The sequence below is a fragment of the Oceaniglobus sp. K40-3 genome, assembly GCF_055808395.1.
This window is the reverse complement of record NZ_CM147868.1, coordinates 1-56627: the sequence shown is the minus strand read 5'-3', so window position 1 is coordinate 56627 and position 56627 is coordinate 1. Positions and strand designations below refer to the sequence as shown.

Annotated in this window: 48 protein-coding genes, 2 tRNA genes and 15 pseudogenes (1 of these 65 running past the window's edge); 35 read left to right on the top strand and 30 right to left on the bottom strand. The window is 59.1% G+C overall.

Going from position 1 to position 56627, the window contains the following annotated elements; translation table 11 throughout:
- From AC0L7P_RS00325 to AC0L7P_RS00310, 4 genes and pseudogenes are all read right to left on the bottom strand, one after another.
- Nucleotides 1-158, bottom strand: the 5' portion of a protein-coding gene (locus AC0L7P_RS00325; protein ID WP_473433997.1) for an SDR family NAD(P)-dependent oxidoreductase. The gene continues 580 nt to the left of window position 1, outside the view; 158 of the gene's 738 nt are visible here — the first part of the coding sequence; its start codon is at nucleotides 156-158; its stop codon lies off the left edge, out of view.
- On the bottom strand, nucleotides 151-1740 hold the full coding sequence (locus AC0L7P_RS00320) for a DUF1365 family protein (RefSeq protein ID WP_473433996.1): 1590 nt from the start codon (nucleotides 1738-1740) through the stop codon (nucleotides 151-153). The genes AC0L7P_RS00325 and AC0L7P_RS00320 overlap by 8 nt, the downstream gene beginning before the upstream one ends.
- Nucleotides 1741-1748: 8 nt before the next feature.
- Nucleotides 1749-2060 (bottom strand): annotated as a pseudogene (locus AC0L7P_RS00315) (DUF1365 family protein); the annotation flags it as partial.
- Nucleotides 2057-3337 (bottom strand): NAD(P)/FAD-dependent oxidoreductase, encoded by a 1281-nt coding sequence (locus AC0L7P_RS00310; RefSeq protein WP_473433995.1) that lies wholly within the window; start codon nucleotides 3335-3337, stop codon nucleotides 2057-2059. The gene AC0L7P_RS00310 and the pseudogene AC0L7P_RS00315, both read right to left, overlap by 4 nt.
- Nucleotides 3338-3566: 229 nt before the next feature.
- Between AC0L7P_RS00310 and AC0L7P_RS00305 the strand changes: the two genes are divergently transcribed.
- From AC0L7P_RS00305 to AC0L7P_RS00295, 3 genes are all read left to right on the top strand, one after another.
- Nucleotides 3567-4082, top strand: coding sequence for a sigma-70 family RNA polymerase sigma factor (locus tag AC0L7P_RS00305; protein ID WP_473435504.1), 516 nt, complete (start codon nucleotides 3567-3569; stop codon nucleotides 4080-4082).
- A gap of 1 nt (nucleotide 4083) precedes the next feature.
- Nucleotides 4084-4719 (top strand): ChrR family anti-sigma-E factor, encoded by a 636-nt coding sequence (locus AC0L7P_RS00300; protein ID WP_473433994.1) that lies wholly within the window; start codon nucleotides 4084-4086, stop codon nucleotides 4717-4719.
- Between the two features lie 66 nt (nucleotides 4720-4785).
- On the top strand, nucleotides 4786-5292 hold the full coding sequence (locus tag AC0L7P_RS00295; protein ID WP_473433993.1) for a hypothetical protein: 507 nt from the start codon (nucleotides 4786-4788) through the stop codon (nucleotides 5290-5292).
- 154 nt (nucleotides 5293-5446) lie between these two features.
- On the opposite strand, the pseudogene AC0L7P_RS00290 reads toward AC0L7P_RS00295, so the two are convergent.
- Nucleotides 5447-5659 (bottom strand): annotated as a pseudogene (locus AC0L7P_RS00290) (integrase core domain-containing protein); the annotation flags it as partial.
- 118 nt (nucleotides 5660-5777) lie between these two features.
- On the opposite strand from AC0L7P_RS00290, the gene istA (AC0L7P_RS00285) reads away from it, so the two are divergent.
- From istA (AC0L7P_RS00285) to AC0L7P_RS00275, 3 genes and pseudogenes are all read left to right on the top strand, one after another.
- Nucleotides 5778-6404, top strand: a complete 627-nt coding sequence (gene istA, locus AC0L7P_RS00285) for an IS21 family transposase (protein ID WP_473432712.1) — start codon at nucleotides 5778-5780, stop codon at nucleotides 6402-6404.
- The gene (locus AC0L7P_RS00280) at nucleotides 6401-7384 is read left to right on the top strand and encodes a Mu transposase domain-containing protein (RefSeq protein WP_473433992.1); all 984 of its coding nucleotides are present in this window, start codon (nucleotides 6401-6403) and stop codon (nucleotides 7382-7384) included. Before istA (AC0L7P_RS00285) ends, AC0L7P_RS00280 begins: the two co-directional genes overlap by 4 nt.
- Nucleotides 7381-8224 (top strand): annotated as a pseudogene (locus tag AC0L7P_RS00275) (ATP-binding protein). The gene AC0L7P_RS00280 and the pseudogene AC0L7P_RS00275 overlap by 4 nt, the downstream one beginning before the upstream one ends.
- 33 nt (nucleotides 8225-8257) lie before the next feature.
- On the opposite strand, the gene AC0L7P_RS00270 reads toward AC0L7P_RS00275, so the two are convergent.
- On the bottom strand, nucleotides 8258-8938 hold the full coding sequence (locus tag AC0L7P_RS00270; protein WP_473433991.1) for a hypothetical protein: 681 nt from the start codon (nucleotides 8936-8938) through the stop codon (nucleotides 8258-8260).
- 525 nt (nucleotides 8939-9463) lie between these two features.
- Here AC0L7P_RS00270 and AC0L7P_RS00265 point away from each other — a divergent pair.
- Nucleotides 9464-9537 (top strand) — tRNA-Arg (locus tag AC0L7P_RS00265).
- A gap of 405 nt (nucleotides 9538-9942) precedes the next feature.
- Here the strand turns inward: AC0L7P_RS00265 and AC0L7P_RS00260 are convergent.
- Nucleotides 9943-10596 (bottom strand): annotated as a pseudogene (locus AC0L7P_RS00260) (IS5 family transposase); the annotation flags it as partial.
- A 53-nt stretch (nucleotides 10597-10649) separates the two neighbouring features.
- A protein-coding gene (locus tag AC0L7P_RS00255) for an IS3 family transposase (RefSeq protein ID WP_473433990.1) occupies nucleotides 10650-11727 on the bottom strand; the annotation gives its coding sequence in 2 pieces (ribosomal slippage) (nucleotides 10650-11472 and nucleotides 11471-11727; 1080 coding nt in all).
- 675 nt (nucleotides 11728-12402) lie between these two features.
- Here AC0L7P_RS00255 and AC0L7P_RS00250 point away from each other — a divergent pair.
- From AC0L7P_RS00250 to AC0L7P_RS00240, 3 pseudogenes are all read left to right on the top strand, one after another.
- Nucleotides 12403-12684 (top strand): annotated as a pseudogene (locus tag AC0L7P_RS00250) (transposase); the annotation flags it as partial.
- A 7-nt stretch (nucleotides 12685-12691) separates the two neighbouring features.
- Nucleotides 12692-13988 (top strand): annotated as a pseudogene (locus AC0L7P_RS00245) (IS256 family transposase).
- Between the two features lie 57 nt (nucleotides 13989-14045).
- Nucleotides 14046-15069: pseudogene (locus AC0L7P_RS00240) on the top strand (IS256 family transposase); the annotation flags it as partial.
- Between the two features lie 104 nt (nucleotides 15070-15173).
- Here the strand turns inward: AC0L7P_RS00240 and AC0L7P_RS00235 are convergent.
- From AC0L7P_RS00235 to AC0L7P_RS00185, 11 genes and pseudogenes are all read right to left on the bottom strand, one after another.
- The gene (locus tag AC0L7P_RS00235; RefSeq protein ID WP_473433989.1) at nucleotides 15174-16538 is read right to left on the bottom strand and encodes a M20/M25/M40 family metallo-hydrolase; all 1365 of its coding nucleotides are present in this window, start codon (nucleotides 16536-16538) and stop codon (nucleotides 15174-15176) included.
- On the bottom strand, nucleotides 16535-17110 hold the full coding sequence (locus AC0L7P_RS00230; protein ID WP_473433988.1) for a hypothetical protein: 576 nt from the start codon (nucleotides 17108-17110) through the stop codon (nucleotides 16535-16537). The genes AC0L7P_RS00235 and AC0L7P_RS00230 overlap by 4 nt, the downstream gene beginning before the upstream one ends.
- On the bottom strand, nucleotides 17098-18579 hold the full coding sequence (locus AC0L7P_RS00225; protein WP_473433987.1) for a hydantoinase/oxoprolinase family protein: 1482 nt from the start codon (nucleotides 18577-18579) through the stop codon (nucleotides 17098-17100). The genes AC0L7P_RS00230 and AC0L7P_RS00225 overlap by 13 nt, the downstream gene beginning before the upstream one ends.
- Nucleotides 18566-20282 (bottom strand): annotated as a pseudogene (locus tag AC0L7P_RS00220) (hydantoinase B/oxoprolinase family protein). Before AC0L7P_RS00220 ends, AC0L7P_RS00225 begins: the two are co-directional and overlap by 14 nt.
- A gap of 125 nt (nucleotides 20283-20407) precedes the next feature.
- Nucleotides 20408-21403 (bottom strand): NADPH:quinone reductase, encoded by a 996-nt coding sequence (locus AC0L7P_RS00215; protein WP_473435503.1) that lies wholly within the window; start codon nucleotides 21401-21403, stop codon nucleotides 20408-20410.
- Nucleotides 21403-22407: an ABC transporter ATP-binding protein gene (locus tag AC0L7P_RS00210; protein WP_473433986.1), complete on the bottom strand. Its 1005-nt coding sequence runs from the start codon at nucleotides 22405-22407 to the stop codon at nucleotides 21403-21405. Before AC0L7P_RS00210 ends, AC0L7P_RS00215 begins: the two co-directional genes overlap by 1 nt.
- Nucleotides 22407-23432: an ABC transporter ATP-binding protein gene (locus tag AC0L7P_RS00205; protein ID WP_473433985.1), complete on the bottom strand. Its 1026-nt coding sequence runs from the start codon at nucleotides 23430-23432 to the stop codon at nucleotides 22407-22409. The genes AC0L7P_RS00210 and AC0L7P_RS00205 overlap by 1 nt, the downstream gene beginning before the upstream one ends.
- Nucleotides 23429-24331 (bottom strand): ABC transporter permease, encoded by a 903-nt coding sequence (locus AC0L7P_RS00200; RefSeq protein WP_473433984.1) that lies wholly within the window; start codon nucleotides 24329-24331, stop codon nucleotides 23429-23431. The genes AC0L7P_RS00205 and AC0L7P_RS00200 overlap by 4 nt, the downstream gene beginning before the upstream one ends.
- Complete coding sequence (locus AC0L7P_RS00195; RefSeq protein WP_473433983.1) at nucleotides 24324-25301, bottom strand: ABC transporter permease; 978 nt, start codon at nucleotides 25299-25301, stop codon at nucleotides 24324-24326. The genes AC0L7P_RS00200 and AC0L7P_RS00195 overlap by 8 nt, the downstream gene beginning before the upstream one ends.
- 109 nt (nucleotides 25302-25410) lie before the next feature.
- On the bottom strand, nucleotides 25411-26925 hold the full coding sequence (locus AC0L7P_RS00190; RefSeq protein ID WP_473433982.1) for an ABC transporter substrate-binding protein: 1515 nt from the start codon (nucleotides 26923-26925) through the stop codon (nucleotides 25411-25413).
- Between the two features lie 162 nt (nucleotides 26926-27087).
- Nucleotides 27088-27813: an aspartate/glutamate racemase family protein gene (locus AC0L7P_RS00185; protein WP_473433981.1), complete on the bottom strand. Its 726-nt coding sequence runs from the start codon at nucleotides 27811-27813 to the stop codon at nucleotides 27088-27090.
- Between the two features lie 143 nt (nucleotides 27814-27956).
- Between AC0L7P_RS00185 and AC0L7P_RS00180 the strand changes: the two genes are divergently transcribed.
- The 5 genes from AC0L7P_RS00180 (at nucleotide 27957) to AC0L7P_RS00160 (ending at nucleotide 32595) form a co-directional block, all read left to right on the top strand.
- Nucleotides 27957-28727, top strand: coding sequence for an IclR family transcriptional regulator (locus tag AC0L7P_RS00180; protein WP_473433980.1), 771 nt, complete (start codon nucleotides 27957-27959; stop codon nucleotides 28725-28727).
- An 87-nt stretch (nucleotides 28728-28814) separates the two neighbouring features.
- Complete coding sequence (locus AC0L7P_RS00175) at nucleotides 28815-30551, top strand: M28 family peptidase (protein WP_473433979.1); 1737 nt, start codon at nucleotides 28815-28817, stop codon at nucleotides 30549-30551.
- Nucleotides 30552-30774: 223 nt separating this feature from the next.
- Nucleotides 30775-31386, top strand: coding sequence for an autoinducer binding domain-containing protein (locus AC0L7P_RS00170; protein WP_473435502.1), 612 nt, complete (start codon nucleotides 30775-30777; stop codon nucleotides 31384-31386).
- A gap of 76 nt (nucleotides 31387-31462) precedes the next feature.
- Nucleotides 31463-32053: an acyl-homoserine-lactone synthase gene (locus tag AC0L7P_RS00165; protein ID WP_473433978.1), complete on the top strand. Its 591-nt coding sequence runs from the start codon at nucleotides 31463-31465 to the stop codon at nucleotides 32051-32053.
- Nucleotides 32054-32418: 365 nt separating this feature from the next.
- On the top strand, nucleotides 32419-32595 hold the full coding sequence (locus AC0L7P_RS00160) for a hypothetical protein (protein ID WP_473433977.1): 177 nt from the start codon (nucleotides 32419-32421) through the stop codon (nucleotides 32593-32595).
- Here the strand turns inward: AC0L7P_RS00160 and AC0L7P_RS00155 are convergent.
- Nucleotides 32570-32923 (bottom strand): VOC family protein, encoded by a 354-nt coding sequence (locus AC0L7P_RS00155; protein ID WP_473433976.1) that lies wholly within the window; start codon nucleotides 32921-32923, stop codon nucleotides 32570-32572. The two genes, AC0L7P_RS00160 and AC0L7P_RS00155, sit on opposite strands and share 26 nt — an antisense overlap.
- A 118-nt stretch (nucleotides 32924-33041) precedes the next feature.
- On the opposite strand from AC0L7P_RS00155, the gene purE reads away from it, so the two are divergent.
- Both purE and AC0L7P_RS00145 read left to right on the top strand, forming a co-directional pair.
- Nucleotides 33042-33527, top strand: a complete 486-nt coding sequence (gene purE / locus AC0L7P_RS00150; protein ID WP_473433975.1) for a 5-(carboxyamino)imidazole ribonucleotide mutase — start codon at nucleotides 33042-33044, stop codon at nucleotides 33525-33527.
- Complete coding sequence (locus AC0L7P_RS00145; RefSeq protein ID WP_473433974.1) at nucleotides 33520-34593, top strand: 5-(carboxyamino)imidazole ribonucleotide synthase; 1074 nt, start codon at nucleotides 33520-33522, stop codon at nucleotides 34591-34593. Before purE ends, AC0L7P_RS00145 begins: the two co-directional genes overlap by 8 nt.
- Nucleotides 34594-34636: 43 nt before the next feature.
- Here AC0L7P_RS00145 and AC0L7P_RS00140 read toward each other — a convergent pair whose 3' ends face one another.
- The 4 genes and pseudogenes from AC0L7P_RS00140 to AC0L7P_RS00125 form a co-directional block, all read right to left on the bottom strand.
- Complete coding sequence (locus tag AC0L7P_RS00140) at nucleotides 34637-35002, bottom strand: hypothetical protein (protein ID WP_473433973.1); 366 nt, start codon at nucleotides 35000-35002, stop codon at nucleotides 34637-34639.
- On the bottom strand, nucleotides 34995-35249 hold the full coding sequence (locus AC0L7P_RS00135; RefSeq protein ID WP_473433972.1) for a hypothetical protein: 255 nt from the start codon (nucleotides 35247-35249) through the stop codon (nucleotides 34995-34997). The genes AC0L7P_RS00140 and AC0L7P_RS00135 overlap by 8 nt, the downstream gene beginning before the upstream one ends.
- An 80-nt stretch (nucleotides 35250-35329) precedes the next feature.
- A pseudogene (locus AC0L7P_RS00130) lies at nucleotides 35330-36018 on the bottom strand (esterase/lipase family protein).
- Nucleotides 36019-36111: 93 nt separating this feature from the next.
- Entirely contained in the window at nucleotides 36112-37122 is a 1011-nt protein-coding gene (locus AC0L7P_RS00125) for a LacI family DNA-binding transcriptional regulator (RefSeq protein WP_473433971.1), read from the bottom strand.
- A 254-nt stretch (nucleotides 37123-37376) separates the two neighbouring features.
- Between AC0L7P_RS00125 and AC0L7P_RS00120 the strand changes: the two genes are divergently transcribed.
- From AC0L7P_RS00120 to AC0L7P_RS00090, 7 genes and pseudogenes are all read left to right on the top strand, one after another.
- On the top strand, nucleotides 37377-38414 hold the full coding sequence (locus tag AC0L7P_RS00120) for a substrate-binding domain-containing protein (protein ID WP_473433970.1): 1038 nt from the start codon (nucleotides 37377-37379) through the stop codon (nucleotides 38412-38414).
- A gap of 63 nt (nucleotides 38415-38477) precedes the next feature.
- Nucleotides 38478-39266: pseudogene (locus tag AC0L7P_RS00115) on the top strand (ATP-binding cassette domain-containing protein); the annotation flags it as partial.
- Nucleotides 39267-40535, top strand: coding sequence for a sugar ABC transporter permease (locus AC0L7P_RS00110; protein ID WP_473435501.1), 1269 nt, complete (start codon nucleotides 39267-39269; stop codon nucleotides 40533-40535).
- Nucleotides 40536-40553: 18 nt separating this feature from the next.
- A pseudogene (locus tag AC0L7P_RS00105) lies at nucleotides 40554-41281 on the top strand (SDR family oxidoreductase).
- A 22-nt stretch (nucleotides 41282-41303) separates the two neighbouring features.
- Nucleotides 41304-42933: pseudogene (locus tag AC0L7P_RS00100) on the top strand (FGGY-family carbohydrate kinase).
- 142 nt (nucleotides 42934-43075) lie between these two features.
- The gene (locus AC0L7P_RS00095) at nucleotides 43076-43492 is read left to right on the top strand and encodes a low temperature requirement protein A (RefSeq protein WP_473433969.1); all 417 of its coding nucleotides are present in this window, start codon (nucleotides 43076-43078) and stop codon (nucleotides 43490-43492) included.
- Complete coding sequence (locus tag AC0L7P_RS00090; protein ID WP_473433968.1) at nucleotides 43458-44264, top strand: low temperature requirement protein A; 807 nt, start codon at nucleotides 43458-43460, stop codon at nucleotides 44262-44264. Before AC0L7P_RS00095 ends, AC0L7P_RS00090 begins: the two co-directional genes overlap by 35 nt.
- 402 nt (nucleotides 44265-44666) lie before the next feature.
- On the opposite strand, the gene AC0L7P_RS00085 is transcribed toward AC0L7P_RS00090, so the two are convergent.
- Complete coding sequence (locus AC0L7P_RS00085; protein ID WP_473433967.1) at nucleotides 44667-44915, bottom strand: ParB N-terminal domain-containing protein; 249 nt, start codon at nucleotides 44913-44915, stop codon at nucleotides 44667-44669.
- A 147-nt stretch (nucleotides 44916-45062) separates the two neighbouring features.
- Between AC0L7P_RS00085 and rpmG the strand changes: the two genes are divergently transcribed.
- From rpmG to AC0L7P_RS00070, 3 genes are all read left to right on the top strand, one after another.
- Nucleotides 45063-45230 (top strand): 50S ribosomal protein L33, encoded by a 168-nt coding sequence (rpmG, locus tag AC0L7P_RS00080; protein ID WP_108482833.1) that lies wholly within the window; start codon nucleotides 45063-45065, stop codon nucleotides 45228-45230.
- A 354-nt stretch (nucleotides 45231-45584) separates the two neighbouring features.
- Nucleotides 45585-45659: transfer RNA gene (locus AC0L7P_RS00075), tRNA-Phe, on the top strand.
- Nucleotides 45660-46098: 439 nt separating this feature from the next.
- Nucleotides 46099-46551: a hypothetical protein gene (locus AC0L7P_RS00070; protein WP_473433966.1), complete on the top strand. Its 453-nt coding sequence runs from the start codon at nucleotides 46099-46101 to the stop codon at nucleotides 46549-46551.
- 7 nt (nucleotides 46552-46558) lie between these two features.
- On the opposite strand, the gene AC0L7P_RS00065 is transcribed toward AC0L7P_RS00070, so the two are convergent.
- The 3 genes from AC0L7P_RS00065 to AC0L7P_RS00055 all read right to left on the bottom strand — a co-directional run bounded on the left by AC0L7P_RS00065 (nucleotide 46559) and on the right by AC0L7P_RS00055 (nucleotide 48409).
- Nucleotides 46559-47020, bottom strand: a complete 462-nt coding sequence (locus tag AC0L7P_RS00065) for a hypothetical protein (RefSeq protein WP_473433965.1) — start codon at nucleotides 47018-47020, stop codon at nucleotides 46559-46561.
- A 13-nt stretch (nucleotides 47021-47033) separates the two neighbouring features.
- The gene (locus AC0L7P_RS00060; RefSeq protein WP_473433964.1) at nucleotides 47034-47213 is read right to left on the bottom strand and encodes a hypothetical protein; all 180 of its coding nucleotides are present in this window, start codon (nucleotides 47211-47213) and stop codon (nucleotides 47034-47036) included.
- Nucleotides 47214-47734: 521 nt separating this feature from the next.
- Entirely contained in the window at nucleotides 47735-48409 is a 675-nt protein-coding gene (locus AC0L7P_RS00055) for a recombinase family protein (protein WP_473433963.1), read from the bottom strand.
- Nucleotides 48410-48840: 431 nt separating this feature from the next.
- On the opposite strand from AC0L7P_RS00055, the gene AC0L7P_RS00050 reads away from it, so the two are divergent.
- Nucleotides 48841-48993 carry a hypothetical protein gene (locus AC0L7P_RS00050; protein ID WP_473433962.1) on the top strand — a complete coding sequence of 51 codons (153 nt, stop codon included), beginning with the start codon at nucleotides 48841-48843 and terminating at the stop codon, nucleotides 48991-48993.
- A 347-nt stretch (nucleotides 48994-49340) separates the two neighbouring features.
- Here AC0L7P_RS00050 and AC0L7P_RS00045 read toward each other — a convergent pair whose 3' ends face one another.
- Entirely contained in the window at nucleotides 49341-50912 is a 1572-nt protein-coding gene (locus tag AC0L7P_RS00045; RefSeq protein WP_473435500.1) for a primase-helicase family protein, read from the bottom strand.
- 169 nt (nucleotides 50913-51081) lie between these two features.
- On the opposite strand from AC0L7P_RS00045, the gene istA (AC0L7P_RS00040) reads away from it, so the two are divergent.
- From istA (AC0L7P_RS00040) to AC0L7P_RS00020, 5 genes and pseudogenes are all read left to right on the top strand, one after another.
- Nucleotides 51082-51708, top strand: a complete 627-nt coding sequence (istA, locus tag AC0L7P_RS00040) for an IS21 family transposase (protein ID WP_473432712.1) — start codon at nucleotides 51082-51084, stop codon at nucleotides 51706-51708.
- A complete protein-coding gene (locus AC0L7P_RS00035; RefSeq protein WP_473432711.1) occupies nucleotides 51705-52688 on the top strand; it encodes a Mu transposase domain-containing protein in 984 nt (327 codons plus the stop codon). The genes istA (AC0L7P_RS00040) and AC0L7P_RS00035 overlap by 4 nt, the downstream gene beginning before the upstream one ends.
- Nucleotides 52685-52846, top strand: a complete 162-nt coding sequence (locus AC0L7P_RS00030) for a hypothetical protein (RefSeq protein ID WP_197422327.1) — start codon at nucleotides 52685-52687, stop codon at nucleotides 52844-52846. The genes AC0L7P_RS00035 and AC0L7P_RS00030 overlap by 4 nt, the downstream gene beginning before the upstream one ends.
- Before the next feature lie 41 nt (nucleotides 52847-52887).
- Nucleotides 52888-53082: pseudogene (locus AC0L7P_RS00025) on the top strand (ATP-binding protein); the annotation flags it as partial.
- A gap of 88 nt (nucleotides 53083-53170) precedes the next feature.
- Complete coding sequence (locus AC0L7P_RS00020; RefSeq protein WP_473435401.1) at nucleotides 53171-53488, top strand: ATP-binding protein; 318 nt, start codon at nucleotides 53171-53173, stop codon at nucleotides 53486-53488.
- Here AC0L7P_RS00020 and AC0L7P_RS00015 read toward each other — a convergent pair.
- A protein-coding gene (locus AC0L7P_RS00015; RefSeq protein ID WP_473432659.1) for an IS3 family transposase occupies nucleotides 53483-54636 on the bottom strand; the annotation gives its coding sequence in 2 pieces (ribosomal slippage) (nucleotides 53483-54387 and nucleotides 54387-54636; 1155 coding nt in all). The two genes, AC0L7P_RS00020 and AC0L7P_RS00015, sit on opposite strands and share 6 nt — an antisense overlap.
- A gap of 272 nt (nucleotides 54637-54908) precedes the next feature.
- Between AC0L7P_RS00015 and AC0L7P_RS00010 the strand changes: the two are divergent.
- Nucleotides 54909-55503 (top strand): annotated as a pseudogene (locus tag AC0L7P_RS00010) (IS256 family transposase); the annotation flags it as partial.
- Nucleotides 55504-55547: 44 nt separating this feature from the next.
- Nucleotides 55548-56588, top strand: a pseudogene (locus AC0L7P_RS00005) (IS5 family transposase).
- Nucleotides 56589-56627: the final 39 nt, after the last annotated feature.

Here is a 56627-nt window from a genome sequence, read left to right as displayed (position 1 = left end):
ATGTGGTCCGGGCCAAGGCTTTCGGCCAATGCGGCAAGCCGATCGGCTGACCGCGCCGAAAGGATCAGCCGCGCGCCGCGCGCCGCCCATTCGCGGGCCAGGGCCGCGCCAATCCCTTCGCTGGCGCCGATGATCCAGATGGTTTCCGGGTCAGGCATGAGCCAGTTCCACCTGCACCACATCGGTCTGACCCACGGCAAAGCAGGCCGCGCTGGATTCAAGGTAGAACCGCCAGTTGCGCAGAAACCCTTCGTCATGGCCAAGGTTGCGAATCCGGTGTGATTGATCTTTCAGACGCGCGGCCCAGATGGCGCAGGTCCGGGCATAATCGCGCCCAAAGGCATGGCTGCCCTGCACCTTAAGGCCCGCTTGCCGGGCCTGATCCGCGATCATTGCATCTGACAAAAGCATCCCGCCGGGAAAAGTGTATTGACGGATGTAATCGGAACTGCGGCGATAGATGTCGAAATCGGCGTCCGATACGGTGATCGCCTGAATCATCGCAACCCCGGTTTCGGCCAGCCGCGCCTTGAGGGTGGCAAAATAGGTGGGCCAATACCGCTGCCCGACGGCCTCGACCATTTCAATGGAAACGATATTGTCAAACCGTCCCGCGCTTTTGCGATAATCCTCAAGCCGGATATCGGCCCGCCCGTCCAACAGCGCGTCGGCATAGCCCTTTTGGCTGGGCGAGATGGTCAAACCGGTTACCTGGCGCCCGCTTTCGGCGGCGCGTGCGGCAAAGCCACCCCAGCCACAACCGATCTCCAACACACGTTCGCCGCTGGTCAGACGGTCCAGAATCCGGTCGTATTTCCGGTTCTGGCCACGGGCAAGATCACCGTCCCCCGCCGTGAACATGGCCGATGAATAGGTCATGCTTTCATCCAGCCAGAGTTGATAAAACTCGTTGCCCACGTCGTAATGCGCCCGGATATTGCGCGACGCCCCGCGCAGGGAATTGGCGCGTGTCAGACGGTTTATCAGGCGGAACTGAAGGTTGTTCCAAAAGCTCGCATAATCATAATCCTGGAACAGATCGAGGTTCAGCAACCCGACCTTCATCAGGTCTTCGACCGAGGGCGTATCCCAAAGGCCGGCAACATAGGTTTCGCCAAGCCCGATATTGCCCCGCGCAGCGATTGCCTGAACCGCGGCCCAATCGTTGATCTGCATTTCCGCAGCAGGATCGCCCCGACCAAAATCATGAACCGCCCCGTCAGGCAGGCGCAACCGCAGGCTGCCGTTCCCAATGCGACCGCAGGTTTCCAGAAGCTTGCTTTTCATACGTTTTTCAAGGAACGACATCAGGTAATCTCCGAATCCGGGGGTGGGATGGGCGCGGTAACGCGCACCTTTCAGTTTCAGCCGCAGGGCTTGCCAATAGATCAGGATGATACCGCGCAAGGCCCCCAGCGGGCGGCGGATGCTGGCCCAAAGCAGAGCCGCGTTTGTCATCGGCCTGCGCGGGCCGGCGAGGGTGGCAATCACGCCTTCAGGGCCATTGCGATGCAGGATGCTGATGAAAATGCGTTCGGGCGATATTTCAAAGCTGAACTCATAGTCGCCCGCAACATCCTGAAACGGCGAGACATGCAGCGATTTCGGCGTTTTGATCCGTGTTTCCCTGGTGATTGGCGCAAAATCCGGGGTGCGGCAGAGATATGAATGGCGATCTCCGAAGGGGTCGACACCTCGGCGATCACGGCGACAAGGGCCGTGTCCCGCATCACCAGCCAAAAGCTGACCGGGTTGAAGACATAGCCCAGAAACCTTGGCTGGGTCAGCAACAGCAGGCGCAGGTTGCTGTTGCAAAGACCATTCGCAGCCAAAGCTTCGCGCGCCCAGATGGCGCCGCGCCCATGCCCGAGAGGGCCGCCATGATCGCCATCGTGAACGGCCATCAGATTGAACCGGTTGCGCGAAAACAAAAGCGGGCCAGCGCTGTCGGCCTCTGGGTCGATCAGCACATAATCCACCCCATAGCGAAAGCCGTGCCTGACACTTCCCCGCCGTTTATGGCTGGTGATGGCCGCGATATGTTCCGCCCGGGGGGTCATGCAAAGTGCCGCTTCATCAGGCGATCAATACGCACAGCACTGGCAAAGCCGTCTTCATGAAAACCATGGCGCATCCATGCCCCGGCAAACCAGGTGTTGTTCTGCCCCTGAAGGTGCGCAATCTGATCCTGCGCCGCCAGCGCGCCGGCATCGAACACCGGGTGGCGGAATGTCGTCTGGTCGTAAATCAGATGTTCTGGAACCGTCCGCGCGGGGTTGAGCGACACAAAGAGCGGGTCGTGGTCCGGGATGTTTTGCAGGCGGTTCATCCAATAGGTCACACCGATTGCCGTTTCCGGGCCGCGGGTGTCGGCGTTGTAAACCCAACTTGACCAGACTGCCCGGCGCTTTGGCATCATTGCGGCGTCGCGATGCAGAACCATCTGGTTGTCCTGAAATCTGACGGCTGAAAGGGCGGCGTGTTCTTGCGCTGTTGGCTGCGCCAGCAGGCGTAATGCCTGATCGGGATGGCAGGCAAAGATGACATGGTCAAAAGGCGCATATTCCCCCTCGCGGCTGTTCACGATGCTTTGTGATCCGGTGCGATGGACGGATTGCACCGGCGTGCCCGTGTGAATTGCCACACCGTATCCGCGCAGATGATGTTCCAGCCGGGTCAGATATTGCGTGCTGCCGCCATCCACCGTCCACCACTGATGTTGCGCCGTCGCGCTGAGCAGGGCGTGATTGCGGAAAAACCGGATGATGGCGCGGGCGGGAAAGCTGCGGATCTGTTTGGGCGGGGTTGACCAGATCGCGCCGCACAGGGGCATCAGATAATACTCCTGAAACCAGCGGCCAAGGCGCATTTCATCCATCAATTCACCGATGGTGGTGTCGGCGCCCCGGTCCATTGCCTCAACCCCTGTGTTGAACCGCTGGATATCGCGCAGCATACGGACAAAGCCGGGGCGCAACAGATTGCGCCGTTGCGCCGTCAGGGCGCGCAGGTTGCGCAGGGCGTATTCGATCTGCCCGTCGTTGATGGAAACGCCAAAGCTCATGTCACTTTTGGCGACCGGCACATCCAGATTTTGAAACATCCGGGTCAGATGGGGGTAATTGGCATAATTGAACACGATGAACCCGGTATCGACCGGCTGATCGCCCTTCTGACCGGCCATGACGGTACGGGCATGGCCCCCAAGGCGCGATGCCGCCTCGAACAGGGTGACAGAGTGCTGTGGCGCCATCAGGTGGGCCGCAGCAAGCCCGGATATGCCACCGCCGATAATGGCAATGCGTTGCGGGCTGTTGGGGGCGGCATCAAAAGACATCATGGCTCCGGCGTGTTGCTTTGATGAATTTACGGGCGGGCGGGTGATCTGGATCAAAAATGATCCAGATCACATGCACCCGCGTAGAACCGATATGTTTGCAGCAAGCCTTCATATGGAACATACCAACAAGAGCGGCCTGAAAATGCTGCCGTGCGACGTATTGCCGAAGGACAGGAAAAAGGTGTCAGTTCCACCCATTGCTGAAATTTCAGAGCAAACCGCATGGATGCTGGCGGTTCGTGATCACCGTGATCGCGCGGCCTTTGGGCGGCTTTACGACCATTTTGCGCCGCGCCTCAAAGGGTTCGTCATGCGTTCCGGCCTGTCGGCGGCCCAGGCCGAGGACGTGGTGCAGGATGTCATGCTGACCATCTGGCACAAGGCTGCGCTTTTTGATCCGCACCGCGCACAGGTCTCTGCCTGGGTTTACCAGATCACCCGCAATCGAAATATCGACATGATCCGCAAAGAGCGCCGCCCGGTTCCCGACGAACTTGGACAGGACATGGAAACCGAGCCTGATGCAGGCCAGATCATCGCCATTGACCAAGAGGCCAGGCAGTTGGCGCAGGCCCTTGCGGCGCTCAAACCCGACCAGCGGCAAGCAATTGAAATGGCCTATCTGGGCGAACTGACGCACCAGGAACTCAGCGCGCAAACCGGATTGCCACTGGGCACCATCAAATCACGCATCAGACTGGGGTTGGAAAAGTTGCGGCACGGATTGAAGGGGATGCGCTAGGATGTCCGCCATTACCCACCATATTCCAGATACAATGCTGGCGGCCTATGTGAGCGGCACCCTTGAGCATTCTTTTGCGCTGGTGGTTGCCACCCATGTTTCGCTGTGTCTCGATTGCCGCGCGACGATGGAGGCCCACCACGCCCTTGGCGGCGCGGTTCTGGACGGGGCCATCCCGGCGGACCTGTCCGATGGTTTGAAATCAACCATCATGAACCGGCTTGACGACCCGGGTTCGATGGCGCCCGGTTTCGCCCGCTCGGGCATTTTTCCCGGCCCGGTGATGATGGCGCTGAACGGCAAGCCGCCCCGCTGGAAGATGTTGGGCGGCGGGATCAGGCAAAGCATCCTGTGCGCGGGTCGAGATGGTTCTGCGCGCCTGCTGTATATTCCGCCGGGGCGGGCGGTGCCCGAGCACAGCCATAACGGGCTGGAACTGACGCTGGTGCTGCAAGGCAGCTTCAGCGACAAGGCGGGCCGCTTTGGTGTGGGCGATCTGGAAGTTGCCGATGCCGATATCGACCATCAGCCAACCGCCGATTCCGGCGCCCCCTGTATCTGCATCGCCGCGACGGATGCGCCATTGCGGTTCAGTTCCCTTGTGCCGCGTCTGTTGCAGCCGCTGTTTCGGATTTGACGGCCTGCACCATAGATCTGAGCAGACCTTTGCATCCCGTCAAAGGACACAGCTATGAGGTAAAATATGCCACATAAAACGAAAATCACCGTCAATGACCGCATGCAAACGGGTTACGAATATGACCTGACGGCCCCGACCGGCGCGCAGTTCGCCGCCGGTTTCACCCCGCATCTTTCGCCCCGGGAAATGCTTGAAATGGGCGTTTTTGAGGGGCGCTATATCAACGATTGCACCGATGAATTTCCTGCCGACTGGTTCGAGAACGCGAAAATCAGCCAGAAACCGGACCCTGCGCTGAACTATTTCGGCGTCAAAAGCCGCCAACCGTTAAGCGTCTGGCAACAGAAAGGGTGGATCTATGGGCCTGACCCGCGCGGTTGGTTTCAATGGTATTGCCGCTATTACCTTGGGCGGCGTCTGGACGACACCGACAAGAAACAGATCGCAAGGTGGCGTGGCTTTGCACGACATGCCGGGCAAATCCGCGCGAATTGCTATCCCGGTGACGTGTTTTGCAGGCCCCGCCAACGACAGGCGCTTTTGCAATGGGCGCATGACCCTCTCATATGATCGCGACAGAGGTGTCTCCGCAGATCTGAACAGGCGTTGATGTGCTGCAGGATCGAACCGAGGTGGCCCTTTGGGCCCTGTGCCACGCGCCGGAACGCTGGTTCGTGGATCACATGGTAATCCCCCCATTTTTAGTGGTGTGCATCCGTAGAATTTACGCGGCCATTTTCAGTTTTATGGCAGGTGTTATACCGCCGATGCCCATGTTCGGTCGGTCGTTGTTGTAAGTCCAGAGCCATTGCGTGGCGTGATCCTGAGCCTCCTCGATGGTTTCGATGATGTATTGGTCGAGCCACTCATGCCGGACAGTGCGGTTGTAGCGCTCGATATAGGCGTTCTGCTGGGGCTGGCCGGGTTGGATATGTTGGTTTGTGAATCGGCATGCGAAATTGCCCCACTTAGGTGGGTTATGAGCGAGTAAAATTGACCCACCTGTTTCGTTAACATCGGCGCTTCAAGTGCGGAGGGAAGAGCAGGTGTTATTGATGGAAAGTGTATCGAAGATCCGTCTGTGGGTGCTGGTTGAAGGGCGCAGTATCCGGTCTGTTGCGCGGGCGACGGGATTATCGCGCAACACGATCAAGAAGTATCTGAAGGATGAGAGCCCGCCGAGCTACCAGCGCCAAGCCCCGCCGGTTCGGCACAAACTGTGCAACGGGTTTGATCTTCGGCTTCAGGAGCTGTTCGAGCAGGACCAGAAGCGACCACGCCGGGAACGGCGAACGGCCGTGAGGCTTTACGAGCAGCTTGTCTCGGAAGGTTATCCTGGTTCCTATTCGCCGGTTCAGCGATTTGTCCGCGATCTGAAGCAGGCCGGTGCCGGTTCGGGCGAGGCTTTTATCCCGCTTTATTTTGCGGCAGGTGACGCGCTGCAATTTGACTGGAGCGAGGAACGGGTTGTCCTGGGCGGTGTCGAGCGATCGGTGAAGGTTGCCCACTTCCGCCTGTGCCATAGTCGCAAGCCCTTTGTCGTCGCCTATCCCGGCGAAGCCCAGGAGATGGTGCTGGATGCCTTTGTGCGGGCGTTGTCCTTCTACGGCGGGGTCCCGCGACGGGGTGAACATCGACCCACCGAAGGTGGCAAACCGTCCGGGGGACGGTTTGAGATGTGAACGGGCGGAGCCCCGGGATCATCGACAATCCCAAAACGATGGTGACCTATGTCTCCCGCTCGAAGGATCGGATATTCCATCCGCGGTTCCTCGCGTTGATGAACCACTATGTCATGGAGCCGCCGTCCATTGGGCTTGAACCAATGGCGCCCTTCTGGACGGCCCTGCCCCCCGCGTCGGGCTGGGAGAAGGGTCAGGTCGAGAACCAGGTCCAGTTTTTGCGAGGCCGGTTGTTTGCCCCAATGCCAGCCTTCGATGATCTGGATGGGCTGAACGACTGGTTGCGCCTGCGCTGCGAGGAGCTGGCAAATCGCGCTCATCCTGAACATTCGACCCGCACGGTTGCAGAGGTTTTTGAAGATGAACGCGCCGGGCTGCGCCCCCTGGGGCGGGCTTTTGATGGCTATGTGGAGAAGACGGTGCGTGTCCGCTCCACCTGCCTGGTTCAATATGCCAGCAATCGCTACAGCGTGCCGTCCCGGTTTGCAGGCCAGCATGTCTCCTTGCGCGCCTATGCGGGCCGGATCGTGCTGGTGTCAGGCCAGAATGTCATTGCCGAACACAGGCGCCGCTTCACCCGCAACATCAGCTACTTTGAGCCGTGGCATTATGTTCCTCTGCTGGACCGCAAACCCGGTGCCTTGCGCAACGGGGCGCCCTTCGTGGATTGGCAACTGCCAGATGCCATGCATCGGATCAGGGAACATTACATGGCCGGCAAAGGTGGGGATCGGGAGTTTGTCGATCTGCTCCTGCTGGCTCAGGACCACGGGATCGAGGTGGTCGAGACGGCTTGCGAATTGGCAGTGGAACAAAACACGCTGCGCCTGCCCGCCATCATCAACCTGATTAACCAGCTGGTCGAGCCAGTCATCACCTCCTTGAGCGAAACATACGTCTATCCACAGCTGACCCTGCGCCCGGAGGCCGATTGTAAGCGCTATGAAACGCTGTGCTCGGCAGAGGGGGCCGTCATATGAACGCTCTCATTGATCAACTGACCGCCCTGAGGCTGCATGGAATGGCAGCTTGCGCACATGATTTGCTGTCCGCGCGCAAGCCGCCCAGTCTGACCACAGCGATAAAGCAACTGATCGACGCAGAAACTGTAGAGCGCCGGGTGCGCTCCATCTATTAGCTGACAGGCGATGCTTTGCATCGCCGAGAGGCCAGTATCAAATGCGCATCGCGAAGTTCCCGCATCACAAGGACTTCGCCACCTTCGATTACGGCGCGGCAGCCGTCACCAAGGCCCGGATCGAGCCCTTCTGCTCGGGCCAGTTTACCGAAGAGGCACACAACCTCATCCTGGTGGGTGGAACCGGAACAGGCAAAACCCACATCGCCATCGCGCTTGGAACCGCCTTGATCAACAACGGCAAAAAGGCCCGCTTCTTCAACGCCGTCGATCTGATCAATGCCCTCCCTCTCATGCATGTAAACATGCACTGCCGGGCAGTGGATCAAGGAACAGGCCGATGGCAACGCCGGGAAGATCATCCGGCAACTGTCGGCCCTGGATTGCGCCATCATCGACGAGTTGGGCTACATCCCCTTCCCGAAATCCGGCGGCGCACTGCTGTTCCACCTGATCAGCAAGCTCTACGAGAAAACCAGCGTCATCATCACCACCAATCTGGAGTTCGGGGAATGGGTCGCTGTCTTCGGCCCCTCTCATCGCTGCAAGCAGCGACTGCCGGGCAGTGGATGCCAAGATGACAACCGCGCTGCTGGACCGCGTCACGCACCACTGCGCCATCATCGAGACCGGCAATACCTCATACCGCTTCGCTCAGAGCAAAAGCCGCAGAGAAGAATAACCGCACCGCAAGCAAAGCCCACAGACGGACTCGCTATATGAGGGCGGCCCGCCTGAGGGCTTTGCCTCCCAATAGGCGGGTCAAAATCAAATGCTGAAACCGGGTCAGTTTTGAACGCTCATTGACAGCATCGTATGTTTCCCCACCGAGGCGAATTTCTGCCTTACCAATTTCCAGTGAGACCTTCTGATTCTTGAATATCTTGTCCAAGTTGCGCCGAACAATGGCCTCGAACAAGGTGCCTTTGATTGCGCGGCGGCTCCCCTCAAGGCGGTCAATGACGACCTCGGAAACTGCTGTCCAATCCCAACGCAGTGCTTCTGGGAATATCTCGCCTGCGAAAGCGCGTAGTTGGTTCAGGAGATGTGCTTGCTTCTCGGCTGCGTTACGACCAGGCATGGACGCCACCATCGGGCGCAATCGTTGTTCCGGTGCGTCGCGGAAGACCCAGCCCAAAAGGAGCCACTTTGCTTTTTGCTGTTTATAGGGGCGCGCGATTCCGTCGAACAATTCGAGGCCGTCTGGCAACGGTGTTTGAATAAAGCGAAGAATCGTTTCTTCTGCTTTCTCGGAATTGTTGTCGAGGACGAAGGCCTGCAACGAGGGGTATCCCGCGGCAATCAGAAACTCGACGAAATAGTCAAATACGGGTTTGTTTTGCTCGGCAACAATTGCCAGTTCTTTCAATCTCAAATTTTCGACTATGAATGCCACGGCTATTATTCTCTTACTGTTGCCTGTCTTCGACAGGTTCTCACTTCTACACGGCAGGAGCAAGGTTCCACTTCGGCGAAAGAAACAGTATAAGTGACTTAGAATGGTGAGGTTCACGCATGAAACGACGCAAGACATTGGTAAACTTGGCTGACTACCCAGCCGCTTTAGAACTTGCGCGTGCCTTGTACCGCAGTGAAGGCCATCTGCGCCAGAATTGCGAGTGCCAAGAGATAGGCGAACTCATCGGAATGTCGTATATGGGGGTCTGGCACGCATACCAACGCGGCGACTTGGGTGTGCCCGCTCCTAACCCAGAGCGCGCGCGGGCATGGGCAAAACGCGAGTCCTTCTATCTCGCGAAAGACAAGCCGTGTCGCCGCTGTGATGGCGTTCGTCGTCAACCGGGGGATGATTTCTGCTTTGACTGTGAACATGCAAGGCGGAAGGAAACCAAGCGTCCAGTGGAGCGGGATCGCCTTGCCTAAATTGACTGCGGCGTTTAAACATGCGGTGCGCACCGCAGGCTCCTTAGCTCAGCTGGATAGAGCATCCGCCTTCTAAGCGGACGGCCGAGGGTTCGAGTCCTTCAGGGGCCGCGCGGTGCGCCAATTGCATCGCAATTGCATAGTGACGAAAATCCCGGTCCAAACTACTTACTTTGCAAGCGTTTAGGGACGTAGAACAGTGACCTTCTAATCAGGATGTTGGGGTTCGAGTCCTCCCGGGATCGCCATTTTCAAGGACGATGTAGATGTTGTTCGACATCCAAAGACCGTTTTTTCGACAAAAGCCGGTTTTTGCGCTCGGCGGTCATTTTGCTTCGATTTCGTTGGGCCTGACTGTAGGTTTCTTCATAAAGAATAATTCCTTTGCCCGAGGCAAGGATCCGTTCAAGATTTTGATTGACGCAAAACGGCCTCCACTGCCTCGCGTTCGTAAAGTTTGCCAAAATCCTGTCCGCCGGGCGCGAATGGCCGAACACCGGGAGCACTCAACCGGGCTACAGTGCCGATCGGTTCGCCCTCCGGGATCTGGTCGAGCAGGTCTGGCATCACTGGGCTGTCGCCGTCGCGGCTGGGAGTGAATTCGACGGCGCGGATGTCGGACGTGGCAGTATCCATGGCCAGATGGACCTTGCGCCGCTTGCCATCGTCGCTCGGACCGATGGCGCGACATGGCTCGCCGTCGGCCCTGCACCCCGTGCTTGCGAACCTGCCACTCACCATCGCCGAGGAACTTGATCCCGGTGCTGTCCACTGCCCGGCAGTGCATCACGCAGTGATGTCGCGAGAGGGGACGAGCAGGTTGAGCGGCCCGTCGGCACGGCGGTAGGGGATTTGGACGGCCAAGGTCTTCTGCCTCCGGCACAAGGTAGAATAGTCAGGGACTGGCCAGTCCAGCCCGGCCAGTCGCAAGAGGCTGGCGACCATTCCCGCGGTCTGTCTCAGCGGCAGCTTGAACAGCACCTTGATCGACAGGCAGACTTGGATCGCCGCGTTCGAAAAGACCGGCGGGCGCCCGAGGCGCCCCTCATGCGGTGCGAGCCAGGCCATCTCCTTGTCCACCCAGATCAGCAGCGATCCGCGCTTTCTGAGCGCAGCGTTGTAGTCAGACCAGTTCGTGGTGCGGTAGCGGGCGGGTGTTGGCTTGTTCATCCACCCCGTCTAACGGTAATCCTCCCGTTTTTAACGGGCCGAGGTCGTAGAACTTACGCAGCCATTTTCAGTTTCATTGCGGGTGTGATGCCGCCGATGCCCATGTTCGGTCGGTCATTGTTGTAAGTCCAGAGCCACTGTGTGGCAAAGTGTTGGGCCTCCTCGATGCTGTTGATGATGTATTGGTCCAGCCATTCGTGCCTGACCGTGCGATTGTAGCGCTCGATGTAGGCGTTCTGTTGCGGCTGAATGTGCGCGAGGGCGATGCCGTGTTTCTCAGCCCATTCCTGCAGCGCATGGCTGATGTATTCAGGGCCGTTATCCACGCGGATGGTCCTGGGCTTGCCGCGCCATTCGATGATGTTGTTGAGGCTCCGGATGACCCGCTCGGCGGGCAGGGAAAAGTCCACCTCAATGCCCAAGCCTTCCCGGTTGAAGTCATCTAGGACGTTCAGCAGCCGGAAGGCACGACCGTCAGCCAGTCGATCTGCCATGAAATCCATCGACCAAGTCACATTCGGCCTCTCCGGCACAGCCAGAGCGTCCGGCACCTCCCGCTTCAGCCTTTTGCGCGGCTTAATCCGCAGGTTCAGTTCCAAGGCACAGTAGATGCGATAGACACGTTTCTGATTCCACGGGTGCCCTTTGACATTGCGCAGATGCAGGAAACACAGCCCAAATCCCCACGTCTTGCGGGCGTCGGTCAGGCCGACCAGCAGGTCAGCGATCAGCTCGTTCTCGTCGCTGAGCAACGGGCTGTAGCGATAGCACGTCTCGCTCACCCCGAACGCCCGACAGGCGAGTGCGATGCTGACCCCTCGATGTTCCACGGCCTTGGCGGCCATCTCGCGACGCTGAGACGGCCGATCTACTTTTTCCAAGAGCTTCCTTCAGCAGATCGGCCTGCATGCTCAGGTCCGCAAACATGCGCTTCAATCGCCTGTTCTCGTCCTCCAGGCTCTTCATCTGGCTGATCATGGACGTATCCATACCGCCATACTTTGCCCGCCATTTGTAGAAGGACGCTGAGCTCATGCCGTGCTCGCGGCACAGCTCAGCCACCGGCACACCGCCCTCGGCCTGGCGTAGGATCGCAAGGATCTGGGGTTCGCTAAATCTCGTCATCTTCATCAGATTCTCCTCAGTCATCTTGCTGAGAAAATTCTACGTCCGCATCCCCTTAGTTTTGGGGAGGATTACCTAACCGCATGGATTCACGTTGTGAATCCTTGGCAGTCTGAGTTCTGCAACAACGCCGATGTAGGGTCCAAAACTTTGCCCCGCACCTCAGATTTTGATGCGTAAAGGGTGTGTAAGGAGAAGGTCCGTGTCTAAAGCGGGTTTGCAGTCCATAACTAGCCCGGAAAAGCGTTGGTAGTTGCGGCTTGACGAAGCGATTTTTGGCGGGCATTCTGAAAGCTCAGAAACCGCAGGTCGAGCCGTTAACAAGTTCGATAGAGCACCACATGAGAACGCAGGCTACGGCCTGCGTTTCTATTTGGTAATGCATTTATTGAAGCCGTCTGAGTTTGGTTTACTGATATACTAGGCGTTAACGCATTGCCTAAACTGTCGACACTGAAGTGGTCCGCAAAACTGGACAGCGTGCTAAGATGTATCCAGCCTTGAAGAAAGGATACAGAAATGACGAAGAGACGCAGTTTTTCAGATATGTTTAAGGCCACGGTAGCGCTGAAGCTCTTTGCGGAGACAAGACGGCGCAAGAGCTTGTAGCCAAGCGGCGTTGTTGCAGAATTCAGACTGCCAAGGATTCACAACGTGAATCCATGCGGTTAGACGGGGTGGATGAACAAGCCAACACCCGCCCGCTACCGCACCACGAACTGGTCTGACTACAACGCTGCGCTCAGAAAGCGCGGATCGCTGCTGATCTGGGTGGACAAGGAGATGGCCTGGCTCGCACTGCATGAGGGGCGCCTCGGGCGCCCGCCGGTCTTTTCGAACGCGGCGATCCAAGTCTGCCTGTCGATCAAGGTGCTGTTCAAGCTGCCGCTGAGACAGACCGCGGGAAGAGAGTGTCCGATTTTCTGTGTAACTGGGATCTGGTCCATGCTTCCTGAGAGGAGCAAGGACGATGACGATTTCCAAGGAACTGCTGGACGAACTACTGAAGGGCTGCGAGCGGCCTGAAGACCTGCTTGGCGATGCCGGGCTAATGAAAGAGCTCAAGATCAAGCTGATGGAGCGAATGCTCGGTGCTGAGCTGACGGCACATCTGGGCTATGAAGACGGCAAGGATGCCCCGCCTTATCAGGCCAACCGTCGCAACGGGTCATCTGCCAAGAGATTGAAGGGGCAAGACGGCGAACTGCCTATCGCAGTGCCGCGGGACCGGGACGGCAGCTTCGAGCCTGAACTGGTGAAGAAGGGCCAGACCCGCATTGATGGGATGGATGACAAGATTATCGGGCTTTACGCCGCCGGTCTGACGGTCCGTGACATCCGTGCTCATCTTGAGGACGTCTATGGCCTTCAGGTATCGCCAGATCTGATCAGCCGCGTGACCGACGCGGTGCTGGATGAGGTCCGGGAATGGCAGTCCCGGGCGCTGGACCGGATGTATCCCATCGTCATTTTCGATGCTCTGCGGGTCAAGATCCGTGACGCCCCCTCTCAGGCATTGCTGCGCAATACCCTGCCGGGCAATGGATAGTCGCATGGTCAAGAACAAGGCTGTCTATGTCGCTCTCGGCGTCAACAGGGATGGCATGCGCGAGGTTCTCGGACTTTGGATCGCCGACAACGAGGGCGCCAAATTTTGGCTCTCCGTGATGACAGAGCTGAAGAACCGTGGGCTGCAAGATATCCTGATTGCGGTCGTAGACGGTCTCAAGGGCTTCCCTGACGCCATCACGGCCGCCTTTCCGGACACGGCCGTGAGACCTGCATCGTTCACCTCGTGCGTCATTCGCTGAACTTCTGCGCCTGGAAAGATCGCAAGGAGGTGGCGGCTGACCTGCGGCGGATTTACAGTGCCCCTACAGCCGAGCAAGCCGGCGACGCGTTGGATGCCTTCGAGGAAAAGTGGGCCAGCAAATACGCCTCCATTGCACCGGCCTGGCGCAGGGCCTGGCAGGAGGTGATCCCGTTCTTCGCCTTTGATCCGTTCGGCGCTACAAACGATCCCCCGGATCGTTTGCTTCACGCTTGAACTCCGGAAAATCATCTACACCACCAACGCAATTGAAAGCTTGAACCGGGTAATCCGCAAATCGATCAAGACGCGAGGATCGTTCCCGACCGAAGACGCAGCCACGAAGCTGATCTACTTGGCGATCCGCAACTTTGAGAAAGGCGGCCGGAATGTTCGAGAATGGTTTGCCGCCCGCAACCATTTCGCCATAATGTTCGAGGATCGCTTCAATGCGTGACTGTATCTAAAACCCGCACGGGCCAGGCCAGATACACAAAGTTCATGACACTCCCGTTCCTACTTTCCCTCTTTCCTGGAGCCTCGACGGGCCGCGGAGAAGGCGCTGACGGCCGTTATTCAAGAAGCCTATGTCCATGGCGTATCGACCAGAGCCATGGACGATCTCGTGCAGGCCATGGGCGGGACCGGAATCTCCAAGAGCCAGGTCAGTCGGCTTTGCGAGGAAATTGATGAACGGGTCGATGCCTTTCTGACCCGACCGATCAACGGCGAATGGCCATACCTCTGGATCGATGCCACCTACCTCAAGGTTCGCCAGGGCGGCCGGATCGTCAGTGTCGCGGTTACCCTCGCAGTCGGCGTGAACACCGACGGGCGACGCGAGGTTCTGGGCATGGCGATCGGCGCTTCGGAGGCCGAGCCTTTCTGGACCGAATTCCTCCGTGACCTTGTCCGCCGCGGGCTGAGTGGCGTGAAGCTCGTTATCTCGGATGCGCACGAAGGCATCAAGGCCGCGACGGCCCGCGTGCTGTCCACAACCTGGCAGCGCTGTCGCGTCCACTTCCAGCGCAATGCCCTGGCCCATGCCGGCAAGAACAGCCGACGTGTCGTGTCCGCCTTCATCGCCACCGCCTTCGCCCACCCAGATCACACGGCCGCCAAGGTGCAGTGGCGTCTGGTGGCCGATCAGATGCGGCCCAAGCTGCCGAAGCTCGCAACGCTCATGGATGGAGCCGAGGAGGACGTTCTGGCCTGCATGGGGCTCAGCCCGTTCTTGCCTCAACCCGTCCCCCGGACGGTTTGCCGCCTTCGGCGGACCGGCGCGAACTCCCCAGCAACATCGCACCAAGCTGCACTCCACCAACCCCATCGAACGACTGAACGGCGAGATCAAGCGGCGCACCGATGTCGTCGGGATCTTTCCGAACGAGCCCTCAATACGACGTCTCGTCGGCGCGATCCTGATGGAACAGACCGAGGAATGGACCGTCCAGCGTGGTCGCTACATGACACTGGAAACGCTCGCACCAGTCTGCGATGATGCCATCGTCAGCTTGCCTGCCGCGCAGTGCGACTGACCAACTCCGCCCGCCCGGAAGCGCAAGGTCCATCGGGAGCTACACCACGACATGGGACACCATCCGGGGTTTTCGCGACTGTCGTGCCGGGTTTGGGCTGATCCCTACGTTTGCAGTGCGCCAAGTTGGTCAAGAACGGCGGCGCCGGTGCGGATGCCGTCGATGAATCGAACAATTTCAAGGTTTTCGTTCGGGGCGTGGTTGGCTTCGTCCGCATTGGCATAGGGGATGACAAAAGCCGGTTTTCCCAGAATCTTGGTAAAAACATAGTCCGGCAGGCTGCCACCGACCACCGGATAGACCAGCGGTTCAACCCCGCGGGACCGAACGATTGCCGCGCGCAACGGGGCGATAAAGGGCGACTCCATCGGTGTTTTGCTGGGCAGCATCCCGTTCAGCGGCACAAATTCAACATCGGGGGCATAACGTTCCACATGGGCGCGAATACGGTCAAAAACATAGTCCGGCGTCAGGGGTTCAACCAGCCTGACATCACATTTCACCAGGGCCTCGCAGGGCAGCACCGTTTTTGACCCGGCGCCACCATACCCCCCGTGAAAGCCGTTGATCGTCAGGGTCGGATGGAACATCAGCCGGTCCCAATAGGCGCGGTCCTTTGGTGCATCCAGTTCGGCAAGGCCAAGGCCGGTCTTGATCGCTTCAACGTCCAGGGGCAGGCGTTCAACCGCTTCGCGTTCCAGATTGGTGGGGGGAATGACCGGCTCGGTCAATCCCTCGATGGTGATGGTGCCGTCGGGATCTTTCATCGTGGCCAGAAGATTGACCAGCTTCCAGATTGCGTTGGGCATCACCCCGCCAAAATTGCCTGAATGGGTGTCACGGCTGGCGGTTTTGCTGCGCAGCTCGAACGAGGCCATGCCCCGCACCCCGCAGACAATCACCGGCGCGCCGCTGTCATGCAACGGGCCGTCTGACGTGACCACAAGATCGGCATTCAGCCGGTCGGCGTGCGTGGCGACAAAACTGGCAATCTGCGGGCTGCCGATTTCTTCTTCGCCTTCCAGCAGAAAAATCACATTGCAGGGCAAGGTGCCGGTCACCGCCAGATGGGATTCAATCGCCAAAAGCTGGGCAAAATGCTGTCCCTTGTTGTCGCCCACCCCACGGGCAAACACCTTGCCGTCGCGGATTACCGGTTCAAACGGCGGGCTGAGCCATTCTTCCAGCGGTTCGGGCGGCTGCACGTCATAGTGGCCATAAAGCAGAACCGTGGGTTTGGCCGGGTCGACATCGCGCCGGCCCAGCACAAAGGGGTGGCCATCGGTTTCGATCAACTCGGCCTCCATCCCCAACCCGGCAAGGTGGCTGACAAGCATATCGGCCACCTCGCGGATGCCGATGTTCTGGGCGCTGATGCTGGGATGGGCGACATATTCCATCATCCGCGACAGGAACGTGTCGGCGTTCGCCTCGATATGGTCGAATACTTTGTTCAGTGTCTCGGTCATGGGGTCTGCTCTTTACGGGTCAGGATCAACGCGCCGGTCGGGTGGACGTGGCCGGACCATCCGGGCGGGATAACGGTGGTGGCATCAAGCTGTGTCAAAATCATCGGCCCTTTCAGTTCAGCCCCCTCGGCAAGGGTGGCGCGGGCGATGATCGGCGTGTCCATGCTGCCTGCCTCAAAGTGAACCATCTGGCTTTGCCTTGGGCCGGGGGCTTCTGGCACCAATGCGGGGCGCTCTGATGATAGGGTGCGGCCAGCCGCCTCGACCCGCAGGGTAACCAGCTCAATCCTGGCATTCAGAACAAAGCCATAAAGGGCGCGGTGCGCCTCGCGGAAGGCCTCTTCGGTTTGCTGCGCCGTATCGCCCCACGGCACGGCGATTTCGCCGCCCTGACCGTGAAACCGCAACAAGGCCACGGCGCGCAGGTCGCGCAGGGGGGCTGGCACATTTTCACGGTCTAGCCAGGTTTCCGCCTGTGTGTTGAGCGCCGCACAGATGGCATCGCCTGCGGCCTGATCCACGGGGCCGGCCTCGGGCATTGCCTGACTGAATTCGGATTTCAGGTCAGCCACCAACAGGCCATCGGCGCAGAGCAGCCCCGGCGCGGGGGGACCATGACCCGACGCATCCCCAAAAGCTCGGCCAGGGCGCAGCCGTGCAGGGGGCCGGCGCCGCCAAAGGGCACCAGCGTGAAATCGCGGGGGTCGTGGCCACGTTCCACCGAAACCAGGCGGATCGCGCCCACCATATGGTTGTTGGCAATCGCCAGAATGCCGCGCGCCGCCTCGTGCAGGGGCAGGTTCAGCGGATCACAGACATCGGCCCTGATTGCCGCTTCGGCGGCGGCGGAATCCAGCGTCATTGCCCCGTTGAGCAAGGCAAGGGGCAGATGGCCCAAGGCGACATGGGCGTCGGTGACGGTGGGTTTTTTACCGCCTTTGCCATAGGCTGCGGGGCCGGGGGTGGCACCGGCGCTGTTAGGGCCAACGGTCAGCGGCCCATCGGATACGGCGGCAATTGAACCGCCCCCGGCCCCGATGGTGACCATATCAACCATGGGCAAGGGCAGGGGCCATTCTCCGATGCTGCCTTTTTGGGTCAACCCGATTTCGCCGTTCTTGATCAGGCAAATGTCGGCGCTGGTGCCGCCTATATCCACGGTGATCAGATCGGAAATGCCACATTCACCGGCAATGGCACGTGCCCCCACCACCCCGGCGGCAGGGCCGGACAGGGCGGTCAGTGCGGGGGCCGTGCGGATGGCCGCCGTGCCCGCAACACCGCCATTGGATTGCATCAACAAAAGGGGTGAAACCACCTGTGCATCTTTCAACCGGTTTTCCAGCCGCTGAACATAATTGCTGACGCCGGGCATGACGCCGGCGTTCAGCACCGTCGCCAGCGAGCGTTCGTATTCGCGCACCACGGGCAGGATGTCGGTGGAACAGGTGACGGCCATTTCCGGCAGCTCCCGGCGGATAATCTCGGCCACGCGCTGTTCATGGGCGGTATTCGCATAGGCATGCAGCAGGCAGATGCCCACCGCATCGACATCCATCTGGCGCAGATCATTGATGGCGGCGTAAACGCTGGATTCTTCCAGTGCGGTCAGAACGGCCCCGCCTGCCGCCACCCGTTCGTCAATTTCCAGAATCCGGCTGGCGGGCACCGGGCGCGGCGGTTTGACCCATGAATACAGGTTTGCCTTGCGCGGAATATCCTGCCGCCCGATGGCCAGAACATGCCTGAAACCCCGGGTGGTTATCAATGCGGTGCGCGCGCCCTTGGCCTCGAGGATCATGTTGGTTGCAACAGTGGTGCCATGCAAAACTTGGCTCAGGCTGGAGGCCTGCACGCCGCTGTCGGCCAGAACCGCATCGACCCCGTTCATGAACGCCTTGGACGGGTCCGCCGGCAGAGAGGGTGTTTTGGTGCGCCAGACATGGCCCGATACACGGTCCATCAGCGAAATATCGGTGAATGTCCCGCCAATATCCACGGCAAGGCTGTATGAGGTATCGGGGTGGTTAAACGAGTTCATCAAGGTACTCCAGCCGGTGAAAGCGACGTGTATCAGGGCGATTTGCGCGCAGGGTGGCGGTTGCGTCCACGTCAACCCTGCGCCCGTGAACAACCACGCCATAAAGATCGCGCGCCTGTTCGGGGCTGACGAAACCGCCCAGAACATCCTCAAGCACCGCATCGGGGGCGCGATCGAACGGATGGCCGTGGCCGCCGCCGCCGCCGGTTTCGATCCGCAGAATATCGCCTTTGATCAGGCGGTTGCCGTCGGACAGGGGGTTCATCTGCCATTCACCCTTGGTGCCGGGGTTGACGATGGCGCGCCCGTGGCCGCCGCTCATCCCGCCATCAATGCCCCAGGGCGGGTTTTTCACGCTGTCGATGCGGATCGCCACATTGGCGTCTTCGGCCAGAATTTCATATTCGCGCAGAATGCCGCATCCACCGCGAAACTTTCCGGCCCCCCTGAATCCGGGATCACGCCATAGCTGCGCATGCGCACGGGATAGCCCGCTTCGAGAAACTCGACCGGGTAATTTTCCTGCGCCACGAAATAGACCGCATCAATCCCGTCGGCATGGGGCCGCGCGCCATACCCGACGCCGATTCCGTCGGCCAGCAGATAGGGTTCCAATTCGCCTGCCTTGTTACGGAAATTGCCGCGCATGATGTTGACGACATAGGCCGAGTTGGCCGCAGGGGCGGGGGTGTTTCCGGCGTTGATCAGCCCGCTCATGGTGGAAATCACGCGCATCGCCGTCAGGCCCCGCATTCCAAGGGGGCCGGGAATTTCGGCTTGAGGAACGACCCTTCGCGCAGGCGGACCTCGTCAATCGCGTTCGGGCCGCCCGCATTACACACCTGCGCGGGATCGCCCCCAAGATAGAACAGCCCCAGCGCCATGCCCGGCACGCCCGGGTTCATGATGTAATTGACCGGGCCGGGGGCCTGATCGTCGCTTTGGGTGGCGTCGAACAGGTAATGATCTTCGCCATTGTCGCCCTTTGAGCGGGTCAGCGAAAAACGCATCTTGAACGGGCCGTTGCCATGGCCATCGCCGTCAATCGCATCGGTGATTTTGTAAGTGCCATAATCGAAGGTGGCGGCAAGCCGGTCGCGCACCAACCGGCGGGTGCGCTCCAACAGTTGGGTCAGCGCGTCGGCGACAACCGGAATGCTGAAGCGTTCGAATATATCGCCAACCCGGCGCGTGCCCAGATCGATGCTGGCCATCAAGGCCTGCATGTCACCGATGCTTTGATCGGGAAAGCGCGAATTGCGGTGGAAAATCGCCAGCGTCGCCTCATTTGTCACGCCCTGATCAACCAGTTTGGTCACGGGCACCATGATACCTTCCTGATAGATGTCGGTGGCATCCGGGCTGATCGAACCGGGGCGCAGCCCGCCGATGTCGGCAAAATGCGCCCAGCTCATGACAAAGGCGACGCGGGTGCCGTTGTGAAACACCGGGGCCAGCAAGACCTGATCGTTGGAGTGGGACACCGCCCCGTTTGATCCGTAACAATCGTTGTACCAAAACACATCGCCCGGCTTCATATCTTCGGGGGCGAATTTTTCGAACACCGGGGTGGTCATATCGCCAAAGATCGGCACCATTGATCCCACGGCCATGATGCCATCGGCATCAAACAGGGCGGTGTAGAAATCCTTTTTCTCGCGGATGAATGCCGAAATGGCGGTCCGTTCGATCAGCGCCTCCATCTCGGCCTGCACGGCGGCAATCGCGCCGCGAATGATTTCCAGCGCGACAGGGTTACAGGGGCGCGCCGCCCCGGTATCGCTTTGGGGGGCGTGGGGATTGCTGGTTCATATTCTGGTTCCTCTCGTCAAGGTCGCACCACGGTATTGCCCAGCCCACCCTGTTCGACCCGAACATGGGCGGCGGCGATGTGGGAAAGATCGAATTCGGCCCCGATGGGCAGGGCAAGCCGGCCCGCGCTGGCCAGTTCGGCAAGGGCCGCTTGCCCCGCCAGACGGGCCTGTGGCGGCAACTGAAACCCCTGCACGAAATGGATATGCGCCCCGAGGTTGGCAAAATCGTAATACCGCAGGGGCGGCATCGGATCGGATGAACAGGAATAGGATGCAATGGTGCCGTGAATGGCCAGACAGGCCGCATCGCACGCCATGTTCGCCGCAAGATCGACCTCGATAATCCTGTCGGCCCCCGCGCCCGCTGTCAGATCCCTGACCCGCGCGGCCACATCTTCGGACTTGCGGTTGATCAGGGGAATATCGGCGTGGGCCTGCACATGATCTGCGCCCGCGCGGTGGCTGATGGTGCCCAGAACCCGCGCGCCGCCCGCCTGTGCGATTTGCACCGCGCAAAGGCCAACGGCGCCCGCCGCCCCTTGGATCAATACCGTTTTCCCGGCAATCGGCCCGTTGCTGTAAAGCGCCCACCATGCGGTCATGGCAGGCACACCAAGACAGGCTCCGGCGGCAAAGCTGAGCGGTTCGGGCAGATCGACGGCCTGCGCGTCGGGCAGGGCGACATATTCCGCCGCTGTGCCAAAGGCCCGCCCGTCTTCGCCGTATCCGCCCTGGGCATTCCAGAGCCAGACCCGCGCCCCGATACGCGCCGGACTGACGCCATCGCCCACTGCCTCGATCACCCCGGCGCCGTCGCAATGGGGGATCACCAGAGGGTGGGACATGGCCGCGCCGTTCCACCCGCCCCGCCGCTTTACATCTGCCGGGTTGATGCCAGAAGCGTGGATGCGCACCAATACCTCACCTGCGCCGGGGGCAGGGCGGGCGTGTGAACCGACCCGCAGCACATCGCTTGCGGGGCCAGTCTGTGTATATGTCGCCGCCTGCATCATGGGGTGTCGAACAGATGGCAGGCCAAGCGCCGGTCATTCACCTGCCGGACTTGCGGCACCTCGGTGGCACAGCGGTCAAACGCCTTGGGGCAGCGATCCCGGAACACGCAGCCCGATGGCGGATTGCGCGGGTCGGGTGCGCCGCGCCCGATGGGCAGGGCATCGTGGCTCTGATCGGGGTCGGGAACCGGCACTGCGGCCACCAACGCCTGAGAATAGGGGTGCCGCGGGTCGCGCACGATGGCTTCGGTCGGGCCGTCCTCCATGATGCGGCCCAGATACATCACGATGGTCCGTTCACAGACATAGCGCACCAGCGCCAGATCGTGGCTGATGTAAATCGCCGTCAGGCCCAGCCGGTCGCGCACATCGCGAAAGACATTCAACACGCCCGCGCGCACGGAAACATCCAGCATCGAAACCGGCTCATCCGCGACAACGAAATCAGGTTGCAGGATCAATGCCCGCGCCATGACCACCCGCTGCAACTGCCCACCGGAAAGCTGATGAGGATAGCGATCAAGGTATTGCTGGGGTTCGGCCAGACGGACCAGTTCCAGCGCGGCAATGATCCGGTTGTCCCACTCCGATTGCGGAATTTTGGCATTTCCCAAAGGCTCGGCCATGGATTGGCGGATCGTATAGCGGGGGTTGAAACTGTCAAAAGGGTTCTGAAAGATCAGCTGCGCCCGGGCGCGGAACCGGCGCAATTCCTCGCCCTTGAGATCGGTGATCGAGGCGCCGTCAAACAACAATTCGCCGCCGGTCGCCTCTTCCAGTTTGACCAGAAGCCGCCCCATCGAGGTTTTACCGCAGCCGGATTCCCCCAACAGGCCCACGCTTTCACCGCGCCTGAGGGTAAAGCTGACACCATCCACCGCCTTGACGGTGCCGCCCCCGCCCACCATGGCCGAAAGCGCGCCCCCCACACGAAAATGCAGGCGCGCATCAGTGACCGAGATCAGCGGGGCCTTGTCGGCATTGCGGGTATCGTCAAACACTAGGCGTCCTCCTGCCATGTCTCGTATTTCATGGCCTGCTGGCGCAAAACCGTGGCCTCGGATGCCCGATGACAGGCCACGGCATGATGGTTGTCGCCGTCAAACAGGGCCGGGTCGGTTGCGCGGCATACGTCGATGGCAAAAGGACAGCGCGGCGCGAAACGGCAGCCCTTGGGCGGGTCCATCAACGACGGCGGCGCGCCGGCAATCGGGGTCAACAACCCTTGTTCGGCGCCTTTCAGATCGGGAAAGGCGTTTTTCAGCCCCATGGTATAAGGATGAACCGGCGCGCGCAGCAGATCGGTGGTGCGCCCGCTTTCCACCACCTTGCCGGCATACATGACGACGGTGATGTCACAGACATAGGCCACGACCGAGATGTCATGTGTGACCATGATCACCGAGATGCCCAACTGTTGTTGCAGGCTGCGCAGCTGGTCCAGAATCTGGCGCTGAACGATCACATCAAGGGCGGTGACGGGTTCATCCGCGATGATCAGTTTCGGATCCAGGGCAAGGGCCAGCGCGATGGCCACCCGTTGCCGCATCCCGCCGGAAAACTGGTGCGGAAAATCGCTCAGCCGCCCCACCTCGATGCCGACCATTTCAAACAGTTCCTCGGCCCGGGCGCGGGCCGCGCGCCGTGACAGCCCGCCGCGACCGCGCAACACCTCGTTCAACTGGTATTCAACGGTATAGACGGGATCGAGAGAGTTCATCGCGCTTTGCGGAATAAAGGCAATGTCGCGCCAGCGCAGGCGGTTCATCTGCCGTTCGGACAGGGACACCAGATCGGTGCCGTCAAAAACCATTTTCCCGCCTGAAATCCGGGCGTTGTCGGAAATGATCCGCGTGACCGCGCTGGCCATTGTGGTTTTGCCACAGCCGCTTTCCCCGACCAGCCCGACGATACTGCCGTGCGGCACATCAAAGCTGGCCCCGTCCACGGCGCCCACGACCTTGGGGCCGACGTGGTAATCCACCTTGAGGGTCTGGACGGAAAGAAGTGTCTCTTGATTGTTCATCGGTTCAACTTTGGGAAAAGGATGTTTTCATAGCCGCGCGAGATGAAAAAGCCCGCGCTGACCACCAGAATGATCGCAACGCCGGGCGGGACGAACCAGTAATAGGCCTGACGCGACAATGCCTGACTGGCAAAGGCATCTTGCAGCATATAGCCCCAGCTGATCGTCTGCGGATCGCCAAACCCAAGAAAGCTGATCGAGGCTTCGGTCAGGATGGCCCAGCCGATGGCGATAGAGCCGTAAAGAAAACTCATGGGAAGGACATTGGGCGCCACATGGCGGACGATGATCTTGAAATCGGACGATCCTGAAATGCGCGCCGCTTCGACATAGCCACGGTTGCGCAGGGTCAACACCTGCGACCGGATCACCCGCGCGGTATCGCGCCACAACACCAGCGCCATGGCGATCACCACGTTCCAGATCGACGGTTCAAGAAACGCGGCCAGAACGATGACAAAGGGCAGAAACGGGATGCCAAAGGCGATATCGGCAAGCCGCATCAGCACGGTTTCAACCCAACCGCCGAAATAGCCCGCTGTCACCCCGACAATCGTGCCGATCAGGGCAACCATCACCGCCGCCGTCGACCCGACCAGCAGGGCCGAGCGGGTGCCGAAAATGATCTGCGAAAAAATATCGCGGCCCAGACTGGTGGTTCCCAGAATATGGCCCTGAACCCCGGGGCGAAAATCGGCCGCCAATTCGTAACTTTCGGAATACAGAATCTCGGTCGGGTCATAGGGGGCGATCTGATGGGCAAAGATCGCGGTCAGCAGGAATACCGCATAGATCAGCAAACCGGCAATCGCGAACGGATCGTTCATCGGCAGGCGGATTGCGCCAAATGTCCGGCGAAACAGGCCCGGCTTGGCGAGAGAGGCGGCATTATCAGGCATGGGAAATCCGCGGATCAAGGAAGGCATAGAGCAGGTCAGCGACAAGGTTCATCAGGATCACAACAACCGCGATCATCAGGAAGGCGCCCTGCGCCAGAGGATAATCAGAGGCCGACACAGCCAGCACCAGTTCACGGCCCAGCCCGGGCCACGAGAACACCGATTCGACCACCACGTTGCCCTGCAACTGATACCCCACGGAAATCGCAAAGGAGGTCATGACCGGCAACAGCGCGTTGCGCGCGGCATGTTTGACCACCACCGTCCATTTCGACAGGCCCTTGACCCGCGCCATGGTGACGAAATCTTCTTTCATCACGTCCAGCATGTTTGAACGCATCAGCAACAGTGGCAAACCTTGGGAATAGATCGCCAGTGTTGCGGCGGGCAGGGCCAGATGGGACAGGAAATCAGCCGAGGTGTAGAACGCCCAAAAGCCGCTGTATTCAACGCCCGGGGACCGGGTTCCGCCCGCCGGAAACCAGCCCAGCCAAAAGGAAAACACCGCAAGAAGCACCATGCCAAGCCAGAATTCCGGCATCGCCCGGGTGGTCAGAACCGCCGTGAGAGATGCCTTTTCAACCACCGATCCGCGCCGCCAGGCCAACCATGCGCCGGCAAGGATGCCGAAAACATAGGCCACGATCAGCGATGAAAATGTAAGGATCAGGGTGTTGGGCAGCAACGCCCAGATACGTTCGCCCACCGGGGTGCGATAGCGGAAGGAATAGCCCAGCTCGCCCTGAAGCAGGTTGCCGAGATAGGTGAAATATTGCGACCAAAGGGGTTTGTCCAAACCGAATTGGGCCATCAGCGCCTCTTGCTGTTCGGCGGTGAATGTCGGGTCGATATAGGCGGCCATCGGGTTGCCGGGCATCAGCCGGAACAACAGAAAAAGAATGGTGACAACGGCCCAAAGCACCAGCAGCAATTGCAGCAGTCGTGAGATGATCGCTCTTGCCTGTGACATTATTTGTTCCCGTGGGGGCGTTTATTATCGTTGCAGGGCGCAACATGCGGCCCGGTTTCTTATGGCGCGGACAGGCGGGCGCGATTGATGCGCCCGCCTGCCAGGCTGGTTACTCGGCCAGCGTTTCCTTTTCGTCGCCCGGATAATGCAGGCGCCCGCCTTCCAGCGTATAACCGGCATCTTTCAGGGTTTTCGCCGCCAGATCATGCCCGGCCTTGAAATTGTCCACGAGGGCCGTGTCGCTCCAGAACGCGAGGGCGGGGGACACCACCGAGTTTGACGGGATGGCAAAGCCCTTGAACGCCGCATTCACGATCAGGCGGCGGTCCACGGCGGTGGACAATGCCTTGCGGAATGCCGGGTCGTCAAACGGCGGGCGGCGGTTGTTGAAGGCGATATAACGAAAGCCAATCGCGATGGTTGAAACAACGGCCAGATCGCCATCAGCCGCGGCTGCTTCCTCCAGCACCTTGGGGTCGCCGCTGAATTCGGCCAGAAAGTTGATCTCGCCCGAGCGAAGCATGCCAAGCGCGGCTTCGGTGTTGGGTACGATCCGCAGGATCCACCGCTCTGCCTTCGGGGCGTGGAAATGATCCTTGTTGGCGCTCAGCACGATTTCCTCGTTCACCAGCCAGCGGTCGAATTTATAGGGGCCAGAGCCGATGGGCATCTGTTCCTGATAGCTTTCGGCGTTTTCATCCTTGCCTTTGAGATCTTCGATAATCGGTTCCCAGATGTGTTTGGGGATCAGGTTGATCTTGGCCAGGCTGGACGTCAGGAACGAGGCCGACGCATCCTTCAGCTTGAAGATCAGCGTGCTGTCATCGACAATTTCGATACTGTCGATGTTGCTGGCAAAGGGTTTGTACATCGGCGCTTCGCCCGACATCGGCACCTCAAAGGAAAATTTCACATCCTCTACGGTGACAGGTTCGCCGTCGTGCCATTTCATGCCATCGCGCAGCTTGACCTCAAGTGTCTTGCCGTCTTTCCAGTTATAGCTTTCGGCGGCCCAGGGTTGGGGCAACCCATCAGGACCAACGCGCATGAGGCGGTCATAGATCAGTTCGAAAATCCAGCTATCCACCCCGCCCGAGATGTAAAGCGGGTTGATCGCGATGACGTTATCGCCCGAATTCAGAACGAAATCCTTGTTGTCGCCAATGGGTTGGCCATCGATGAACGTCCAGGTGTTGCGAATGCCGATACCGCTCTGCTCGACGATGGTGCTTTCGTCAAACTTGGTCTTGTCGAAGGCAAAGGCGTTTTTCGGATGCACCAGCATCATGTTCGGCTGATCTTCGGCAAGAATTTCCTGCGCCTCGAACAACAGTTCTTTCCGTTTGTCCGGGTCAATCGCGACGCGCTGTTCTTCGACGATCTTGTCATAGGCGGGGTTTTTGTACCCGATGAAATTGTAACCCTTTTCGGCGGTCGATGAATGAAACAGGTTATAGACGATTTCGTCAGGGTCCGAACGTTCGGGGCGCCCCACCATCTGCCATGCGGTGGTGTCCCATTTGTCACGCTGATACCAGACAATATCGGAAAGCTGCTCCCAGGGCATGACCTTGACTTCAACATCAAGCCCCAGTTTTTCCCACTCCTGTGCGATCAACTGCATTGATTGAAATTCGGCAGGCTGCGAGGCTTGTGGGCGCGAAAACAGTTCGATCGTTCTGATTTCGTCTCCGGCAAAACCTGGACTTGCCAATAGTGCGACGCCGACCGCGGCCGCAAAACTTTGTCCTATATTCTTCATGGTTTCTCCCCTGGGTTTTATTATTCAGGCAATCCGCATGTCCTTGAATGTTGTTCCCGTCGCCATTTTTGACGGGAGCGGATAGGCCTTCTTGGAATGTGACAGCCCCATCGACACCCAGCTTTCTGCTTGCTTGAGCGCGGCCTTGGCTGCATTCACCGCAGGCACCCCTACGGCGGTGGAAATATCATCGGCCATATCGAGGAAAGACATCGTCATGCAGCCAAACATCAGCGCATCGGCGCGGTCCTGCTGCACGCATTGGGTGGCCACCTCGATCAACCTCTTGCGGGTGTCGTCGGGGGCGGTCATCAGTTCAAGCACCGGAATATCGGTTGCGCGCACCGACGCCAGTTTGGCCAGAACGCCGGTGCGATAGGCCAAAAGTTCTTGCCCTGCCACCATGCTGTCATAGATCGTCAGGATCGAAAACTTGTGGCCCAGACCGGCACTCAGCAACATGGATGCCTCGCAGGGGCCGATCACCGGGATCGTTGCAATTTCGCGCGCGGCTTCCAGGCCGGGGTCGCCAAAGCAACCGATGATGCAGGCGTCGTATCCGTCTGCCTCGCATTGGGCGATCAGTTCAACCGTGGTGGGAACGCAAAGCGCCTCTTCATAGGCGGATTCAATCGACGCCGGGCCGCTGGCCACGTCGACCACTTTTACAGTGGTTCCCTCAAAAGCCCAGCGGTTCAACAGGTTCTCGCGGCGTGTCATTTCCGTCTGGCCCATTTTCGTTTTCGACATCGGACCGGGTACTACATACGCAATTCTCATGCTCCCCCCTTGTTTTACTCTGTAAAACGCTGTTTCTAGATATGACAGTAACTTAGATTCGAAATTTTGCAACAGTTCTGTAAAAGACCTGAATGGAATGTCTGGAGGCCCCGGTGAGCGAGAAAAAAGCCTATACGATCGAAGCAGTTGGGCGGGCCTTATCCGTCATGGAGGCCTTGGCCGAGAGGCCGGGCCAAGGTGTTACAGAGCTTTCAAAAACGCTGGATCTGACGAAATCCATCGTTTTTCGGCTGCTGTTTACCCTTGAAGAGCGCGGTTTCGTTTTTCGCGATCCCGAAAGGGCGACCTATTCGCTGGGCTATCGGGTTGCCGTGTTGGGCGAACGTGTGGGGCGCGAAGGCACGCTTATGCACGCGGCCCCGTCGGAAATGGACAAGCTGCGTGATAAAACAGGTGAAAACGTCAATCTGGTGATGCGCGAAGGGTTGCGCAGCTTTGTTCTGGCCACCCGGCAAGGGACATACCCCATCCGCATCTTTGCACAGGCAGGGCGTTTCGGGCCGCTTCACGCCGGGGGCGCATCATTGCTGATATTGGCCTATGCGGGGGACGATGTGATCGAGCGCGTGCTGAGCGGCACGCTTGATCGTTACTCGCACCATACGGAAACGGACCCCGAAAAATTGCGCGATACACTAAAGAGAATTCGCGATTCCGGCTATAACGTCGCGGTGAACGATCTTGACGACGGCGCCTTCAGCATTGCCGCGCCCATCCGCGATGGGGCAGGCAAGGTGATTGCCGGCATATCCGTCGCCGGTGCCATGCCCCGTTTCAACGAAACGACCCGCGCGCAATATCTGGAGGCGGTGCTTGCCGCTGCGGCAGGGGTGAGTGCCAAACTTTCTCATGCGCCGGCCTGACAACCACTTGTGAGAACGGGAACTCTTTGCTAGCGTTTTATTTGTTGAATAACCGTTTCGGTGAGCAAAACGCTTCGGGAGGAAGTTATGAACGACACAGAACAATCCGTATTGGACAGCGTATCCCTGGATGAACCCTGGGCCCTGGTAGAATCCTTTGCCGGGTTCAAACGTGAACACCCCACGGATGTGAACCGCGGCATGGATGAGGTGGCCAGCCGGTTGGCAAAACATGGCGTGCCGGTGACAATGCACAGCCCGGAACTGTATCTCAGCCTGCCGGGCGTCGCGCGGGTTGAAGCGGGCGGAAAAACCTTTCGCGCAAAACCGCCAGCCTATAGCACCGACGCCCGCGCGGGCCTGAGCGGGCCGTTGGTTTACATGCCGACACTTGCCACCGATGAAGACGGCGAAGATCAGGATTTCTTTGAATTCAACTTTGAACGCAGCCCCGAAATGACCAAAGCCGTCACCGGCAAGATTGTCATCTCTGAAGGGTTCGCAAGCCCTGCCATCGTATCCCTGATGGCCGATTCCGGGGCGATCGGCGTCATCGCAATCAACCCGGGCGTTGATATTCACTGGGGTATCTGCACCACGATCTGGGGCGTGCCCGGATTGGACGACGTGGGCCGCATTCCTTCGATCCCGGCGCTGGCGGTGAACAACCCTGATGGTCAGGCCCTGATCGAGATGGCAAAAGCCGGCAAGGACGTGACGATCTTTACCGAGATGGAGCAAGGCTGGTTCACCTCGAAATTGCCCGAAGTCTTTATCGAAGGCAGTGAAGAACCTGAAAAATACGTCCTGCTGCATGGCCACCTTGATAGCTGGGATGTGGGGGTTGGCGACAATGCCACTGGCGATGCCTCGATGCTGGAAATGGCGCGGGTGCTGTGGAAACATCGCGACAAACTGAAACGCTCGGTGCGCATCTGCTGGTGGCCGGGGCATTCAACGGGGCGCTATGCCGGCTCGACCTGGTTTTCCGATGAATTCGCCCTTGATCTGGACCAGAACTGTGTGTCGCAGGTTAATTGTGACAGCCCGGGTTGCCGCTGGGCGACGGAATTCACCGATGTATCGTTGATGAGCGAAACATCGGAGTTTCTGGCCGAAGTGGTGCAGGAGGTTGCAGGCAAGACGTTGCAGGGCGAACGGCCCCACCGGGCCGGGGATTATTCGTTCAACGGTATCGGGTTAAGCAGCTATTTCATGCTGTCCTCGGCCATGACATCGGCGGACCGCGAAGAAAAAGGGTATTACCCTGTTGGCGGATGCGGCATGAATATCGCCTGGCACACCGAAAACGATACGTTGGAAATCGCCGACAAAGATATCTTGCTGCGTGACATCAAGGTGTATCTTCTGGCGGTGCTGCGCAATGCCAATGCGACGATCCTGCCCTTTGACTGGCGCGCCACCGCGCGCGAATTTCAGGCAACAATCGACGGGTATCAGAAGGACGCAGGCCAGCACTTTGACCTGTCACCGGCGCGCAAGGCGGCCGACAGCCTGCTGTCTACGCTTGAAACATTCTATAAGGATGTGGAGGCCGGAAAAATCCCGGCTGACAAGGCCAATACGGTGATTCAAGATCTGGCGCGGATGCTGGTGCCGCTCAACTTTAACCGTGGCCCGCGGTTTCGCCATGACCCGGCGCTAACCATTCCACCCCTGCCGGCCCTGGATGTTGCGGGCAAGATGTCTGGTTGTGATGACCGGACACTGGGCTTTGCCAAAACGCAGCTTCAGCGCGGACAAAACGCGGTGATCTCTGGGATGCGTGACGCCGAACGGCATATTGCTCTGATCACTGGCTGATCGTCATACACCCACCCTGCGGGACTGTTTCACATGGTCCGGCAGGGTGGGATATGCGCGCTGGATGCTTGTCTTTACACACAGCATTTGGCGCGCACATCTGTTCTGGCCCGTTCCACGTCGGGCGCTTGGCACTAGCCTTGGTTGTGTGGGGTGCGATATTTCGCATCGTATGGTTGCGAAAGCATTGATTTTTCCTGCGCGAACAGTGCAGATGTTGCCAATGTTTGAGCAACGAAATTTTGACGACGAACTGGCCAAGCTCGACGCCTTCGCGCTGGCGGGCTATTTTCTTGCTTTGCACATCCGGTTCACGTCGCCGGTGATGATGTTTCAGACTTACGATGCCGCCTGGATCGACCATTATACAGAAAACGGCTATGTGCTGCGCGATCCGATGACGGCGTGGTCGTTCAGCACCAATGGCGCAACCCGGTGGAGCAACCGGCGGATTCCCGATCCTTTCGGGATTTTCAAGAAGGCGCGCGAGTTCGGGTTGAACTATGGGGCGACCATTTCGCACGGGCCGATAAAATCGCGCACCGTGTGCAGCATGGCGCGGGCGGATCGCGAATTCACCGACGACGAAATCGTACAAATTGCCGAGCTGGTCGGCGTACTTCACGACATGAGCGACCCGCATCAGCGGCTTACGAAGGCACAGAATCAGGCGCTCAAGTGTATCGCCGATGGTATGCGTCACGCGGCTGCTGCTGAAAAATTAGGCATTTCCGAAAGCGCATTGAAGCTTCGATTGTCATCCGCCCGGGATCGACTTTTGGCCCGGACGACAGCCGAGGCAATTCAGAGAGCAAAAGATAATAATCTACTTTAGGTGTGTTAAACTTGTAAGCAATTCGCCCTTAGATGGAGGATGGGGATGTTCCCAAGATTCTGTTTTGGAGGCTCAAATGCAGACCACCACTCTTTCGTTCGCCAATATCCATGCTCATGGTGAACTTTTCGCTAATATGTTTCGCGCCCGTCGTGAGCTGTTCATCGAACACAACAAATGGGACCTGCCACAGGCCATGGGCATGGAATACGATCAATATGATACGCCTGCCAGCCGTTGGGTCGTTGTCCACGATGAGCTGGGGCAGGTGATGGCGGGAAATCGCCTGACGCCAACCACAGCAAAGTGCGGGATTTATTCCTATATGATTCGTGATGCACAGCGCGGCCTGCTTGATACGATTCCGTCCTGCCTGCTTTATGAAGAGGCGCCGGTGGGCGAAAATGTATGGGAAAGCAGCCGGTTGTTTGTGTCGCACAATGTTCCGGCCAATCGCCGGCGGTCGGTTCATGCGCGGTTGGTGTTCGAACTGGCCAAGGCCGCCCGCGATCTGGGCGCGACCAGTTGCCTGACCCTGCTGAACGCGAACTGGCCCCGTTGGGCCGGGCGGGTTGGTGTCGACATGACGGCCATGGGGCCGGTGATGGAGATCGAAGGCGTGAACAATCAGGTTGTGTCGATGAACTTTGCCGATCAGTTGCACTAGGCCGGATGTCATCTCCTGCGGGGCGGTCGGCTGCCGCATGATCGCCCTGTAAGTATAATCGCGGCGCGGCCCGGATAAGGGGCGCGCCGTGTTCATTGTGCTGGTGACCGTTGTTTCCTCTGGTGTCTGACCTCAAGCTGCAAACCATTCTTATGAGTGACCTCTTCATCGCAATGGCACCTGTGCATCCGGCCTGGCGCCACGCTCCTTGTTCACCTGTCGCCCGGCCTGGGGCGCCGTTGTCATTTCCGTTCAGGCGGGCTGACATCGCGGCCTGTTGCCGGAGGGGGTGGTTTTCATGGGGTTCGCGGGCTGCGCAAGGCATTCGATGGGTAAAGCTGCGATGCGCGAACGGCAAAGGGAAGGTGCAGTTCGCGGACGAGGTTCACCGCATCAACAAAGAGCAGCAAGACGGCATTCTGCCGCCTGAACAGAATGGCACGATTCGCCCGATTGCCGCCACACCTGAAAACCAATCATTTGATTTGAATGCCGCTTATCTGCCTGGCCGAGAGATCAGCCGTGGTGCGACAGGACGTTGAGCAACTTTCCAGCAGGGTCACGCAGGAAAAAACGGCGCACGCCCCAGGGTTCGTTGGTGAGCGCATAGGCAATGTCGTGGCCGCGCGCCCGGGCACGTTCATGGATGGCATCGACATCATCGACCTCGATCGAAATGTCGGGCACCGGCGTGCCTGACCCGCCTTCGCTGGCAAAGGCGACCTGCACCCGGGCAGTTTCGGGCGAGGCAAGCGTCACGATCCATCCATGATCCATCACAACGTCCAGGCCGAAAAGATCGGTATAGAATGCCTGAACTGTCGGGATAGACGTGGTTGCGATATTCGTGACGATGCGTTTGACGGTCATTGTATGTCATCTCATTTGGTCGGGGTTTTGCCCAGATTGCCATGAAACGGCGCGCGGTGCATTGTCAGCGTACCGCGCGTGGGTATAGTGCGCGTTTCTGGCGAACCGTGGAGGCAGTATGGGCATAGACGTGGGCATCATCATGGGGAGCCAGTCGGATTGGCCCACCCTGCGCGGCGCGGCAGAGATATTGGATGAACTGGGGGTGGCCTATGAAACTCGGATCGTCTCGGCCCACCGCACGCCGGACCGGTTGTGGGATTACGGCAAGGGCGCTGTCGGGCGCGGCCTGAGCGTGATCATCGCGGGGGCCGGTGGGGCGGCGCATCTGCCCGGGATGATGGCCAGCAAAACGCGGCTGCCGGTGATCGGGGTGCCAATCCAGACAAAGGCGCTGAACGGTGTCGATTCGCTTTATTCCATCGTGCAGATGCCACGGGGCTTTCCGGTGGCGACCATGGCGATCGGCGCGGCGGGCGCGGCGAATGCCGGGCTGATGGCGGCGGGAATTCTGGCGCTGGGCGATCCGGCTCTGGGCGAGCGGCTGGAGGCATGGCGCGCGGCGCTGTCGGCCTCGATCCCCGAGGAGCCTGTCGATGAATGAGCCATTGCGCCCGGGGGCGGTGATCGGAATTCTGGGTGGTGGGCAACTGGGCCGGATGCTGGCGCTGGCGGCGGCCCGGCTGGGCCTGCGCTGCCATGTGTATGAACCGGGGGCAGGGGCGCCTGCCGCAGAGGTGTGCGGCGCGCTGACCACGGCGGGATATGACGACGAAGCGGCCTTGCGGGCCTTTGCAGGCGCCGTGGATGTGATCACCTATGAGTTTGAAAACATCCCGACCTCGGCGCTGGATCTGCTGGAAACCCTGCGCCCGATCCGCCCCGGCCGCGAGGCGCTGCGCGTGTCACAGGACCGGTTGATCGAAAAGCGGTTTCTTGAGGGGCTGGGTTTGCGCACCGCGCCCTTTGCCGATGTAACAGATCGTGCCGGGCTGGATGCGGCATTGGCGCAGATCGGTGCGCCTGCGATCTTGAAAACCCGGCGGCTGGGGTATGATGGCAAGGGGCAGGCGCGGATCATGGCGGCTGGCGATGCGGACGGGGCCTTTGCGGCCATGGCCGGGGCCGATGCCATTCTGGAAGGGTTTGTCGATTTCAGTCACGAAGTTTCAGTGATTGGCGCACGCGGCGCCGACGGTCAGGTGGCCTGTTACGATCCGGGTCAGAACGTGCATCGCGACGGCATTTTGCACACCACCACCCTGCCGGCCGAGCTGAGCCGGGGGCAGTTGACCGATGCGGTGATCCTGACCGGGCAGATCCTGAATGCGCTTGATTATGTGGGCGTCATGGGGGTGGAGCTGTTTGTCACCAAGGGCGGGCTGATCGTGAATGAAATCGCGCCAAGGGTGCATAATTCGGGTCATTGGACGCAGGATGGCTGTGTCGTGGATCAGTTCGAACAGCATATCCGTGCCGTGGCGGGCTGGCCCTTGGGCGATGGGCAGCGCCATTCGGATATCGTGATGACCAACCTCTTGGGCGATGAGATTGACGGTGTGCCGGAACTGGCCCGCGATCCTGCCAACGCGATTCACCTCTATGGCAAGGCCGAGGCGCGGGCGGGGCGCAAGATGGCCCATGTGAATCGGCGGGTGGGGGCGGCATAACGGAACTGAATACGGACGAGATCAGCTATCGATTCTATCAAATTTACCTTGGATCGAATCTCGAAATAATATTGTCAATTTTCGCTCTTCGGCGTCTCAATTGGAAGAATGCCACCAAAAGAACGACGCCACCAAGAATAGCAGATATCACACAGACCCAGAAAATGGGTGAAAATGGCCGATCGGGTGGCCGTTCGAAAAATTTCTGGATTCCCAACCAAATAGAACCTGCAAGAAAGAATTCTGCAACGGAGAACATTATGAAGCTCTCAAATGAAGAATCTCTAATGTCCTCAAGTTGGTCCTTAGTTACCGGGATAGCTTCTTGTTTTACCGTGCCGTAAGTTGTTTCAACAGTTGAACCACCTACCGCCGAGCTATTGCCTTCAAAGACGTTCTCACTATTCATGATCGTTTAATCCGAGTGACGCAAGAACAAGCCCTTTTCCACCACCGTCGATGAGCCCCTTAAGGAAGGCAAGGGTGTTCTCTGCTTCATTCTCGAAAATCCACTCACATCTAATAAACTCATTGCCGATTAGAGTCGGCGGGCGTCCACCCTTGTAGATGATTTTGCATTCTTCAAAACGTATATTGCTGTAGTTTCCATAGTCTAAAACAATGCTCTGGCCTGTAATGGTTTTTCTTTCAGACATGTCACTTTTCTCCCTGGCACTTTCATACTAAACGATGCGACTCCACACTTGTCAAACAGTGATCCAATTACAGTCCGATGCTATTCGGCGTGGATGAACCGCCCGGTGCGCAGAAAGGCCACCACCTGTGATATCACCAGAGGGCGTAGCATCATGAATGTGTGGGTGACGGGCATCACGATGTGATCGTCCATCCCGCGCAGGTTGGTCGAGGCGACCGACACCTTGCCGTCGTCCGGCCCCGGGATCAGGGTGGAATAGACCGGGTTCAGCGACCGGTTGCCGGCAATCACCCCCAGTTCAAACCGGGGCAGGCCCAGCCGGTTGGGCAAGGCATCGGCGCCCGTCCCCAGTTGCAACCCCGCAGGCCCGTTCAGCCATTGGAAAGGCCCGAGATCGCCAAACACATCCACCAATTCAGACCCGTGGTTGGGCGGCGCCATCATCACCACCCGCCCCATATGCGCGGGGCGGTTGTTTTCAAGCCAGACACGCACCAGAATCCCCCCATGGAGTGGGTGACGAAATGCACCGTTTGATCACCACACCGGGCCACGGCCTGTGGCACGGTCTGTTCGACCAGCGTGGCGATGGGGGCTTTGGTTGAGGGATACCCGGCGTTGACGGTATCGAACCCTTCATATTCCAGCGCTTCGGCCATCACCAGCATTGAGGTTGGCCCGCGCGCCAGCCCGTGCATCAGCACAACACAATCTGCCCGGGCCAGACCGGGCAACAGACAGAGGAAAAGGATCAGCAGCGCGCGCATCTGGAGCATATAGGGCGGGGCGCGGACGGTGCCAGCCCGGCCGGCCCGGCGAAATCACGTTCGCCACTATTGTGTCTGTTCGACGCGGGCGACCTATGGCGCAGGGCCGAACACTCGGAGTTTGCAGGGGACCAGGATCGGGGTGGTCGGCGCGGTGGGTTTTCCGATAAGTTCGAATGCCTTGATCAGCATGGTGGTGACATCCTGTTCGACCATTCCGACGTTGCCGGGAAGGAATGATCCGAACGGATCCCAGTCGAAACAACCGTATCTTACCTGTTCGCCGCCATGGGCAAGTTCGCTGTGCCACCGCACGACCCCTTCAAGCGAAATGGTTGAATTTACAAAAAGACCGGCCGGGCCATCGGGCCGGAACCCGACCAGCGTGTTGGCGGCCTTGTCGGCGGAATAGCCTGTTGCCATGACATAGGAATCGGGCACGGGGATTGAACGTTCGGTGTGAGCGGCCAGAAACCCTTTGAGGCGCGCGGCGGTGTTGTGATCGGCAAGGCGCCCGCCAACAAAGCGCAGTGGCCCGCCCCAGCCAAGATCCGTTTCGCACCGGTCAAGAACCAGCATCGTGAGATCCCGCGCCGCAGAGTAATTGTCCGAAATCACCGACGGCGCGCTTTTGCCCGGCAGGTCCAGGTTGATCGATTGCACGCCGGATGCGCCGCAAAAGGCCGAAATGCGATCCGGGTCCGTTGCCCCGGTCGAGATCAGGCATTCGGCCTGATAGGAAATCAGCTCTTTCGCGGCCTCGAATTCCAGTTCAGGATCGCGCTGGGTGCAGGTGACAACGGGGAACAGCCCCTGTGCGCGCGCCATGGTTTCGAATTGCTCGGCGATTTTGCCGAAGTATCGGTTGTCGTATTTGGGAACAATCATCCCGACGATGTTAGAGCGTTCGCGCCGCAGCAGACTGGCCTGAACGTTGACCGAATATCCTTGTTCCTCTGCGAGCTTCATCACCCGTCCGGCCAGTTTCTTGCTGATTCGGCGCTTTTCCCAGGTTCCGTTGAGGACGGAACTCACCGCACTTGGCGAGGCATCGGCAAGTTTGGCAAGATCGTAGATCGTTGTTCTTTTTGAGTCTTTTTCCATAATCCCGTCGTCATCTTAGAGGATGCAAACAAATTTGTCTAAATCACATTGACGCAGAACAATCGATGGAGCAAGAATGCTCAATCGATGGTGCATCTGAAGCCGTCGGTTGCGCATTCTTTGTGGTGCGTTGGGAGGAGTTCAGTGCCGGTCAACCACCATGCCAAGGGGCGGGTGGTTTGCGGTGCAATGCCTGCTCCCTACGCGCCACTCTCCGCATGAGCGGGCGCGAATTTGTTTTGGAGGAGCAAAAAATGATCAAGACCACATCTCTTGCGGCGGCATCCACGCTGATCGCAGCCCTGTTCGCCACGGCGGCCACCGCCCAGACCGTCGCCTTTCTGATGCCCGATCAGGCATCCACCCGGTACGAAGAACACGATTGGCCCGGCTTTCAGGCTGCGATGGATGATCTTTGCGCTGACTGCACGCTCATCTATCAAAACGGCAATGGCGATGTCGCCTTGCAGCAACAACAGTTCAACTCGGTTATTGCGCAGGGCGCCACGGTTGTTGTTCTTGATCCCGTCGATTCCGCCGCCGCCGCCGGGTTGGTTGAAATTGCCCATGCGCAGGGCGTAAAGGTTATTGCCTATGACCGGCCGATCCCGGATTCGCCCGCTGATTTCTATGTGTCGTTCGACAACGAAGGTATCGGCTATGCCATCGCACAGTCTTTGGTTGAACATCTTCAGGCTGGCGGTGTCCCGGATGGTGCCGGTGTTCTTCAGATCAACGGGTCGCCCACCGATGCGGCGGCGGGGCTGATCCGGGATGGTATCGACCGCGCGCTTGATGCCTCGCCCTATGTCACGCTGTCGGAATTCGACACCCCTGACTGGGCACCACCCAAGGCACAGGAATGGGCGGCAGGCCAGATCACCCGTTTTGGCGGTGACATCAAGGGGATCGTGGCCGCCAATGACGGCACCGGCGGTGGTGCGATTGCAGCACTGAAAGCCGCAGGCGCAGATCCGCTTCCGCCCGTGACCGGCAATGATGCGACGATTGCCGCGCTGCAACTGATCATCGCGGGGGATCAATACAACACGATTTCCAAGCCCTCTGAAATTGTCGCCGCCGCCGCCGCCGATGTCACCATGAAGCTGATCAACGGTGAGGCGCCCGAAGCCACCACGACGCTTTACAACACGCCGTCGCAATTGTTTGTGCCGGCCGTCGTGACCCAGGAAAACATCAAGGCAGAAATCTTTGATGCCGGTATCCAGACCGCGGACGAGGTTTGCACCGCCGAATACGCCGAGGCCTGCACCGCCCTCGGGATCGAGTAAACAAAGCATGTGCGCGGCGCCGGAAATACGGCGCCGCGTTCCTTGTCAGGGGAGAAGACCGTCATGACACACGAAAGCGCCGTGCCTGAAAAGGGCGAACCGATCCTGCGGTTGCGAGGGGTCAAGAAACAATTTGGTGCCGTGACGGCCTTGGAGGACATCGAACTGGACGTTCATGCCGGCGAGGTTGTCGCGCTGGTTGGCGACAACGGCGCGGGCAAATCCACGCTGGTCAAGGTTTTGGCCGGGGTGCATCAACCAACCGCTGGCACCATCGAATATTGTGGCAAACAGGTATCGCTGGACACCCCTTCTGCCGCGTTGGAGATGGGGATCGCGACGGTTTTTCAGGATCTGGCCCTGTGTGAAAACCTTGATGTGGTTGCCAATCTGTTTCTGGGCCACGAGATTGCCCCCTGGCGCATGGATGAAGTGCAGATGGAAGTCCGCGCCTGGACCCTTTTGCAGGAATTGGCGGCGCGCATCCCGTCGGTGCGCGAACCGATTGCATCCCTTTCCGGTGGTCAGCGACAAACGGTCGCCATTGCGCGCTCGCTGTTGCTGGACCCGCGCATCATCATGCTGGACGAACCAACCGCCGCGCTGGGCGTCGCGCAAACGGCCGAAGTACTTAACCTGATCGAGCGTGTCCGCGACCGTGGACACGGGGTCATCCTGATTTCGCACAATATGGAAGATGTGCGCGCCGTTGCCGATCGCATTGTCGTGCTGCGCCTTGGCAAGAACAATGGCGTCTTTACCGCCGACACATCGCATCAGGATCTTGTTTCGGCGATCACCGGGGCGAACGAGAATTCCGTATCGCGCCGCGCGGCGCGAAAACTCGAAGAGGTGGGGAAATCCAATGACACAGAACATGCAAAGCCGCACACCGCCCCCCAACTTGACCGCGCCGATACGCGGGTGCGTCACGATGCAGGTCTTGCGGGGGCATTGCGTGGGTTTATCGATCAGATCCGCTCGGGCGATCTCGGGATGTTGCCGGTTGTTCTTGGCCTGCTTTTGATTTCGGTGGTGTTCAGTGCCCTGAACCCCGTTTTCCTTGCGCCCAACAATCTGGTGAACCTGTTGTTTGATGCCGCTGCCGTGGGGTTGATTGCCCTTGGCGTGGTCTGCGTGCTGCTGTTGGGTGAAATCGACCTGTCCATCGGATCGATGAGCGGCCTTGGTTCGGCGCTGACCGGGGTGCTTTGGGTCAATTCCGGTGTTCCGCTGCCCATCGCCATCATCGCCGTCATGCTGACCGGCGCGCTTGTGGGGCTTTTGTTCGGCTTTCTGCGCAACAAGTTCGAAATGCCCAGCTTTGTTGCGACCCTGGCGGGGCTTCTCGCCCTTCTGGGGTTGCAGCTTTATATCCTTGGGCCAACCGGATCGATCAACATGCCGTTTACGTCGCCGCTTGTGCGTTTCGGGCAGATCCTGATCATGCCGGCGTGGCTTTCTTATATTGTCGCGGTCATTCCCGGCGCGTTGATCGTGTATGGCAGCATCCGCACGAACCAGCAGCGAACGGCGGCAAATCTGTCGTCCGGCGGCATGAGCGTTGCCGTTGCCAAGGCCGCGATCCTGACGATTGCCCTGCTTTTCGCCGTGTTTTATCTTCAGCAGGGCAGGGGGGTGCCGTGGATGTTCGGTGTGTTTGTCCTGTTCGTGGTGATCCTGAATTATGGCCTGACCCGCACGAAATGGGGCCGCTCCATGTTTGCGGTTGGCGGAAATGCCGAGGCGGCGCGCCGTTCGGGCATCAACGTACAGCGTATTCGCCTGTCGGCATTCGTGGTGTGTTCCACCCTTGCGGCGCTGGGGGGCGTATTTGCCGCGGCCCGCCTTGCCTCGGCCAGCCAGCAGGCCGGCACGGGTGATGTGAACCTTAACGCCATCGCGGCGGCGGTGATCGGGGGAACGTCGCTGTTCGGGGGGCGCGGGTCGGCATGGTCGGCGTTGCTGGGGGTTCTTGTGATCATGGCAATCTCGAACGGGCTGACGTTGCTCAACCTCAGTTCGTCCCTGCGCTACATGATCACCGGCGCCGTTCTTGCCATAGCTGTTATCGTCGATTCGCTGGCCCGCCGTTCGCGTGCAAGCCACGGTCGTGCCTGAACCATCAAAGGAAATGAAATGACAAAAGCGATGGAAAACAAGACTGCGGCGATCACCGGGGCTGCATCGGGGATCGGGCTGGAATGCGCCCGTATCCTGATCGAAGAGGGCGCCCGGGTGGTGTTGATCGACCGCGCCGAGGACAGGTTGAACGCGATTTGCAAAGACTTGGGCGACAACGCCAAACCCCTTGTGATCGACCTTCTGGATGGGCCGCAGGTGTCGGCGATGGTGCCAAGGATCGAAGCCCTTGTTGGCCCGCTGGATATATTTCACGCCAACGCGGGGGCCTATGTGGGGGCGCCGCCGCCGAAGGAAACCCGGATGAATGGGACCGGGTGCTGAACCTGAACATCAACGCAGCGTTTCGGTGTGTTCAGGCCGTCCTGCCCGCAATGATCAAGCGTAAAACAGGCGATATCATATTTACCAGCTCGGTTGCCGGGGTCGTGCCCGTGGTGTGGGAGCCGATATACACCGCGTCGAAATTCGCGGTTCAGGCGTTTTTGCACACCACCCGCCGGCAGGTTTCGGAACACGGCATCCGCATGGGCGCCGTTCTCCCGGGGCCGGTGGTTACGGCATTGCTGGATGATTGGCCCAAGGAAAAGATGCAAGAGGCGCTTGCCAATGGATCGCTGATGCAACCGCGCGAGGTGGCCGAGGCGGTTCTTTTCATGCTGACCCGTCCGCGAGGTGTGGTGATCCGGGATATGGTGATTTTGCCGAACAGCGTCGATCTTTGAGCGGCGGGAAGGGAGAAACAGCATGACCGGATCTGACGCAACCGAATGCTATGTTCTGGGCATTGATGTGGGAACAGGCAGTGCCCGCGCCGGTGTGTTCACCTCTGATGGCCGGATGGTGGGGGCCGATACCTGCCCGACCACGATTCACCGCGACGGCGGCACCATCGTCGAACAATCCAGCGATGACATCTGGCAGGCCGTCATCAAATCCGTGCGCGGCGCTTTGGCGGCGTCGGGTGTGCGGGCCGAAAACATCAAAGGGATCGGCTTTGATGCGACATGTTCGCTTGTCGTTCTTGGGCCGGATGGCGCACCTTTGCCGGTGGGCGATCCGCAGCATTCCGAACGCAATATCATGGTGTGGATGGATCACCGCGCGCTGGATCAATCGGAACGGATCAACGCCAGCGGTCACCGGGTTCTTGACTATGTGGGCGGGCGCATTTCCCCCGAAATGGAGACGCCCAAGCTGCTCTGGCTCAAGGAAAACCGGCCAGAGGTGTTTGCCGATGCGTGGCAGTTCATGGACCTTACAGATTTTCTGACATGGCGCGCATCGGGCGATCTTGCACGTTCCATCTGCACCGTTACCTGCAAATGGACATATATGGCGCAAGAGGGCAGTTGGGATGCCGATTACTTCAAAACCGTGGGATTGGGCGACCTGGCCGACGAAGGATTTGCGCGGATCGGCACCAATATCGTTGCCGCAGGATCGGCCCTTGGTGACGGGCTGACCGCGCAGGCCGCAGCGGATTTCGGCCTTGTTGCTGGCACGCCGGTCGCCGCCGGACTGATTGATGCCCACGCAGGGGGTATCGGGTCGGTGGGGGCGCGGGGCGGCGGTGGGGCGCAGGCGAGATCTGGCCTATGTCTTTGGCACCTCGTCCTGCACCATGACCTCGACCAAGGAACCGGTCTTTGTTCCCGGGGTCTGGGGGCCGTATTATTCGGCGATGGTGCCGGGGCTGTGGCTGAACGAAGGGGGGCAATCGGCGGCGGGCGCGGCTATTGATCAGCTTCTTGAATTTCACCCCCATGCGCCTCAGGCCCGGGCACAGGCCGCGCGGGACGGGCAGCCCTTGCCTGTCTGGCTTGCCGGGCACGCCGAAATGCGTCTGGGCGGTGGTATCGATGCGGGTGCGTTGGCGGGCGGCATTCATGTGGTGCCGGAATTTCTTGGCAATCGCGCGCCCCACGCCGACCCCCATACCCGTGCTGTGATTGCAGGGTTGGGGATGGAGCGCGATCTCGATAGCCTGATCGCGCTTTATATCGCGGGGCTGTGTGGGATTGGCTATGGGTTGCGTCAGATTATAGAGGCGCAGGCCGCCGCAGGGGCGCGGACCGAACGGATTGTCATCAGCGGCGGTGCCGGGCGCAGTGCCATGATCCGGCAATTGTTGGCAGATTCAACGGGCATCGAAATCGCGGCCCCCGCAGCCGAGGAACCCGTCCTTTTGGGCGCTGGAATTCTGGGGAGCGTCGCCGGTGGGATTCACGGCAATATCCATCAAGCCATGGAAAAGATGTCGTCTTTTGACACCCGCTATGGACCACAGGCTGGACAGACGCGGGCGCTGCACGATTCCCGTTTCAGGATATTCGAACAGCTTCAAACTGTTGCCAGACATGCGGCACGCAATTGACGGTGCAAGACCGCGCCGCCCAACGCAGCCGATGCAATGATGGGCGTGCCCCCTTTGCCCGGATCAATCGGATATTTCACATTCGAGAATCCAGAAAAGATAGGCTAGACAGGGAAAACACGTCGGGAAAATCGGGATCAACATGACGCAAAACCGCCTTTTCAACCTCTGCGCGCGTGATCCTGACGAAACCCACCGTGCGTCAACACCGCTGGAGCTGATGTTCGACTTGGCGACGGTGATTGCGATTGCCGCCGCCGCGCACGGGCTGGCCCATGGGGTGGAAGAGGCCCACATCATGCAGGGTGTGATCGGGTTCATGTGCAGCTTTTTCATGATCTGGTGGGCCTGGATGAACTATACGTGGTTTGCCTCGGCTTATGATGACGGTTCGTCGGTCTTTCGCATTCTCACCATGGTCATCATGTTTGGGGCGCTGATGCTGGCGGCAGGTATCGGTGCGGTTTTCGCCCATGAACGGATCTGGCTGGCCCTTTTGGGGTTTATCGTCATGCAGAATCGGAATGGTGGTGCTTTGGCTGGGCGCGGCCAGAGGTGATCGAGGCCACCGTCCGACCGCCTTGCGGTATGCCGGGGGCATCACCGTGATGCAGATCTATTGGATCGGTCTGGTCGCGCTTGTTTTACCAACCTCGGCCATCTATCTGCCGCTGTTCGTTGTCGGGGTCGTTGGCGAACTGACCGTCCCGGCCTTTGCCGAACGTCACGGCGTCACCACATGGCATCGCCATCACATGATCGAACGCTATGGCCTGTTGAACATCATCGTTCTGGGCGAGACGTTCATCGCCATCACCTCGATGATCCAGCTTGAAAACGGCTCGGCGTTGCCTGATGCTGCCTTCCTCTGGCTGGCGGTCTTTTCGGCCATTATCGCATTCTCGCTCTGGGGTGTTTATTTTACCGAAGAAGAGCATCTGGCCAACGGCAGGCTTGGGCACGCGCTGCTTTGGGGGTACGGCCATGTCGCGCTTTTTGCGGCGGGTGCTGCGTCGGGGGCGGGCATGCTGGTCATGCTGAAAGTTCTTGACCATTCCGCCCATGTTGAACCGCGGGCCGGTCTTCTTGCCATTGCGATACCTGTTGCGATCTATCTGACGACGTTGTGGCTGATACGTGATCGGTTCTGTCTTGACGGTGCGGCGCGTTGGTTGTTGTTGGGCGTTGCGCTTTTGATCCTGATCGTGGGATTGACCGCACCGATGGGGTTGGAACTTATCGCCGCGATTCTGGTGCTGACCGTCTTGGTGCGCCGCGCGTTGAGCCAGCGAAAATCAGGTGATCCGGTCGTAAAGGCAGACCAACTCTAGGCGACATGATAGTGCACGGTCAGTCAGGCGCGAACCGGCCCTGATCCAAACGCCTGCGTTTCGCGTCTTGCACATCCTCGGGCGTCACGCGTTTCCCCGGCAGAACAGAAAATGCCGGTCGGGCCGACTTGTTCAGACTCGGGGTTTGACCGATTTCGCCATCAGACCTTTCCAGCGCCGCAATCATCAACGCGCCGCTCATTTGTCGTCGCACGTCTATTTTATCTCGGCTCGGTCAGCATCTTGATGTATCTATGGCCGTTGCAGGGGGCCTTTGAACAGGGCCGCGGACGGCGGCGCGTTTGTCCATGCTCTCTGACGTTCGCTTGGGCTGAGCAAGGCGCTGGTTCGGGTGCGCCCAGCGTAGCGGTGTCAATGACCGATGACCTGTTCCCGCGGCCTTCAGTGCAACCGCGCACGCACCTCATAGCCCACGATACTCTCCTCGCCCAATGCCCGCAGCGCCTCGAGCCGGTGATAGCCTTCGATGAGGACATACCCCTGCTTTCCCGCACGTACCGAGATCGGCGTGGTCTGGCCGTTTTCCAGCATGTCCTCGGCCAAAGCTGTCACCTTGGCCGGATCCAGGGTCTTTTTGCGTTTGACCGGCACTTGTATGTCGGCGATGGGAAGGGAATGTTTGACGGGCATGGCGCGATCCTGCACCGCATCGGTGCAATACACCACCCCCAAATGCCGAAAAGCGGTTGACAGCGCCCGCCACCTGACTAAAAGCCGGGGTTCAGGAATTCCATCGGGTCGCGCCCCTGCGTCGGCCTGTTGTTGAGGAGAGACCAAATGGCCAAGCCAACCACCATCAAGATCCGTCTCAACTCGACGGCTGACACCGGCCACTTTTACGTGACCAAGAAAAACGCGCGGACCATGACCGAAAAGATGGTCGTAAACAAATACGACCCCGTCGCGCGCAAGCATGTCGAGTACAAGGAAGGCAAGATCAAGTAAGCCTTTCGACAGTTCGATGAAAAAGCCGTGTGGGACATCCCGCACGGCTTTTTCGTTTCGGTTTACGCGATTGCGATTCTGGGGGTGTCAGCAGGGGATCCGCAGGGCGTCGGCTCGCCATGCATGGTCATTGATCAATGTCATATAGACCCCGATCTGGCGACTCTCCGGCCGTTCCGTGGGGCATTGTGCGTTTTGCGGAACGCGAAATGACCTGTCAAACCAAAAACATCAGCCGGTCGTCGTTCAGGAGCGCGATTTTTCTCCAAACCCCTATGGACACCCCGCCCGCGCCCGACTAGAACGCAACAGCCCCGGCGGGGCAGATGGAAACATCTGAAACCGCCTTTCCGTGCCCGGGTAGCTCAGGGGTAGAGCAGTGGATTGAAAATCCTCGTGTCGGTGGTTCGATTCCGCCCCCGGGCACCACTTCAAAGCTAACTTCAAGCAAAAAAGTTATTGATTTGAAGGGGTTATTCCCTTGATTTTCGGTTGCGGACAGGGCGTCGTTTTCGCCTTAAAGTTGCGTGTTCCTCGTGTTTTCGGAAAAGGAACACTTTAGGCATGGCAAAAACATGGCAAAAACTGCTTCGCGCGGGTGCTGGTTTACATCAAGAGAATAAGGGCGTGGTGGCGTTCGCGTCATGAGGCTGACGAACCGGGAAGATTTTTTGCCACGTTTTGCCATGTCTTGCTTAGTTCGGCTGACGCCGACAGGCCACCAAGTAGACATTTCACGCACAACGGATTCGATGTTCCACTTTGGTTCTCATGGGTGTATTTGCTGACCTAGGGTGAGGAACAGGACAAGGAGTCGAGGGATGGCATTAGAACAGATTGGCGAGATATTGGCTTAGCGTCCACCGCGTTGGGCCTCACGGGGCAAGCGGCATCGCTGACAGAACAAATTCAGGGGCAGTTGGCGAAGAAAGGTGGGCCGGACAATGAGAAGGTCGCGTCCCTTCTGAATGGTCTTGCCGTCGAGTTGACTTCCGCGAATGTGATGAACGCAAAGCTAAGTGAAGCCGTCCGTGGTCTAAGCCAACAGTTGCAGCGCGAAGACGACTTTGAAAAAGAGAAGGCCAGATACGAATTGTTTGAAACAGGCGAAGGGGCGCTGGTCTATCGTCTTCGGGAAGACATGACGGAAGGACAGCCGATGCACTACGTTTGTCCGGTATGTCTCAATCGGGATAAGCTGTTTAGCTTCATCACCGGCGATAAGGGGATTAAGTATTGTCAGGCAGATAGCCACCATATGTTTCTCTTCAACCATACCCTCGCGCAGCAACCCCAGCGGCGCAGGGGGATTGTTGTTTAGAGCGGATTCAGGCGCTTCTGTCTGGCGAGACTATGAAGAGGGTCCACACGTCCCGGTCGATCACATAGCCAGGGGCGCGGCCCATGAACGGGAAGTCGATACCTTGTTTGCGCGCTCTATCAGCCATTGTGGAAAAAGCTATGTAGGTGTGGTTGCCGTCCACTATCTCAGCCGCATTGTCGCCAAAGTTTTCGCAAACCAAGATCGGCTTGACGTTTCCGGTTTCGAGGATCGTTTCAATATGGCGCAAGTCCACGCGTTTGTGCGCTAGCATGTCGGCCACCTTGCTAGCGTCAATCTCAACAGCGACGATTTCCTTGTTCGCTTCCGCCCATTTTCGGAGAGAAGCAACGTCAAGCTGCCGTTTGACGCCATTTTCATCGTGGTAGCTGAACACTTGTGATTTCACGCGGCGTGTCTGCTTTGCAGCCTTTCGTGCGGAGTGATTGCGTTGTTGTCGTGTGGACATATCGCCGCCCCCGCTACACCGGCAACGTGGCGATGTATGCTTCGGCTTCCCCGCGCGTCCCGAATGGATGGTCGCTGTCCACATGCTCTTTCACGGTCCCGCCGACTTCGTGGATCGTGACCACTTGCCAGAAGGTGGTGGTTTCGCCGTCAGGCGTCTTCTTTTCTATGCGGCGGGCTTCATAGTAGGTCATTGCGCGTCCTTCGGTTGCCTGGTTGGTTAGGTTAGCTAATGCCCCGTGAGACTGGGCAATGCCTCTTCCGGTGGCAGTGTGTCGAGGTCGTCAGCGATTGTCCTTAGCAGTTCCGCGACGTATGCGAAACTATAGCCTTCCGCGACAAGGCGATGGGCCAGGGCAGCAATGCGCGTTAGCGAATGGTCGTCTATGTGGTCAATGTCGGGAAGCATTGCGACTCCATCAAGTGAGTTTTATCATGAAGATAATAAGTATTGCGAATCAATGGTTTATGGGAATTTTGATACAGCTTTTTTGGTTTTGGAATCAAGGTAGGCTGACATGCCTGCCGGTCGGTGTGGCGGGTTCTTACAGCTACTGTGGCACTGTTTCCAGATTGGGGGTAATCCCCCTTGGAGCCTCATATTTTTTCTAATCAAGGGGTTGGTCGAGGGTAAGCCATAGGCTGTCAGAGGCGCTAGGAAGCCCGCTGACGCGGGCCTTCGCTGTCTGGGCGTGTGGGTGTGTCGGGTGCGCCCCTACACGCCCCGGCGCGTCAGCGCCTTCCCTACCGCGACGTGAGACACCTTGAACCCGTGGCGCGCTTCGACGGTGGCAGCAATCGCCCGGAGTGAATGACCTTCGGCCTTGAGCGTGACCATGGTATCTATCGCCTCTTGTTCGGCGGCAATGGGTGTCAGCATGGCACCACGGCCTTCCCCTTCCTTTTTGTATCCGAATGGTGCGGTGCCGCCGATGTGTCCGCCCTTGGCGCGCTTGGCGGCGCGACCTTCGGTCATGCGTTCGCGTATCAGGTCGCGTTCAAATTCCGCCACCATGGACAGGATTCCCATAAGCAGCTTGGACGTTCCGTTTGCGGTTACAGGGTCAGCCCCGAAGGCCACGATGATAAGGTCTATCCCTTGATCCTGCCATTCTTTCACGGTGTTGAGCGCGTCAGCGGCGGAACGGAATAGGCGGTCAATCTTGGCGGCGATCACGGTATCCCCGGCCTTGAGCGCAGCGACCATTTCCCGGCCCGCTGGACGGCTGGCAAGGGGGATGGCCCCGGAGATACCAGCGTCGGTGTAGATGCGGTCTACCGTCAGCCCAGCGATTGTGGCGACGGCTTCGATCTTCCGGGCTTGTTCGTCCAGTGACGTGTTGTCCGCCTGGTCCGCTGTGGACACTCGGGTGATACCATAGACCGCCATTTTCAACTCCGATCATTACCGATTTGTTACCCTCTTTCGATACAAGAGACTTACAGATTCTGGAAGCCTCTTATAAGGGGTTTACAGATTGGCGGTGAAAATAGATTCCTTGACTGGTGCGGCGATCTGGACCCAGGCGGAACAGGTCGATTCGGGTCATAAGTGCTGATCTAAATTCCCGATTTACGGGGTTCTTCCAGGGGCGCGTCAGTGCCGGATGGATTGTTACAGTTCTGTAACATTTCGTGAGGTTTTGGTTGATAAGGTATTTTGATACCGTCCCGCGTTCCACGGCCACCAGAATGGATCAGAACGGCGGATCGTCAAGCGTTCGTAGTCGCCGGGAATGGTGCGTGCATTGGCGAAAGTTGAGGGTCGATTGACAATGAAAGCGCGGCGATTCGTCCGCGTTTCTATGAAAGGCCCGAACCATGGCTGAAGACGAAGATTTCACCCCTGAAGAATGGAAGACGTTGCGTCGAATGTTGAAAGAGTTTGATCGGAACAATCTCAAAACGGCGCAGGAAAGGGCGGCGCGTTTGACGAAAGACCTAATGCGGTATGGTTCCCCCGGACGGCAATAAGACGGGGTGTTCAAGAGGGGGCGACATGCAACGTGCGCTCCCCCGCCAGCCCACAACGCCCCGTGGGCTGGAACGCCGCTAAACGCCCTTATTTCATTGGTTCGCAGCGCCAGCCCACACAACCCACACGTTTTTGACCCCCTCTTCTTTATGGCCGGGGGACACACACACCCTCTCCTTGGCCTGTTTCGGTGGTGTGTGTCCCTTCATAGATTCTTCTATACCCCTAAAATGTTGTGGGTTGTGTGGGCTAGAGTAATAGAGTGAGTAAAACAAGGGGCTTGAGGCCATTTCTAGCCCACAAGCGCCTTGTGGGTTGGTGTGGGCAAATGCTGCTGACGCAGCCCTCAACCATCAACAACCCGCCCGTAACGTCGTTCGATCTCACCCACCACCATCACGCGCGGCGGAAATTCAATCCATCGTTCGTTCCGGTTGTCTTTGGCAACAATCGTCCCCTGTCCGGTGGACACCGAAGCCCAACCGCCGATCTCTTCCCCGAACAGCGAGTGCATGATTTTCACCGGGTCGCTGTCGTCCGCGTTCCGGCTGTCGTCCTTGTGTGTGAGATACGCCCGCAGACCCGCTTTCGGCAGACGCATCGGCCCGTCCTCAAGGTCGAAGGTTACAAGTTCATCTTCCACGCTCAATGTAACCTGTCCATTCTCGAAAATGTTCATCAACGCCCGTTGTGCGGGGCGAAGCGACTGATAGCCCATGGCGTCACGTTCCGGCGTCGAAGGTGCAAGGCGAACGTCATTCCACGTCAGCCCCAGACGTTCCGGGGTCAGTTCAAGAAGCCAATTCAACATCCCCGACATTTCATCCCCCGCAATCGCGGCGTGAACCTCGTTCCAGTAGGTCGAATCCCCCCGGCGCGCTTCGGATACCTTCAACACACACCACCGGCGTTCCGACCCGTTCCCTTCGATGTTCACGACGAAGTTGGAATTGGAGTCGAAGAACAGGCGCACATAGCTGGGAACCTGTTCGACCGACAATCCCTTGGACTCGGCGGCGATGGTTTCGGACGTGACCAGCGATTTCAACTCACGGGCCACGCGCGGATCACCGGCAAATGCGGCTTCCGTGCAGACGGCGCAGATGGTCGTCGCAAGATGTTCCCCGGCAAAACGCCCTGTGACGTGTTCGCTCTTTTCCAATGTCCGGCAATGGGGTGCGGTCAAGCGGTCCAGGATCAGCCCCATGGTTGATTTCCCGGACCCTCCGGCACCATGCAGGACAAGGGCCGTCCCCGGCTTTTCACCGGGTCGCTGGACCATATGCGCCAGCCAAAGCAGCAACCAACGCCACACCTTCACGCGTCCGCCGCACACGATCTGAAACAGGAAACGTGCGATCAGCGGACAATCCACGTCCAACGGTTCCAGCGTCCGCCCGTAATACATATTGAAATCGTTCGGTCCTGCTGACGCAGGCCACGGCGCGAAGACGATCCCGCTCTTCCTTTTCGCCGTCTCGATAAATTCCTTCGCAGGGTTCACCAGACTCGCCCCTTCACCGGACCCCACGACAACCTTCCGGTCCTCGTGAAACATCCTGAAATCCTCAAGCGACTGCACCACGATCACGCTTTTCAAAGTCTGGCCACGGTCCCGCAATGCCTCAAGGTCCGGCTTCCGCACCACCTTGAATTTCCCGTTCACGTCCGCCAGGACGTAGCGGTGGCCAAGGGTGGCTAATGCCTCTTGCATGGTGTCCCCAAGCGGTTCCGCAATGTCCATGCTCGTGTTGAACGGGGTGCCGGATTCAATCAGTTCCTGCGCCTCGTGACGGCGTTCCGACTCGGCGGTGGCCGCGTGAGCGGCGCGCATCGCCCGCAGACGGTCGGCCCCTGCTTTCTTCAACCGCTTCGCCGTATTCCCGTCGAAGTGGCCCTTCACCAGTCCATCCAGCATGTCCACGGCCTTCGTGCGGTTCCCGGCCCACTCAACGCCCGCATAGAGCGCGGCTGTGAATCGGCATGCGAAATTGCCCCACTTAGGTGGGTTATGAGCGAGTAAAATTGACCCACCTGTTTCGTTAACATCGGCGCTTCAAGTGCGGAGGGAAGAGCAGGTGTTATTGATGGAAAGTGTATCGAAGATCCGTCTGTGGGTGCTGGTTGAAGGGCGCAGTATCCGGTCTGTTGCGCGGGCGACGGGATTATCGCGCAACACGATCAAGAAGTATCTGAAGGATGAGAGCCCGCCGAGCTACCAGCGCCAAGCCCCGCCGGTTCGGCACAAACTGTGCAACGGGTTTGATCTTCGGCTTCAGGAGCTGTTCGAGCAGGACCAGAAGCGACCACGCCGGGAACGGCGAACGGCCGTGAGGCTTTACGAGCAGCTTGTCTCGGAAGGTTATCCTGGTTCCTATTCGCCGGTTCAGCGATTTGTCCGCGATCTGAAGCAGGCCGGTGCCGGTTCGGGCGAGGCTTTTATCCCGCTTTATTTTGCGGCAGGTGACGCGCTGCAATTTGACTGGAGCGAGGAACGGGTTGTCCTGGGCGGTGTCGAGCGATCGGTGAAGGTTGCCCACTTCCGCCTGTGCCATAGTCGCAAGCCCTTTGTCGTCGCCTATCCCGGCGAAGCCCAGGAGATGGTGCTGGATGCCTTTGTGCGGGCGTTGTCCTTCTACGGCGGGGTCCCGCGACGGGGTGAACATCGACCCACCGAAGGTGGCAAACCGTCCGGGGGACGGTTTGAGATGTGAACGGGCGGAGCCCCGGGATCATCGACAATCCCAAAACGATGGTGACCTATGTCTCCCGCTCGAAGGATCGGATATTCCATCCGCGGTTCCTCGCGTTGATGAACCACTATGTCATGGAGCCGCCGTCCATTGGGCTTGAACCAATGGCGCCCTTCTGGACGGCCCTGCCCCCCGCGTCGGGCTGGGAGAAGGGTCAGGTCGAGAACCAGGTCCAGTTTTTGCGAGGCCGGTTGTTTGCCCCAATGCCAGCCTTCGATGATCTGGATGGGCTGAACGACTGGTTGCGCCTGCGCTGCGAGGAGCTGGCAAATCGCGCTCATCCTGAACATTCGACCCGCACGGTTGCAGAGGTTTTTGAAGATGAACGCGCCGGGCTGCGCCCCCTGGGGCGGGCTTTTGATGGCTATGTGGAGAAGACGGTGCGTGTCCGTTCCACCTGCCTGGTTCAATATGCCAGCAATCGCTACAGCGTGCCGTCCCGGTTTGCAGGCCAGCATGTCTCCTTGCGCGCCTATGCGGGCCGGATCGTGCTGGTGTCAGGCCAGGATGTCATTGCCGAACACAGGCGCCGCTTTACCCGCAACGTCAGCTACTTTGAACCGTGGCATTACGTTCCTCTGCTGGACCGCAAACCCGGCGCCTTGCGCAACGGGGCACCCTTCGTGGACTGGCAACTGCCCGATGCCATGCATCGGATCAGGGAACATTACATGGCCGGCAAAGGTGGGGATCGGGAGTTTGTCGATCTGCTTCTGCTGGCCCAGGATCACCGGATCGAGGTCGTCGAGATTGCGTGTGATCTGGCGGTGGAGCAAAACACCCTGCGCCTGCCCGCCATCATCAACCTGATTAACCAGCTGGTCGAGCCGGTCATCACCTCCTTGAGCGAAACATACGTCTATCCACAGCTGACCCTGCGCCCGGAGGCCGATTGTAAGCGCTATGAAACGCTGTGCTCGGCAGAGGGGGCCGTCATATGAACGCTCTCATTGATCAACTGACCGCCCTGAGGCTGCATGGAATGGCAGCTTGCGCACATGATTTGCTGTCCGCGCGCAAGCCGCCCAGTCTGACCACAGCGATAAAGCAACTGATCGACGCAGAAACTGTAGAGCGCCGGGTGCGCTCCATCTATTAGCTGACAGGCGATGCTTTGCATCGCCGAGAGGCCAGTATCAAATGCGCATCGCGAAGTTCCCGCATCACAAGGACTTCGCCACCTTCGATTACGGCGCGGCAGCCGTCACCAAGGCCCGGATCGAGCCCTTCTGCTCGGGCCAGTTTACCGAAGAGGCACACAACCTCATCCTGGTGGGTGGAACCGGAACAGGCAAAACCCACATCGCCATCGCGCTTGGAACCGCCTTGATCAACAACGGCAAAAAGGCCCGCTTCTTCAACGCGGTCGATCTGATCAATGCCCTCCCTCTCATGCATGTAAACATGCACTGCCGGGCAGTGGATCAAGGAACAGGCCGATGGCAACGCCGGGAAGATCATCCGGCAACTGTCGGCCCTGGATTGCGCCATCATCGACGAGTTGGGCTACATCCCCTTCCCGAAATCCGGCGGCGCACTGCTGTTCCACCTGATCAGCAAGCTCTACGAGAAAACCAGCGTCATCATCACCACCAATCTGGAGTTCGGGGAATGGGTCGCTGTCTTCGGCCCCTCTCATCGCTGCAAGCAGCGACTGCCGGGCAGTGGATGCCAAGATGACAACCGCGCTGCTGGACCGCGTCACGCACTGACCTGCCCCCCGGTCGTCCCTCATTCATAACGAGAGTCCTTGGGTTTGATAGTCGTCGATTTCGGGTGTGGCAAGCGCGCCGGGCGCGGTGCCATCATGTAGGTCAAGCGCCCGGCGCGCTTCTGCTGGGGTCTTGTTGCCGAGCGATGAGTGTGGCCTGACGTTGTTGTAATCGTAGCGCCAGAGGGCCAGCGTTCGGCGGGCATCTGCCAAGGTGTCGAAGATCTCTTCGTTCAGGCATTCATCGCGGAGGCTGCCGTTGAATGACTCGATGTAGCCGTTCTGCTGCGGCTTGCCGGGATCGATGTAATGCCACTCGACCTTGTTGTCGTTTGCCCATTTCAGGATCGCTTTGCTGGTAAACTCGGTGCCATTGTCCGAGACAATGCAGGCGGGCCTCCCATAGATCCGGACCAGCGCATCCAACTCCCGTGCGACCCTGGCCCCGGAGATGCTCGTGTCCGGGACCAGGCATAGGTTTTCGCGGCAGCAATCGTCGTTCACAGCCAGGATGCGGAATTTGCGACAGGCTCCGAAGGTGTCGGACAGGAAGTCCAAGGACCAGCGCTGGTTCGGGCGCAATGGCACTGGCATCGGTGTGCGGCTGCCTCGCGCCCGTTTCCGGCCTCTACGGCGGCGCACTGACAGACCCTCTTCCCGGTAAATTCGGTAAAGTTTCTTTTCGTTCATAATCATGCCCACGCGCTCCAGCAGGACGCCAATGCGCCGGTAACCGAACCGGCGCCGTTTCTCAGCAATCTTGTTCATTTCCAGGCGGACCTCCGGATTATCGGGCGATCTTTCGCGCCGCACGGTCTTGGGATCGACACCGATCAGGACGCAGACCCGGCGTTGAGAGATCGGATGATCCCGCATCGCCCGCAGCGCTGCGTCCCGCCGTTGCATCGGCGTCGTCAGGGCTTTCCCAGGAGATCCTTCAGCACAACATTGTCCAGCATGACATCTGCCACTAGGCGTTTCAGCTTCGCGTTCTCATCCTCGAGCTGCTTCAGCCGCTTAGCATCGGACAAATCCATCCCGCCATACTTGGCCTTCAGCTTGTAGAACGTCGCAGGGCTCAGGCCATGCTTCCGGCACAGATCAGCGGTTGGCAAACCAGCCTCCTGCTCTTTGATCATCCCGATTATCTGCGCATCGGTAAAACGGCTTTTCCTCATCTCGTCTGCTCCTTCAGGTTGGGCAGACTCTACATCAGATTGAGGGAACTTCCGGGGGGCAGGTCAGCACCACTGCGCCATCATCGAGACCGGCAATACGTCATACCGCTTCGCGCAGAGCAAAAGCCGCAGAGAAGAATAACCGCACCGCAAGCAAAGCCCACAGACGGACTCGCTATATGAGGGCGGCCCGCCTGAGGGCTTTGCCTCCCAATAGGCGGGTCAAAATCAAATGCTGAAACCGGGTCAGTTTTGAACGCTCATTGACAACAGAGCTGAAGAACCGTGGGCTGCAAGATATCCTGATTGCGGTCGTAGACGGTCTCAAGGGCTTCCCTGATGCCATCACCGCAGCCTTTCCGGACACAGCCGTGCAAACGTGCATTGTCCATCTCGTGCGCCACTCGCTGAACTTCTGTGCCTGGAAAGATCGCAAGGAGGTGGCGGCTGACCTGCGGCGGATTTACAGTGCCCCTACAGCCGAGCAAGCCGGCGACGCGTTGGATGCCTTCGAGGAAAAGTGGGCCAGCAAATATGCGTCGATCGCCCCCGCCTGGTGCAGGGCTTGGCAAGAGGTAATACCGTTCTTTGCCTTTGATCCGTTCGGCGCTACAAACGATCCCCCGGATCGTTTGCTTCACGCTTGAACTCCGGAAAATCATCTACACCACCAACGCAATTGAAAGCTTGAACCGGGTAATCCGCAAATCGATCAAGACGCGAGGATCGTTCCCAACCGAAGACGCAGCCACGAAGCTGATCTACTTGGCGATCCGCAACTTTGAGAAAGGCGGCCGGAATGTTCGAGAATGGTTTGCGGCTCGCAATCATTTCGCCATAATGTTCGAGGATCGCTTCAATGCGTGACTGTATCTGAAACCCGCATGGGCCAGGCCAGATACACAAAGTTCATGACACTCCCCTACCGCACCACGAACTGGTCTGACTACAACGCTGCGCTCAGAAAGCGCGGATCGCTGCTGATCCGGGTGGACAAGGAGATGGCCTGGGCTCGCACCGCATGAGGGGCGCCTCGGGCGCCCGCCGGTCTTTTCGAACGCTGCGATCCAAGTCTGCCTGTCGATCAAGGTGCTGTTCAAGCTGCCGCTGAGACAAACCGCGGGAATGGTCGCCAGCCTCTTGCGACTGGCCGGGCTGGACTGGCCAGTCCCTGACTATTCTACCTTGTGCCGGAGGCAGAAGACCTTGGCCGTCCAAATCCCCTACCGCCGTGCCGACGGGCCGCTCAACCTGCTCGTCCCCTCTCGCGACATCACTGCGTGATGCACTGCCGGGCAGTGGACAGCACCGGGATCAAGTTCCTCGGCGATGGTGAGTGGCAGGTTCGCAAGCACGGGGTGCAGGGCCGACGGCGAGCCATGTCGCGCCATCGGTCCGAGCGACGATGGCGAGCGGCGCAAGGTCCATCTGGCCATGGATACTGCCACGTCCGACATCCGCGCCGTCGAATTCACTCCCAGCCGCGACGGCGACAGCCCAGTGCTGCCAGACCTGCTCGACCAGATCCCGGAGGGCGAACCGATCGGCACTGTAGCCGCCCCTCTCGGCCGATTGCTCCGCAATCGCCTGCCGGGCAATGGACGGGGCATATGACACGCGCCGTTGCCATTCCGCCATCATCGAGCGAGATGCCGTTCCGATCATTCCGATCCGCAAGAACGGGCGGGAGTGGAAAGAAGACTGCCCGGCAGCAAGGTCTCGAAACGAGACCCCGCGAGCCCACCCGGCACTATGGCAGGGCGTTCTGGAAACGCTGGACTGGATACCACGCCCGCAGCCGGATCGAGGCAAAGATGCGCTGCCTCAAGGCATTCGGCGAACGCATCGCCGCACGAGATCCCGACCGACAGACCGCCGAAATCCACATCCGCATCGCCCTCATGACCCGCTTCAACGCCCTCGGTACCGCCGAGATCGTTCGCGTCGCATGACGTCAGTGGGGAAAGGGGGAGGTCACGCCTCAAGCGTGA

Coding starts and splice junctions, on each gene's coding strand:
- AC0L7P_RS00310 (WP_473433995.1), bottom strand. CDS start 3,337: ATGTCTTTTGATGCCGCCCCCAACAGCCCGCAACGCATTGCCATTATC.
- AC0L7P_RS00305 (WP_473435504.1), top strand. CDS start 3,567: ATGCTGGCGGTTCGTGATCACCGTGATCGCGCGGCCTTTGGGCGGCTT.
- AC0L7P_RS00300 (WP_473433994.1), top strand. CDS start 4,084: ATGTCCGCCATTACCCACCATATTCCAGATACAATGCTGGCGGCCTAT.
- AC0L7P_RS00295 (WP_473433993.1), top strand. CDS start 4,786: ATGCCACATAAAACGAAAATCACCGTCAATGACCGCATGCAAACGGGT.
- istA (WP_473432712.1), top strand. CDS start 5,778: ATGGAAAGTGTATCGAAGATCCGTCTGTGGGTGCTGGTTGAAGGGCGC.
- AC0L7P_RS00235 (WP_473433989.1), bottom strand. CDS start 16,538: ATGACCGAGACACTGAACAAAGTATTCGACCATATCGAGGCGAACGCC.
- AC0L7P_RS00225 (WP_473433987.1), bottom strand. CDS start 18,579: ATGAACTCGTTTAACCACCCCGATACCTCATACAGCCTTGCCGTGGAT.
- AC0L7P_RS00215 (WP_473435503.1), bottom strand. CDS start 21,403: ATGCAGGCGGCGACATATACACAGACTGGCCCCGCAAGCGATGTGCTG.
- AC0L7P_RS00205 (WP_473433985.1), bottom strand. CDS start 23,432: ATGAACAATCAAGAGACACTTCTTTCCGTCCAGACCCTCAAGGTGGAT.
- AC0L7P_RS00200 (WP_473433984.1), bottom strand. CDS start 24,331: ATGCCTGATAATGCCGCCTCTCTCGCCAAGCCGGGCCTGTTTCGCCGG.
- AC0L7P_RS00195 (WP_473433983.1), bottom strand. CDS start 25,301: ATGTCACAGGCAAGAGCGATCATCTCACGACTGCTGCAATTGCTGCTG.
- AC0L7P_RS00190 (WP_473433982.1), bottom strand. CDS start 26,925: ATGCAGTTGATCGCACAGGAGTGGGAAAAACTGGGGCTTGATGTTGAA.
- AC0L7P_RS00185 (WP_473433981.1), bottom strand. CDS start 27,813: ATGTCGAAAACGAAAATGGGCCAGACGGAAATGACACGCCGCGAGAAC.
- AC0L7P_RS00175 (WP_473433979.1), top strand. CDS start 28,815: ATGAACGACACAGAACAATCCGTATTGGACAGCGTATCCCTGGATGAA.
- AC0L7P_RS00170 (WP_473435502.1), top strand. CDS start 30,775: ATGTTTGAGCAACGAAATTTTGACGACGAACTGGCCAAGCTCGACGCC.
- AC0L7P_RS00165 (WP_473433978.1), top strand. CDS start 31,463: ATGCAGACCACCACTCTTTCGTTCGCCAATATCCATGCTCATGGTGAA.
- AC0L7P_RS00155 (WP_473433976.1), bottom strand. CDS start 32,923: ATGACCGTCAAACGCATCGTCACGAATATCGCAACCACGTCTATCCCG.
- purE (WP_473433975.1), top strand. CDS start 33,042: ATGGGCATAGACGTGGGCATCATCATGGGGAGCCAGTCGGATTGGCCC.
- AC0L7P_RS00145 (WP_473433974.1), top strand. CDS start 33,520: ATGAATGAGCCATTGCGCCCGGGGGCGGTGATCGGAATTCTGGGTGGT.
- AC0L7P_RS00140 (WP_473433973.1), bottom strand. CDS start 35,002: ATGAATAGTGAGAACGTCTTTGAAGGCAATAGCTCGGCGGTAGGTGGT.
- AC0L7P_RS00135 (WP_473433972.1), bottom strand. CDS start 35,249: ATGTCTGAAAGAAAAACCATTACAGGCCAGAGCATTGTTTTAGACTAT.
- AC0L7P_RS00125 (WP_473433971.1), bottom strand. CDS start 37,122: ATGGAAAAAGACTCAAAAAGAACAACGATCTACGATCTTGCCAAACTT.
- AC0L7P_RS00120 (WP_473433970.1), top strand. CDS start 37,377: ATGATCAAGACCACATCTCTTGCGGCGGCATCCACGCTGATCGCAGCC.
- AC0L7P_RS00095 (WP_473433969.1), top strand. CDS start 43,076: ATGACGCAAAACCGCCTTTTCAACCTCTGCGCGCGTGATCCTGACGAA.
- AC0L7P_RS00090 (WP_473433968.1), top strand. CDS start 43,458: ATGGTGGTGCTTTGGCTGGGCGCGGCCAGAGGTGATCGAGGCCACCGT.
- AC0L7P_RS00085 (WP_473433967.1), bottom strand. CDS start 44,915: ATGCCCGTCAAACATTCCCTTCCCATCGCCGACATACAAGTGCCGGTC.
- rpmG (WP_108482833.1), top strand. CDS start 45,063: ATGGCCAAGCCAACCACCATCAAGATCCGTCTCAACTCGACGGCTGAC.
- AC0L7P_RS00065 (WP_473433965.1), bottom strand. CDS start 47,020: ATGTCCACACGACAACAACGCAATCACTCCGCACGAAAGGCTGCAAAG.
- AC0L7P_RS00060 (WP_473433964.1), bottom strand. CDS start 47,213: ATGACCTACTATGAAGCCCGCCGCATAGAAAAGAAGACGCCTGACGGC.
- AC0L7P_RS00055 (WP_473433963.1), bottom strand. CDS start 48,409: ATGGCGGTCTATGGTATCACCCGAGTGTCCACAGCGGACCAGGCGGAC.
- AC0L7P_RS00050 (WP_473433962.1), top strand. CDS start 48,841: ATGGCTGAAGACGAAGATTTCACCCCTGAAGAATGGAAGACGTTGCGT.
- AC0L7P_RS00045 (WP_473435500.1), bottom strand. CDS start 50,912: ATGCTGGATGGACTGGTGAAGGGCCACTTCGACGGGAATACGGCGAAG.
- istA (WP_473432712.1), top strand. CDS start 51,082: ATGGAAAGTGTATCGAAGATCCGTCTGTGGGTGCTGGTTGAAGGGCGC.
- AC0L7P_RS00030 (WP_197422327.1), top strand. CDS start 52,685: ATGAACGCTCTCATTGATCAACTGACCGCCCTGAGGCTGCATGGAATG.